The sequence below is a fragment of the Pseudomonas sp. GW823-FHT03E05 genome, from assembly GCF_058796855.1.
On sequence record NZ_JBXAJB010000011.1, the window covers coordinates 1 to 56,810 of the forward strand.

The 56,810-nt window shown below is 66.1% G+C and carries 47 protein-coding genes and 1 pseudogene (1 of these 48 running past the window's edge); 24 read left to right on the top strand and 24 right to left on the bottom strand.

Annotated elements, in window-relative coordinates; all coding sequences use genetic code 11:
• The coding region (locus tag AC1RCO_RS30885; RefSeq protein ID WP_492618375.1) for a hypothetical protein at nt 1-194 on the bottom strand (194 nt) is incomplete at its 3' end.
• A gap of 45 nt (nt 195-239) precedes the next feature.
• Between AC1RCO_RS30885 and mrdA the strand changes: the two genes are divergently transcribed.
• A complete protein-coding gene (gene mrdA, locus AC1RCO_RS30890; RefSeq protein WP_492618376.1) occupies nt 240-2,132 on the top strand; it encodes a penicillin-binding protein 2 in 1,893 nt (630 codons plus the stop codon).
• Nucleotide 2,133: 1 nt separating this feature from the next.
• Here the strand turns inward: mrdA and AC1RCO_RS30895 are convergent, their stop codons facing one another.
• The gene (locus AC1RCO_RS30895; RefSeq protein WP_492618377.1) at nt 2,134-3,099 is read right to left on the bottom strand and encodes a LysR family transcriptional regulator; all 966 of its coding nucleotides are present in this window, start codon (nt 3,097-3,099) and stop codon (nt 2,134-2,136) included.
• A 178-nt stretch (nt 3,100-3,277) separates the two neighbouring features.
• Here AC1RCO_RS30895 and AC1RCO_RS30900 point away from each other — a divergent pair, with 178 nt between their 5' ends.
• The 7 genes from AC1RCO_RS30900 (at nt 3,278) to qhpG (ending at nt 12,934) form a co-directional block, all read left to right on the top strand.
• Complete coding sequence (locus AC1RCO_RS30900; protein ID WP_019094648.1) at nt 3,278-4,591, top strand: MFS transporter; 1,314 nt, start codon at nt 3,278-3,280, stop codon at nt 4,589-4,591.
• A gap of 19 nt (nt 4,592-4,610) precedes the next feature.
• Nucleotides 4,611-5,840: a Zn-dependent hydrolase gene (locus AC1RCO_RS30905; RefSeq protein WP_492618393.1), complete on the top strand. Its 1,230-nt coding sequence runs from the start codon at nt 4,611-4,613 to the stop codon at nt 5,838-5,840.
• 10 nt (nt 5,841-5,850) lie between these two features.
• A complete protein-coding gene (locus AC1RCO_RS30910; protein ID WP_015636457.1) occupies nt 5,851-6,876 on the top strand; it encodes a histone deacetylase family protein in 1,026 nt (341 codons plus the stop codon).
• A gap of 458 nt (nt 6,877-7,334) precedes the next feature.
• On the top strand, nt 7,335-9,239 hold the full coding sequence (locus AC1RCO_RS30915) for a sigma-54-dependent Fis family transcriptional regulator (RefSeq protein ID WP_320335254.1): 1,905 nt from the start codon (nt 7,335-7,337) through the stop codon (nt 9,237-9,239).
• Nucleotides 9,239-10,957 carry an ABC transporter ATP-binding protein gene (locus AC1RCO_RS30920; RefSeq protein WP_019094086.1) on the top strand — a complete coding sequence of 573 codons (1,719 nt, stop codon included), beginning with the start codon at nt 9,239-9,241 and terminating at the stop codon, nt 10,955-10,957. Before AC1RCO_RS30915 ends, AC1RCO_RS30920 begins: the two co-directional genes overlap by 1 nt.
• Nucleotides 10,947-11,630, top strand: a complete 684-nt coding sequence (gene qhpE / locus AC1RCO_RS30925; protein WP_492618378.1) for a subtilisin-like serine protease QhpE — start codon at nt 10,947-10,949, stop codon at nt 11,628-11,630. The genes AC1RCO_RS30920 and qhpE overlap by 11 nt, the downstream gene beginning before the upstream one ends.
• The gene (qhpG, locus tag AC1RCO_RS30930) at nt 11,615-12,934 is read left to right on the top strand and encodes a flavin-dependent monooxygenase QhpG (RefSeq protein ID WP_492618379.1); all 1,320 of its coding nucleotides are present in this window, start codon (nt 11,615-11,617) and stop codon (nt 12,932-12,934) included. The genes qhpE and qhpG overlap by 16 nt, the downstream gene beginning before the upstream one ends.
• 137 nt (nt 12,935-13,071) lie before the next feature.
• Here qhpG and AC1RCO_RS30935 read toward each other — a convergent pair whose 3' ends face one another.
• The 3 genes from AC1RCO_RS30935 to AC1RCO_RS30945 all read right to left on the bottom strand — a co-directional run bounded on the left by AC1RCO_RS30935 (nt 13,072) and on the right by AC1RCO_RS30945 (nt 17,446).
• Nucleotides 13,072-14,991 carry an amidohydrolase gene (locus tag AC1RCO_RS30935; RefSeq protein WP_401403662.1) on the bottom strand — a complete coding sequence of 640 codons (1,920 nt, stop codon included), beginning with the start codon at nt 14,989-14,991 and terminating at the stop codon, nt 13,072-13,074.
• A 185-nt stretch (nt 14,992-15,176) separates the two neighbouring features.
• Nucleotides 15,177-16,667 (bottom strand): aldehyde dehydrogenase family protein, encoded by a 1,491-nt coding sequence (locus AC1RCO_RS30940; RefSeq protein WP_093410202.1) that lies wholly within the window; start codon nt 16,665-16,667, stop codon nt 15,177-15,179.
• 200 nt (nt 16,668-16,867) lie between these two features.
• Nucleotides 16,868-17,446, bottom strand: coding sequence for a DUF4337 domain-containing protein (locus AC1RCO_RS30945; RefSeq protein ID WP_041119280.1), 579 nt, complete (start codon nt 17,444-17,446; stop codon nt 16,868-16,870).
• A gap of 236 nt (nt 17,447-17,682) precedes the next feature.
• Here AC1RCO_RS30945 and AC1RCO_RS30950 point away from each other — a divergent pair, with 236 nt between their 5' ends.
• From AC1RCO_RS30950 to AC1RCO_RS30960, 3 genes are read left to right on the top strand one after another with little or no spacing between them, the layout of a single operon-like run.
• A complete protein-coding gene (locus tag AC1RCO_RS30950; RefSeq protein WP_492618380.1) occupies nt 17,683-19,161 on the top strand; it encodes an efflux transporter outer membrane subunit in 1,479 nt (492 codons plus the stop codon).
• A complete protein-coding gene (locus AC1RCO_RS30955) occupies nt 19,158-20,267 on the top strand; it encodes an HlyD family secretion protein (protein WP_492618381.1) in 1,110 nt (369 codons plus the stop codon). The genes AC1RCO_RS30950 and AC1RCO_RS30955 overlap by 4 nt, the downstream gene beginning before the upstream one ends.
• Nucleotides 20,260-21,849, top strand: a complete 1,590-nt coding sequence (locus AC1RCO_RS30960) for a DHA2 family efflux MFS transporter permease subunit (protein ID WP_492618382.1) — start codon at nt 20,260-20,262, stop codon at nt 21,847-21,849. Before AC1RCO_RS30955 ends, AC1RCO_RS30960 begins: the two co-directional genes overlap by 8 nt.
• Nucleotides 21,850-21,853: 4 nt before the next feature.
• On the opposite strand, the gene AC1RCO_RS30965 is transcribed toward AC1RCO_RS30960, so the two are convergent.
• Complete coding sequence (locus AC1RCO_RS30965; RefSeq protein WP_015636445.1) at nt 21,854-22,684, bottom strand: AraC family transcriptional regulator; 831 nt, start codon at nt 22,682-22,684, stop codon at nt 21,854-21,856.
• A gap of 275 nt (nt 22,685-22,959) precedes the next feature.
• Here AC1RCO_RS30965 and AC1RCO_RS30970 point away from each other — a divergent pair, with 275 nt between their 5' ends.
• The gene (locus tag AC1RCO_RS30970) at nt 22,960-24,675 is read left to right on the top strand and encodes a 2-isopropylmalate synthase (protein WP_492618383.1); all 1,716 of its coding nucleotides are present in this window, start codon (nt 22,960-22,962) and stop codon (nt 24,673-24,675) included.
• Between the two features lie 387 nt (nt 24,676-25,062).
• Here AC1RCO_RS30970 and AC1RCO_RS30975 read toward each other — a convergent pair whose 3' ends face one another.
• Together AC1RCO_RS30975 and AC1RCO_RS30980 are read right to left on the bottom strand one after the other, a co-directional pair.
• A complete protein-coding gene (locus AC1RCO_RS30975) occupies nt 25,063-25,728 on the bottom strand; it encodes an HAD family hydrolase (RefSeq protein ID WP_019094095.1) in 666 nt (221 codons plus the stop codon).
• A gap of 101 nt (nt 25,729-25,829) precedes the next feature.
• Complete coding sequence (locus AC1RCO_RS30980; protein ID WP_401403658.1) at nt 25,830-27,485, bottom strand: WG repeat-containing protein; 1,656 nt, start codon at nt 27,483-27,485, stop codon at nt 25,830-25,832.
• A 412-nt stretch (nt 27,486-27,897) separates the two neighbouring features.
• Between AC1RCO_RS30980 and peaA the strand changes: the two genes are divergently transcribed.
• From peaA to peaD, 4 genes are all read left to right on the top strand, one after another.
• Nucleotides 27,898-29,478, top strand: a complete 1,581-nt coding sequence (gene peaA, locus AC1RCO_RS30985) for a quinohemoprotein amine dehydrogenase subunit alpha (protein ID WP_492618384.1) — start codon at nt 27,898-27,900, stop codon at nt 29,476-29,478.
• Between the two features lie 79 nt (nt 29,479-29,557).
• Nucleotides 29,558-30,991 carry a quinohemoprotein amine dehydrogenase maturation protein gene (gene peaB, locus AC1RCO_RS30990; RefSeq protein ID WP_404673668.1) on the top strand — a complete coding sequence of 478 codons (1,434 nt, stop codon included), beginning with the start codon at nt 29,558-29,560 and terminating at the stop codon, nt 30,989-30,991.
• Between the two features lies 1 nt (nt 30,992).
• Nucleotides 30,993-31,316, top strand: coding sequence for a quinohemoprotein amine dehydrogenase subunit gamma (gene qhpC, locus AC1RCO_RS30995; protein ID WP_492618385.1), 324 nt, complete (start codon nt 30,993-30,995; stop codon nt 31,314-31,316).
• Between the two features lie 23 nt (nt 31,317-31,339).
• Complete coding sequence (gene peaD, locus AC1RCO_RS31000) at nt 31,340-32,458, top strand: quinohemoprotein amine dehydrogenase subunit beta (RefSeq protein WP_492618386.1); 1,119 nt, start codon at nt 31,340-31,342, stop codon at nt 32,456-32,458.
• A 102-nt stretch (nt 32,459-32,560) separates the two neighbouring features.
• Here peaD and AC1RCO_RS31005 read toward each other — a convergent pair whose 3' ends face one another.
• The 3 genes and pseudogenes from AC1RCO_RS31005 to AC1RCO_RS31015 all read right to left on the bottom strand — a co-directional run.
• Entirely contained in the window at nt 32,561-32,959 is a 399-nt protein-coding gene (locus AC1RCO_RS31005; RefSeq protein ID WP_072453073.1) for a lysozyme inhibitor LprI family protein, read from the bottom strand.
• Between the two features lie 37 nt (nt 32,960-32,996).
• Nucleotides 32,997-33,446: a GFA family protein gene (locus AC1RCO_RS31010; RefSeq protein ID WP_225368814.1), complete on the bottom strand. Its 450-nt coding sequence runs from the start codon at nt 33,444-33,446 to the stop codon at nt 32,997-32,999.
• Nucleotides 33,420-34,319 (bottom strand): annotated as a pseudogene (locus AC1RCO_RS31015) (ADP-ribosylglycohydrolase family protein); the annotation flags it as partial. The pseudogene AC1RCO_RS31015 and the gene AC1RCO_RS31010, both read right to left, overlap by 27 nt.
• A 133-nt stretch (nt 34,320-34,452) precedes the next feature.
• Here AC1RCO_RS31015 and AC1RCO_RS31020 point away from each other — a divergent pair.
• Nucleotides 34,453-34,911, top strand: a complete 459-nt coding sequence (locus AC1RCO_RS31020; protein ID WP_011062395.1) for an SRPBCC family protein — start codon at nt 34,453-34,455, stop codon at nt 34,909-34,911.
• 62 nt (nt 34,912-34,973) lie between these two features.
• On the opposite strand, the gene AC1RCO_RS31025 is transcribed toward AC1RCO_RS31020, so the two are convergent.
• On the bottom strand, nt 34,974-36,425 hold the full coding sequence (locus AC1RCO_RS31025; protein WP_401155762.1) for a tetratricopeptide repeat protein: 1,452 nt from the start codon (nt 36,423-36,425) through the stop codon (nt 34,974-34,976).
• A gap of 350 nt (nt 36,426-36,775) precedes the next feature.
• Here AC1RCO_RS31025 and AC1RCO_RS31030 point away from each other — a divergent pair, with 350 nt between their 5' ends.
• Nucleotides 36,776-37,579 carry an aminoglycoside phosphotransferase family protein gene (locus AC1RCO_RS31030; protein ID WP_083541096.1) on the top strand — a complete coding sequence of 268 codons (804 nt, stop codon included), beginning with the start codon at nt 36,776-36,778 and terminating at the stop codon, nt 37,577-37,579.
• A gap of 334 nt (nt 37,580-37,913) precedes the next feature.
• On the opposite strand, the gene AC1RCO_RS31035 is transcribed toward AC1RCO_RS31030, so the two are convergent.
• On the bottom strand, nt 37,914-39,239 hold the full coding sequence (locus AC1RCO_RS31035) for an aminotransferase-like domain-containing protein (RefSeq protein WP_015636436.1): 1,326 nt from the start codon (nt 39,237-39,239) through the stop codon (nt 37,914-37,916).
• Between the two features lie 87 nt (nt 39,240-39,326).
• Between AC1RCO_RS31035 and AC1RCO_RS31040 the strand changes: the two genes are divergently transcribed.
• Together AC1RCO_RS31040 and AC1RCO_RS31045 are read left to right on the top strand one after the other, a co-directional pair.
• Entirely contained in the window at nt 39,327-39,959 is a 633-nt protein-coding gene (locus tag AC1RCO_RS31040) for a LysE family translocator (RefSeq protein WP_011062392.1), read from the top strand.
• Nucleotides 39,960-39,983: 24 nt separating this feature from the next.
• On the top strand, nt 39,984-40,328 hold the full coding sequence (locus AC1RCO_RS31045; protein ID WP_011062391.1) for an antibiotic biosynthesis monooxygenase family protein: 345 nt from the start codon (nt 39,984-39,986) through the stop codon (nt 40,326-40,328).
• Nucleotides 40,329-40,332: 4 nt separating this feature from the next.
• On the opposite strand, the gene inhA is transcribed toward AC1RCO_RS31045, so the two are convergent.
• Nucleotides 40,333-41,019 carry an isonitrile hydratase gene (gene inhA, locus AC1RCO_RS31050; protein WP_011062390.1) on the bottom strand — a complete coding sequence of 229 codons (687 nt, stop codon included), beginning with the start codon at nt 41,017-41,019 and terminating at the stop codon, nt 40,333-40,335.
• Nucleotides 41,020-41,111: 92 nt separating this feature from the next.
• Here inhA and AC1RCO_RS31055 point away from each other — a divergent pair, with 92 nt between their 5' ends.
• A complete protein-coding gene (locus AC1RCO_RS31055; protein WP_492618387.1) occupies nt 41,112-42,095 on the top strand; it encodes a GlxA family transcriptional regulator in 984 nt (327 codons plus the stop codon).
• A gap of 9 nt (nt 42,096-42,104) precedes the next feature.
• On the opposite strand, the gene AC1RCO_RS31060 is transcribed toward AC1RCO_RS31055, so the two are convergent.
• The 9 genes from AC1RCO_RS31060 to AC1RCO_RS31100 all read right to left on the bottom strand — a co-directional run bounded on the left by AC1RCO_RS31060 (nt 42,105) and on the right by AC1RCO_RS31100 (nt 52,030).
• Entirely contained in the window at nt 42,105-44,543 is a 2,439-nt protein-coding gene (locus AC1RCO_RS31060; protein ID WP_401336223.1) for an alpha/beta hydrolase, read from the bottom strand.
• A gap of 14 nt (nt 44,544-44,557) precedes the next feature.
• Nucleotides 44,558-46,000 carry a TIGR01777 family oxidoreductase gene (locus tag AC1RCO_RS31065; RefSeq protein ID WP_019094101.1) on the bottom strand — a complete coding sequence of 481 codons (1,443 nt, stop codon included), beginning with the start codon at nt 45,998-46,000 and terminating at the stop codon, nt 44,558-44,560.
• A 15-nt stretch (nt 46,001-46,015) separates the two neighbouring features.
• Nucleotides 46,016-46,489, bottom strand: coding sequence for a hypothetical protein (locus AC1RCO_RS31070; protein ID WP_015636431.1), 474 nt, complete (start codon nt 46,487-46,489; stop codon nt 46,016-46,018).
• Nucleotides 46,490-46,565: 76 nt separating this feature from the next.
• Nucleotides 46,566-47,471 (bottom strand): alpha/beta fold hydrolase, encoded by a 906-nt coding sequence (locus tag AC1RCO_RS31075; protein WP_492618388.1) that lies wholly within the window; start codon nt 47,469-47,471, stop codon nt 46,566-46,568.
• Nucleotides 47,472-47,808: 337 nt separating this feature from the next.
• A complete protein-coding gene (locus tag AC1RCO_RS31080) occupies nt 47,809-48,270 on the bottom strand; it encodes a cysteine hydrolase family protein (protein WP_011062384.1) in 462 nt (153 codons plus the stop codon).
• Nucleotides 48,267-48,644, bottom strand: coding sequence for a VOC family protein (locus AC1RCO_RS31085; RefSeq protein WP_011062383.1), 378 nt, complete (start codon nt 48,642-48,644; stop codon nt 48,267-48,269). The genes AC1RCO_RS31080 and AC1RCO_RS31085 overlap by 4 nt, the downstream gene beginning before the upstream one ends.
• Nucleotides 48,645-48,710: 66 nt before the next feature.
• Entirely contained in the window at nt 48,711-50,537 is a 1,827-nt protein-coding gene (locus tag AC1RCO_RS31090; RefSeq protein ID WP_041119264.1) for a glycoside hydrolase family 15 protein, read from the bottom strand.
• Complete coding sequence (locus tag AC1RCO_RS31095) at nt 50,530-51,330, bottom strand: glucose 1-dehydrogenase (RefSeq protein ID WP_492618389.1); 801 nt, start codon at nt 51,328-51,330, stop codon at nt 50,530-50,532. The genes AC1RCO_RS31090 and AC1RCO_RS31095 overlap by 8 nt, the downstream gene beginning before the upstream one ends.
• A 112-nt stretch (nt 51,331-51,442) precedes the next feature.
• The gene (locus AC1RCO_RS31100; protein ID WP_492618390.1) at nt 51,443-52,030 is read right to left on the bottom strand and encodes a TetR/AcrR family transcriptional regulator; all 588 of its coding nucleotides are present in this window, start codon (nt 52,028-52,030) and stop codon (nt 51,443-51,445) included.
• Nucleotides 52,031-52,165: 135 nt separating this feature from the next.
• On the opposite strand from AC1RCO_RS31100, the gene AC1RCO_RS31105 reads away from it, so the two are divergent.
• The gene (locus tag AC1RCO_RS31105; RefSeq protein ID WP_404673672.1) at nt 52,166-53,338 is read left to right on the top strand and encodes an MFS transporter; all 1,173 of its coding nucleotides are present in this window, start codon (nt 52,166-52,168) and stop codon (nt 53,336-53,338) included.
• A 70-nt stretch (nt 53,339-53,408) separates the two neighbouring features.
• Complete coding sequence (locus AC1RCO_RS31110) at nt 53,409-54,149, top strand: thioesterase II family protein (RefSeq protein WP_404673673.1); 741 nt, start codon at nt 53,409-53,411, stop codon at nt 54,147-54,149.
• Nucleotides 54,150-54,330: 181 nt separating this feature from the next.
• Here AC1RCO_RS31110 and AC1RCO_RS31115 read toward each other — a convergent pair whose 3' ends face one another.
• Entirely contained in the window at nt 54,331-55,299 is a 969-nt protein-coding gene (locus AC1RCO_RS31115) for a siderophore-interacting protein (RefSeq protein WP_015636427.1), read from the bottom strand.
• 212 nt (nt 55,300-55,511) lie between these two features.
• On the opposite strand from AC1RCO_RS31115, the gene AC1RCO_RS31120 reads away from it, so the two are divergent.
• A protein-coding gene (locus AC1RCO_RS31120; protein WP_492618391.1) for an amino acid adenylation domain-containing protein crosses the window boundary here: on the top strand, nt 55,512-56,810 show its beginning. The gene runs 9,849 nt beyond the window's last position; 1,299 of the gene's 11,148 nt are visible here — the first part of the coding sequence; it begins with the start codon at nt 55,512-55,514; its stop codon lies beyond the right edge, outside the window.

Below are 56,810 nucleotides of genomic sequence, written 5' to 3' on the forward strand. Positions count from 1 at the left end.
AGTAGGTCATCGTCAAGATTAAATTCCGAAACCCCAACTGCGCATGCAGTTGGGGTTTTGTTTTTGCGCGTGGAAAAACTTGCGCTATCTAAGTAGCCGCCAAGGCGCCATTGATCAGCCGCGATGGAAATCCCCTCAAAGTCCGTGGGTGGTTTTTGGTATGGTGCAGCTCTTTTTAAAGGACTTGAGTTCATCCGCACGGAACAGCGTCGACCTCTATTCACCGAGAAGCTGTAGCAATGCCCGAAGCGATTCCGATCAAGGACCACGAGAAAGAAAGCCGCCTGGTCAACAAACGGCTGCTGGCCTGTGCCGTATTGGTGGTGGCCATCACCTGCGCCCTGGTGGCGCGGATGTATTTTCTGCAAGTGGTGGAGTTCGACTACCACTCCACCGTTTCCGAGAACAACCGCGTCCATGTGCTGCCGATCACTCCCACCCGGGGGCTGATCTACGATCGCAACGGCGTGGTCCTGGCGGACAACCGCCCCAGCTTCAACCTGACGATCACTCGCGAACGCACCACCGACCTCAAGGGCGAGCTGGACACCGTGGTCGATCTGCTGCACTTGCCCCCGGAAGACCGCACGCTGTTCGACAAGGAGATGAAGCAGGCCCGTCATCCCTTCGTCCCCGTGACCCTGTTCTACGAGCTCACCGAAGAGCAGATCGCCGTGCTCGCGGTCAACGAATACCGGTTGCCCGGCCTGGACGTGGAAGCCCAGTTCGTCCGTCACTATCCCCTAGGCGCACACTTTGCCCACTCCATCGGTTACGTCGGGCGGATCAACGAGAAAGAAGCCAAGACCCTGGACTCGGTGGAGTACCGTGGCACCCAATCCATCGGCAAGACCGGCATCGAGAAATTCTACGAAGCCGAACTGCACGGCCATGTCGGTTATGAGGAAGTAGAAACCAACGCCCAGGGCCGGGTGATGAGAGTGCTCAAGCACACCGATCCGATCCCTGGGAAGAGCATCGTCCTGAGCCTGGACATCAAGCTCCAGGAAGCCGCTGAGGAGGCCCTGGGCGATCGCCGTGGTTCCGTGGTGGCCCTGGACCCGGCCACCGGCGAAGTCCTGGCCATGGTCAGCAAGCCAAGTTTCGACCCCAACCTGTTCGTCACCGGCATCAGCTTCAAGGAATACGCTGCGCTGCACGACTCCATCGACCGGCCCCTGTTCAACCGGGTGCTGCGGGGGCTCTACGCGCCGGGCTCCACCATCAAGCCGGAAGTGGCGATTGCCGGCCTCGATAGCGGCGTGGTTACCGCTTCGACCCGGGTCTTCGATCCGGGCTATTACCAACTGCCGGACTTCGACCACAAGTACCGCAACTGGAACCACAGCGGCGATGGCTGGGTGGACATGGACGCAGCGATCATGCGTTCCAACGACACCTACTTCTATGACCTGGCGCACAAGCTCGGCATCGACCGCCTGCACGACTACATGGCGATGTTCGGTCTGGGCGAGAAGGTCTCTCTGGACATGTTCGAAGAGTCTCCCGGCCTGATGCCCTCCCAGGCCTGGAAACGCGCCACCCGTCGCCAGCCATGGTTCCCGGGGGAAACCGTGATCCTTGGCATCGGCCAGGGCTATATGCAAGTCACGCCGCTGCAACTGGCCCAGGCCACCGCGCTGATTGCCAACAAGGGCGTGTGGAACCGTCCGCACCTGGCCAAGGCCATCGATGGCGTGGCCCCGGTGGACGAGCATCCGATGCCCAACATCCTGCTGAAGAATCCCCGTGACTGGGATCAGGTCAACCACGGCATGCAGATGGTGATGCACGATCCCCGCGGTATCGCCCGCGCCGCGGCAGCCGGGGCGCAGTACCGCATCGCCGGCAAGAGTGGTACGGCCCAGGTGGTGGCGATCAAGCAGGGCGAGCGCTATGACCGTCTCAAGACCCGCGAGCGCAACCGTGACAACGCCCTGTTCGTGGGCTTCGCCCCGGCGGAGCATCCACAGATCGTGATTTCGGTGATGATCGAGAACGGCGAAGCCGGTGGTCGGGTGGCCGGCCCCGTGGTGCGGCAGATCATGGATGCCTGGCTACTGGACCAGAACGGCCACCTCAAGCCGCAGTACGCCGCCCCGGCCAAGGCCCCTGGCGATCCCCACGTCTGAATCATTTCAACATCAGGCTACCCGGCACCGGCTCATGCTGACTGAGCATGTGCTGGATGCTCTGCAGAAACAGTACCTCGGCCCGGCTCATGCGCTGCTCGCGGTTCCACAGCAGGTGAATGTCGACATCGGCAATGCCTTCGTGTGGCGGCAGGCGCCACAGCAGCCTGGCGTCGACATCGGCGGCCACCACATGCTCCGGCAGGCAGCCGATGCCAAACCCGGCGATCACCAGGCGTCGTACTTCTTCCAGGCTCGGGGATGAGGCGACGATGCGCCCGCTGAAGCCCTGCTGATCGCGAAAGATGGTCAGCGGCGAGAGCATGCCGCCGATCTGGTCGCTGGTGAAACTGACGAAGTTCTCCCGTTGCAGATCGCCCTCGGCCACATCCCCGCGGCCGAACAGCGGGTGGTGCTTGCCGCAGAAAAACGCATAGCGCTGACGCAGGAACAGCCGCTGTTCCAGGCGCGGCTGTGGCCGGCGGTTAAGGCTCAAGCCCAGGGTCGCGGTCTTTTCCTGCAGGGCACTGACGATGTCCGAGCTGCGCATCACTTCCACCTCCAGATCGACCCGCGGGTGCTGACGATGGAAGTCGGCCAGGAACTCGTCGAAGCGTTCGCTGAAGATCCGGCTGATGATCAACAGCCGCACTTTGCCGATCACTTCGTCGGCGGGCTGTTCCAGCATGCTGCTGACCTGGGACATCTGGCCGTAGATCTCTCCAGCCAGTGCGAAGATCTGCTCACCCACTTCGGTCAGGGCAAAGCGTGGGCCGCGCCGGGCGATCAACTGCCGGCCCAGTTGTTCTTCCAGGCGCTTGAGGGCCTGGCTGACCGCCGGCTGGGTCAAGTGCAGGCGCGCCGCTGCACGGCTGATGCTCAGCTCCTGGCCAATCACCCGAAAGGTGCGCAACAGGTTCCAGTCGAGGCGGTCGTTGAGCAGGCGGCGGGCATCGCGGTCGGACATGGCAGGGGCTCTGGTGCGGGCGGTAGCTGAATAATAAGCCAGGATAATAATCGAGATAACCAATAGAAAATTGACTAATTATCCCCCGGAACGGATAAATCCACCCCAGACAGGTGCCAGCAGAAGCCCCTGCGCCCGACCCTTCCTCCTGCCAAAAAAATAATCAAGGGAGCCAACCATGAAGCCTTCCGCTTCGCCTCAGCCTCGCCGGGCTGCGGCCGCCGCCTTTATCGGCACCATGATCGAATGGTACGACTTCTATATCTACGCCACCGCCGCGGCGCTGGTGTTCGGTGCCTTGTTCTTCCCCTCCGACGACAAGCTGTTCAGCACCATGGCCGCCTTCGGCACCTTTGCCGTGGGCTTCTTCGCCCGACCTTTGGGGGGCATCATCTTTGGCCATATCGGCGACCGCATCGGCCGCAAGAAATCCCTGGTCATCACCCTGCTGATGATGGGCGTGGTCACGGTCTGCATCGGCCTGCTGCCAACTTATGCACAGATCGGTGCCCTGGCGCCGGTGCTGCTGATCCTGCTGCGCATCGTCCAGGGCATTGCCGTGGGCGGTGAGTGGGGCGGGGCGGTGTTGATGGCCGGCGAGCACGCGCCCAAGGGCCGGCGCAACTTCTTCGCGTCTTTCGCCCAACTGGGCAGCCCGGCGGGGCTGATCCTTTCGCTGCTGGCCTTCAGCGCCGTGACCCGCCTGCCCGAGGACGCCCTGATGAGCTGGGGCTGGCGCCTGCCGTTCCTGGCCAGTGCGCTGTTGCTGCTGGTGGGCCTGGCGATTCGCCTGGGGGTCAACGAGTCACCGGAGTTTCTCGCCAGCCGCGAGCAGGCGGCCAAATCGGTGCGCAAGGAACAGGCACCGGTGATGGAAGTGCTGCGCACGGCCTGGCGCCCGCTGCTGCTGTGCATCGGCGCCAATACCCTGGGAATCGCCGGGGTGTATTTCACCAACACCTTCATGATTGCCTACACCACCCAGCAACTGGAGATTCCCCGTTCGCTGATTCTCGAATGCCTGTTCGTGGTGGCGATCATCCAGTTCTGCATCCAGCCCCTGGCGGCCTGGACCGCCGAGAAAATCGGCGCCACTCGCTTTCTATGCCTGGTGTCAGTACTGGCCATGGTCTCGCCCTATCCGATGTTCGTGCTGGTGAGTTCCGGGCAGGCGCCGCTGATGATCCTCGGCATCGCCCTGGCGGTGGTGTGCATGGCTTCCTTCTATGCGGTGATCGCCGGTTACGTCAGCGGCATGTTCGAGACCCGGGTGCGCTACACCGCGATCTCCCTGGCCTATCAGGTCTGCGGTGCCCTGGCCGGCGGCCTGACCCCGCTGATCGGCACCTGGCTGGCCCATCGGTTCATTGGCCAATGGTGGCCGATGGCGGTGTTCTACAGCCTGATCGCTGCCGTTTCGCTGATCTGCGTGCTGGCCCTGGCACGCCGGCACGCTCACGCCCATCGCCTGGAAATGGCATCCCACGCCTGATTGTCTGGAGAATCTGATGATGTTGAAAATCAATGGCCAGCGCCTCTGGGCGAGCCTGATGGCCATGGCCGAAATCGGTGCCACGGCCCGTGGCGGCAACTGCCGCCTGGCCTTGAGCGATGAAGACCGGGCCGGTCGCGAACTGTTTGCCCACTGGTGCACCGAGGCCGGCATGAGCCTGAGCGTCGACCCCATTGGCAACCTGTTTGCCCGGCGCCCAGGTAGCGACCCGGACGCTGCCCCGGTGATGATGGGCAGCCACCTGGACACCCAGCCCGAAGGCGGGCGCTTTGATGGGGTCTACGGTGTGCTGGCCGGATTGGAAGTGGTACGCACGCTCAATGACCTCGGGATCCAGACCCGCAAGCCCCTGGAAGTGGCGGTCTGGACCAACGAGGAGGGCGCGCGTTTCACCCCGGCGATGTTCGGCTCGGCGGTGTTCACCGGGGTCATGGCCCTGGACGCCGCCCTGGCGGTGCGTGACGTCGATGGCATCAGCGTCGCCCAGGCCCTGCAGCGCACCGGTTATGCCGGCAGCCGGCCCCTGGGCGCAGCGGTGGATGCCTACTTCGAAGCCCATATCGAACAGGGCCCGATCCTCGAAGACAACGCCAAGAGCATCGGCGTGGTCAGCGGCGGCCAGGCCATCTGCTGGCTCGATGTGCAGGTCGAAGGCCTGGCGGCCCACGCTGGCACCACGCCGATGCCGCTACGCAAGGATGCGCTGTACGGCGCGGCGCAGATGATTCTTGCAGTGGAGCAGTTGGCAGCGGATTTTGCCCCCCTGGGCCTGACCACCGTGGGTGAGCTGAGCATCGCCAAGTCGTCGCGCAATACCATTCCCGGCCTGTTGAGCTTCACTGTCGACCTGCGCCACCACCAGGATCGGCAGATCGCCGCCATGGAGCAGCAGGTCGAGGAACGCCTGCAGGCCATCGCCGGCCAGCGCGGGCTCAAGGTCAGTATCAGCCGGCACTGGGTCAGCCCGGCCACGCCATTTGATGCCGAGTGCGTGGCGGCGGTGCAGCAGGCGGTGGATGGCCTGGGCTACCCTCAGCAGTCCATCGTCAGCGGCGCTGGCCACGACGCCATCTTGCTGGCCCGCTATTGCCCGACGGCCATGGTGTTCATTCCCTGTGTCGGTGGCCTGAGCCACAACGAAGCCGAAGACGTGTTGCCCGAGGACGTGCGCCAGGGCGCCGATGTATTGCTTAACGCCGTGCTGGCCCGTGCTGGCCAGGTTGAATAAGGAGAAGGTCATGCGCAGTTTTTTCCACCCCGAACAGTTGCTCCACCATCCACGCAGCTACTACTCGCGCGGTCAGATGCGCATACCCCAGGAGGTTCCGGAGCGCGCCCAGCGCCTGGTGCAGGCCGCACACTCCCTGGGTTTTGCCGTCGAGCAGCCACGGGATGCCGGGATGGCACCATTGCTGGCGGTACACGGCGCGCCGTACTTGGCGTTCCTGCAGGATGCGCACCAGGGCTGGAAGGACATCCCCGAAGACTGGGGCGATGAGGTGATGTCCAACATCTTCGTGCGTGAGCCCAATGCCCTGCGCGGGGTCCTGGCCCAGGCCGCGTGCTACCTGGCCGACGGCAGTTGCCCGGTGGGTGAGTCGACTTGGCGTGCAGCCTACTGGTCGGCGCAAAGTGCCGTCGCCGGGGCCCAGGCGTTGCTCGACGGTGAGCCGGCGGCCTACGCCTTGTGCCGCCCGCCGGGCCACCACGCCCGGTCCGAGGCGGCCGGGGGCTTCTGCTACCTGAACAATGCGGCGATCGCCGCCCAGGTCCTGCGGGACAAATACGCCCGGGTGGCGGTGCTGGACACCGACATGCACCACGGCCAGGGCATCCAGGAAATCTTCTACGAGCGCGCCGATGTGCTGTATGTCTCGGTGCACGGCGACCCGACCAACTTCTACCCGGGGGTGGCCGGGTTCGCCGAGGAGCGTGGCGCCGGGGCGGGGGAGGGCTACAACCTCAACCTGCCGATGGCCCATGGCGCCAGCGAAGGGGATTTCCTCGCCCGTCTGGAACAGGCCCTGGTGGCGGTGAAGGCGTTCGATGCCGAGGTGCTGGTGCTGTCTTTGGGGTTCGATATCTATGAACTCGACCCGCAGAGCAAGGTGGCAGTGACCCGGGACGGCTTCGCCATCCTTGGCCAGCGAATCCGCAGCCTGGGCCTGCCGTGCCTGATCGTCCAGGAAGGCGGCTATCACCTGGAAAGCCTGGAAGACAACGCCCGCGCCTTCTTCGCAGACTCTGGCGCCTGGGCCCTGTAGGCACCACCAGCCCCGCCCGCTCGCAGGAGCCGGCTTGCCCGCGAAAGGGGCCTTACGCCTTGCTCCCGACTAAAGGTCCTCGTTCGCTGGCAAGCCAGTTCCTGCACAAACTGGCATGCATTCGTCTTAGGAGCCGGCCTGCCGGCTAAGGGGTCTCAAGCCCTGCGCTCATCTCGGGGCCCTCTTCGCTGGCAGGCCAGTGCCAACGGGAGGGGGGGCGTGCGGTACTTGCCATTTGCTTTACGTTAACGTCAAGATGCTCGGGCGCCCGTACCACTGGCGCAGGTTTTGCTTGATCTCCAATGACAGGGTAAGCAATTCAGGGCTGCCCGATGATCCGGGCAAAGCCCCTTTACTGCCCCCTGAACCCGGTGTAGACATTGACCACGGCTTGCGTGCTTCGCGCAATCCAAGGGAGTGGAGCGGGATGCAGCGGGCGGACCGATTCGGAGCGCTTGATGACTCTTATAAAAACAATAAAGGGTGAGCAGCAACACGAAGCCCGGCTGGCCCGGGAACGGCTGCACCTGGAAGGCCAGATCCCCGACGGGGTTCTGCGTGCGGAAATCGATGCCTCATGGCGGCGCAGCCTCAGCCATGGCGTGCACTTTGGCAGCCAGCACCAACTGACCCTGGAATCCAGCGCCAGCCTCGAAGTGCTGCTGGCCAGCAACCGCCTGTTGCTGGACGCGGCGATCCCGGCCATCGACTACCTGAGCCAGCATCAGGGCAAGGACGGGATGATCATCCTGGCCAATGCCGACGCCACCATCCTGGCCATCGAAGGTCGCGCCGACCGTCTCAAGGACAGCGGCGTGCAGGACATCACCCTTGGCGCCTGCTGGAGCGAAGCCACCCGCGGCACCAACGCCCTGGGCACGGCCCTGGTGGAGGCCCGGCCGACCCTGATCGACTGCGGCGAGCACTACCTGGACCGTCTTAGCCATTTCTCCTGCACCTCGGTGCCCATCCAGTGCCCCCAGGGCGAGATTCTGGGCGTGCTCGACCTGACCCGCGAAGGCCCCCTGGGCCGGGCCCAGGACAGCACCGCGCTGCTGGCCATGGCGGTCAGCCAGATCGAAGCCCGGGTGTTCCATGCCACCTACCCGGAGCAGATCGTCCTGGCCTTCCACAGCCGCCGGCAATACCTCGAATCACCGTGGCAGGGGCTGCTGGCCCTGAGCCTGGGCGGGCAGATCCTCGCGGTCAGCGGCCAGGCCTGCCAGTTGCTCAACACCTCGCGCGCAGCCCTGGTGGGCCGGCGCTGCGAAGAGTTTCTCGGGGTCGATGGCTTGCAACTGCTCGCACGCCTGCAACAGGGCGCCGTGGGCAGCCTGCAAACCGCCAAGGGCGAGCTGTTCTACAAGGCCCTGCGGGCGCCGCAGCCAGCGCTCAACCTGCACCGCGCGCAACGCAGCGCTCCGAAAGCCGCAGCCATGCCCCAGGACCTGGAAGCCCTGGCCGGGGGCAACAGCCGCTACGCCCGCACCTTGCGCATGGCCCGTCAGGGCCTGGCCAATGACCTGCCGGTGTTGCTACTGGGCGAAACCGGCACCGGCAAGGAAGTCCTGGCCCGGGCCCTGCACCGCGCCGGCAGTCGCGCCGAGAAACCCTTTGTCGCGGTCAACTGCGCGGCGATCCCCGAAGGCCTGATCGAGTCGGAACTGTTCGGCTATCGCGAAGGCGCCTTCACCGGCTCGCGTCGTGGCGGCATGATCGGGCGCCTGCAACAGGCCCACGGCGGCACCCTGTTCCTCGATGAGATCGGCGACATGCCCCTGGCCCTGCAAGCCCGCCTGCTGCGCGTGCTGCAGGACCGCAAGGTGGCGCCCCTGGGGGCCGGCGAAGAACAGGACATCGACATCGCCCTGATCTGCGCCACCCACCGCGACCTCAAGCAGCAGGTGCAGGACAAGGCTTTTCGCGAAGACCTGTTCTACCGGGTCAACGGCATCAGCGTGCTGTTGCCGGCCCTGCGCGAACGCGAAGACCTGCAGCCCCTGGTGGACAGCTTGCTGGCCAAGCTCGGTGGCGCCCAGGTGAGCCTCAGCGATGAGCTGCGTCGGCTGCTGGCGGACTACCACTGGCCGGGCAATATCCGCCAGCTGGAGATGGTCCTGCGCACTGCCCTGGCCCTGCGCGAAGACGGTGAGTGCCACATCGGCCTGGAGCACCTGCCCGACAGCATGCTCGACGACCTCAATGCCAGTGCCCGACCGCAGACCGGGAGCATCCGCGAGAACGAGCTGGAGCTGATCCGCAGTGCCCTGGACAACCACCAGGGCAATGTCTCGGCGGCAGCGGACGCCCTGGGCATCAGCCGCGCGACCCTGTACCGCAAGCTCAAACAGTTGCGCGCCTGATGCGGCGCCTGATCACCCGGCTGGTGGACAGCCGCGACCCCCAGGCCCTGAGTGCCGCCCTGGGCTGGCTCTACAGTTTCGTGCGGCCCCACCGGCTGGCCATCGGCGGCCTGCTGGGGCTGTCGGTGTGCGCTTCCCTGCTGGTGCTGGTGCAGCCCTGGCTGACCAAGCTGCTGATCGACGACGGCCTGCTGGCCCGGGACTTCCCGCGGCTGGTGCTGATCGCCGCGCTGATGATCGGTGCCGGGCTGCTGGGCACCGTGCTCTCCGGGGTCAACCGCTACCTGCACACGCGCTTGTCCGGGCGCATCCTGTTCGCCCTGCGCGACGACCTCTATCGGCATCTGCAGCGCCTGTCGCCGAGCTTCTACGGCCAGCGGCGGATCGGCGACCTGATGTCGCGCCTGGATGGCGATGTGGCGGAGATCCAGCGCTTTGCCGTGGATTCATTGTTCTCCGCCGTGTCCAGCGTGATCGGTCTTGTCGTCGCCCTGGCCATGCTCCTGACCCTGTCCTGGCAACTGTCGCTGCTGGCCCTGGTGCTGATCCCCCTGGACGTGCTCTGGCTGCGCTGGATGCGGCGCAAGGTGGAGCGCGATGTGCGCCAGTTACGCGAGCGTTCGGCGGACATGTCCTCGTTCATGGTGGAAACCCTGCCGGTGATGAAGTTCATCCAGAGCGCCGGCCAGCAGCAGCGCGAGGCCCGGCGCCTGGATGGCCTTGGCCAGGGCTACCTGCAACAGCTGCTGAAACTGCAAGTCACCGAGTTCTTCACCCAGGCGGTGCCCGGTACCCTGACCTCGTTGTCCCGGGCCTGCGCCTTCCTGATCGGCGGCTACTGGGTGGTACAGGGCACCTGGCAACTGGGGGCGCTGATTGCCTTTTCCACCTACCTGGGCATGGCGGTGGGCCCGGTGCAGAGCCTGTTGGGCCTGTATGTGGCGATCCAGCGCATGACCGTGAGCCTGGGCCGGGTCATGGAGCTGCGTGGCGAGGAACCGGGCATCAGCAACCCCGAGGCGCCGCTGCCGGTGCCGGAGCAGGGCGAGCTGCATTTTCACGCAGTGCACTTTTGCCACCCGGGCCGCGGCTCGACCCTGCAGGGCATCGAGGCGCGTATTCCCTACGGCCGCAAAGTGGCCCTCAGCGGCACCTCGGGCGCAGGCAAAAGCACGCTCATCGACCTGTTGCAGCGCCATCACGACCCGCAGTCCGGGCAGGTGCTGCTGGGCGGCGTCGACCTGCGCCAGCTGGACCTGGCGCAGTTGCGCCGGCGGGTGGCGGTGGTCAGCCAGGACATCGTGCTGTTTCGCGGCAGCCTGGCGGACAACCTGGCCTACAGCGTGCCCGATGCCAGCCGCGAAGCCGTGGCCGAGGTGGCGCGGCTGGCGCAGTTGCAAGGGCTGATCGAGTCCCTGCCCGAAGGCCTGGACAGCCCCCTGGGGGAGCGCGGCCAGCAATTGTCCGGCGGGCAGAAACAACGCATCGCCATTGCCCGGGCCCTGCTCCAGGACCCGATGATCCTGGTGCTGGACGAAGCCACTTCGGCGGTGGACGAGGCCACCGAGCGCGAGGTGATCGAGGCCATCGACCACCTGTTCGCCGGGCGCACGCGGATCCTCATCAGCCACCGACCCTCGACCCTGGCCGATGCCGAACTGCGCTTCGAATTGCGCGATGGCGTACTGCATGCGCTGGAGGTGGCCCATGAAGCCTGAGCTGCGCATCGGCGTGATCGACAGCGGCCATGCCGCCCATCAGCGGGTGGCGGGCGGACGACGCTTCTTCCTGCAGCCCGAAGGGATAGGCCAGGGCCCCTTGCAGGAAGACGCCCTGGGCCATGGCAGCGCGATCATCGAGGCCATCGGCCAGCGCGCGCCGACGGCGCAGGTCTATGTGGCCCAGGTGTTCGACCGGCGCGCAGTCACCAGCGCCGCGCAAGTCAGCGCCGCGCTGCACTGGTTGCTTGCGCAGGACGTGCGCCTGATCAACCTGAGCCTGGGCCTGCGCCAGGATCGCGACCTGCTGCGCCAGGCCTGTGCCGCGGCCGAGGCCCGCGGGGTGCTGTTGTGCGCATCCAGCCCGGCCCAGGGCGAGGCGGTGTTTCCGGCCAGTTACCCCGGGGTGCTGCGCGTCACCGGCGATGCGCGATGCAGCGCGCAGCAGTGGTCATGGCTGAACACCGCCCAGGCTGATTTCGCCGCCTGCGTGCGCGGCAGCAGCCCGGGGCAATCCGGCGCCAGCCTGGGGTGCGCGGCCCTGAGCGGGCATATCGCGGCCTACCTGGGTGCCCACCCGCAAGCCGACACGGCCCAGGTCCGGCAGTGGCTGCAGGACAACGCCCACTACCAGGGGCCGGAACGCCGGCAACAGCCATGCACGCCATCCTGATCCTCGGCGCGGGGCCGGCCGGGGCCGCAGTGGCCCTGGGGCTGCGCCGCCTCGGCTACCCGGTGACCCTGGTCAGCGACTGGCGACGCTTTCCGGCCCTGGAAGGGGTCTCGCTGCGGGTGCTTGAAGCCTTGCGCGGTGCCGGCCTGGAACAGGCGCTGGCCCAGGCCCTGCAACCGTCCCAGCGGCGGGTGGCATGGAACGGTGCAGAACATGCGCAGAATATCGAATACCTGCTGGATCGCCCGGCCTTCGACCGCGGCCTGCGGGAGGCCTTGCGCGAAGCGCAGGTCAAGCTGATCGAGGGCCGGGTGCTGGGGGTACAGTCCAGCAAGGCCGGGCATCGGGTCCAGGTGCAAGGGCAGGGCGAGATGCGCGGCGAGTTCCTGGTGGAGGCCCGTGGCCGGCAGGCGCCGGTGCTGGACAAAGCCTTGCGCCAGGGGGGCGGCAAGGGCCTGCGCGGCCCGGAAACCGTCAGCCTGCTCAACCGCTGGCAGGGCCCTGGCGGCAGCGCCGCCAGCGCGGTGCACAGCCTGGAGGACGGCTGGGCCTGGATGGCCCGGCGTGAGGACGGCCAGTGCTACTGGCAGCTGACCCTGGATGTGGAGAGCGCCGGGCTGCCGGGCAAGGCGCAGTTGCTGGAGTACTGTCGCCAGCGCCGCCTGGGCTCGGCCATGGCCCGGGAATTCTTTGCCGGTGGCCAGGAGCAGCAATTGCACCTGCATGCCCGCAGCAGCACGGCGATCCTCAACCCCCAGGCCTGTGGCGCGAACTGGCTGCGGGTCGGCGATGCAGCCATGGCCGTGGACCCTTTATCCGGCAACGGCATTTTCCAATCCCTGTCCTCGGCGTTGCAGGCCCCGGCGGTGATCAACACCCTGTTGCAGCAGCCGCAACGTGCAGCGCTGGCGCAGCGTTTTCACGGGCAGCGGGTGGAACAGTTGTTCCTGCGTTTTGCGCGCATCGGCCGGGACTTCTACGCCGACGAGCAACGCTGGCCCGAGCAGCCGTTCTGGCAGGCCCGCCGGCAGTGGCCGGATTGCCAGCCGGCGCACCGTGCCGTGGACTTTTCGGCCTTGCGCATCGAGCGCGCCCCGGTGCTGCGCGACGGCCTGGTGGATGAAGCCGAAGTGGTGATCACCCCGGACCAGCCCCTGGGCATCTGGCATGTACAGGGCGTGGAACTGGCGCCGCTGTTGCGCCGTTTGCGCAGCCAGGGGGCGGCCCAGGCCCTGGCGCAACTGAGCCCGGACCAGAATCGGCTGATACGCAGCTGGTTGCTGGCCCAAGGCTACCGCCCCTGAACGGGGATCGTAGGAGCGAGCTTGCTCGCGAACCGCGCAGCGGCCATCCACCGGAGTGAACCCGCGGTCTTTTTCGCCGGCAAGCCGGCTCCTACAGGGGGCACCGGGAGCTGGCGCAGCCCCCGGGCTTGCACTGGTCAGCTACGGGGGTTGAGGTACACCCGCTGGCCGCCTTTCCAGGTTTCGCAGACCTTGATGTCGCGAATCCGGGTGGCCGGGAACTTCTCGTCCAGTGGGTCCTGCTCGAGGATCACGAAGTCGGCGAAGTTCTGGTCCTGCAGGGAGCCGGTCCAGGCCTCGGCATGGCACTGCCAGGCAGCGTCGTAGGTGATGGCTTTCAGCGCCTGCTTGCGGGTCAGGCACTGGCCCTCATTGAGGATGGGTTGCAGGCGCGGGTCATGGACGAACTGGTTGTCATGATTGCGGATGCCTTCCATCTTGCGGGTCACCGCCTGCTCCATCGAACGCAGGGGCCCCAGTGGGGTCACGGAATAGTCGCTGTGCAGGGAAATCCGCAGCTCGTGGTCCAGGGCCGACTTGCAGAGGTCGAGCATGTTGTGTGCCTTCTTTTCGAAAATGGCTTTATCGAAGGCGTAGCCCCAGTAGCCGACATGGCCAATCAAAAAGCTCGGCGACAGGCCCAGGCGCTGCATGGTTTCCAGGGTGCTTTTGCTCAGCAGCGAGCAATGTTCGATGCGATGGCGCTTGTCCAGGCCGCTCTGGCCCTGCAGGGCCAGGTCATAGGCCTGCAGAGTGAATTCGATGGCCTGGTCGCCGTTGGCATGGATCATCAGCGGCCAGCCTTTTTTCACCGCCGCGTGGATAAATTCCTGGTATTTGACCGGGAGTGTTTTCGGGGTGTCCTCGCCCTTGTCGCACAGATTGAAGTTGCCCACCGGGCGCTCTGTCTCGCAGCAGTAGGGCGCGACCTGATAGCCGGTCAACCCCTGGTTGGATCCGTCCGAGATCACCTTGATCGAGCCCTGATACATGTGCCTGGCCTCTTCCCGCGTGGCCGGCCGATAGGGCGGCAGCAGCTTGAGGGCTTCGAGCGAGTTGTTGCAGGCGGCGGCGTAGCCGATCCGCAGCGTTCTGGGGTGGGACAGGAAGTAGGCGTTCAATACCAGCTTCGACAAGGGGTCCATCATCGCGTCGTACAGCAGGGTGATCCCGCGGCTGGCCGCGGTGGTGAAGAAGGTGTCCAGGCGCTCGAAGATCTTCAGCATTGCAAGCTTCTGCCTGGCGGGAATCGACAGGATCCCGGCCACTATCTGGGTTTCCTGCAGCACGCCGTTCTCGACCATGACCCCGGTTCTTTCATGCACCAGATCCCGGGCCGCCGTGTTCATGTAGGCGGTGTGCATGGAGGCGCTGATCAGCAGCATCGGCCGCTTGGCCTCGATGGTGTCCAGGTAGCCCTCTTCGGGCGTGTCGCCACATTGCAGGGTAATGAGTTGGTTCAGGCCGCCCGGCACCACCTTGAACGGCATCAGCGCCGGATCGACCAGGTGCCCGAGGACCCAGCTCGTGCTGTCATCGGGGAGGTTGTTCTGGATGGTTTCCTTCAGCCAGCCCCAGGTATAGAGCGGCCGCAGGCGCTGGCTGTTTTTCTCTGGCGCCTGCTGGCTATCGCCGTCGTCGGGCTCGATGGCGCCCAGGTTCAGCCAGCCATCCATGGCGCAGCTCTGCACGATGTGGGCGTGGGGCTCGACCAGGCCGGGCAGCAGGGTCTTGCCGTGCAGCGACTGCTTCTTGTAGTCGATGCCCAGGGCCTGCATGCGGGCTTCGACGGCGGCCAGAGTGCCCGCGGCGACCACGTCGCCGGCATGGATGCCCAGGGCTTCGACCCGCTCATCCATGTTGCCGTCGCGCAAGGGGTAGATGATGCCGTCATGAAACACCAGGGACTCGCCGTTCGCGTCCCTGGCCGGGCCCTGTGCCGCGTTGGGGTGGCTGGCGATATAGCTGGCGGGGTCGAGGGTGTCTTTCAAGGCTTCCCAGACGGGGTTGTGGCAGCCGCACTGGATGTAATCGTGATCATTTCCATTTGATCCCATGATGCTTTCCTCGGGTTTTCGGTGGTGATGAGGCGTTGTGGGGGGATGAGCCCAGGCTCTTCAAACGAGGTGGCCAGCCGGCTCGGGCTGAGCGTAGCAGTGCTTTGCACGGCGAACAGGGCGGTCGTCGGGGGGGCGCCGGACCACCTCCGGCGCCCCGGGTGGGGCGGTTGGCGCGGGGCGGATCAGAGCTTGATCAGCACTGATTTCAACTCGGTGTAGTGCTCGATGGCCGCGTGGCCCATTTCCCGGCCAAGCCCGGACATCTTGTAGCCGCCAAACGGCAGTGCCGGGTCCAGGGCACTGTGGCAGTTGACCCACACCGAACCGGACTTGATCCGCGGAATCATCCGGTGCACCGCCGCCAGGTCGTTGGACCAGATGCTCGCGCCCAGGCCGTAGGGGCTGTCGTTGGCCATGCGCAGGGCGTCGGCCTCATCGTCGAAAGGAATGGCCACCAGCACCGGGCCGAAGATCTCTTCCTGCACCAGCGAATGCTTCTGGTCCACATCCACTATCACCGTCGGCTTGACGAAATACCCCGGGCCGAACTGTTCGCCGCCGCAGGCGATGGTGGCGCCGCTTTCGCGGCCCATCTCGATGTAGCGATAGACCCGCTCCTGCTGGCGCGCGGAAATCAGCGGGCCCATCTCGACGCTGGCGTCCAGGCCATTGCCCAGCTTCATGGCATTGGCGATGCCGGCGATGTCGGCTACCACCTGGTCGAAATGCTTGCGCTGCACATACAGCCGGGAACCGGCGCAGCACACCTGGCCCTGGTTGAAGAAGATCGCGCTGGCAGCCCCGGCCGCGGCGCTGGCCAGATCGGCGTCGGCCATGACGATGGTTGGCGACTTGCCCCCCAGTTCCAGGGTTACCCGGGTCATGGAGTCCATGGCGATCTTGCCGATTTCCTTGCCCACGGCGGTGGAGCCGGTGAAGGTCAGCTTGTCCACCAGGGGGTTGCGGGTCAGGGCGCTGCCGGCGGTGATGCCGGTGCCGGTGACTACGTTGAACACGCCGTCGGGGTAGCCGGCTTCCTGCACCAGCTCGGCCAGTTTCAGGGCGCTGAGCGGTGTTTCATCGGCGGGCTTGAGCACCAGGGTGCAACCGGTGGCCAGGGCCGGGCCGAGTTTCCAGCAGGCCAGCAGCAGCGGGAAGTTCCAGGCGACGATGGCGCCGACCACGCCCACGGCTTCGCGGCGGATAAAACTGTGGAACTGATCGTCAGGCATCAGGGGCAGCGAGACCTCGACGCTTGAACCCTCGATCTTGGTCGCCCAGCCGGCCATGTAGCGCAAGAAATCGATGGACAGTTGCACGTCCATGGCCTGGGCCACGGCGGCGCTCTTGCCGTTGTTCAGGCATTCCAGCTGGGCCAGCAGTTCGGCGTCGCGCTGCATCAGGTCGGCGAGTTTCCACAGCAGGTTCTGCCGCTCCCGGGGGCGGGTGCGGGTCCAGGGCGAATCGTCGAAGGCCTGGCGTGCGGCGAGCACTGCGCGATCGACATCGTCCACCGTGGCCCGGGGCACCAGGCACAGCTGTTCGCCGGTGGCGGGGTTGCGCAGGGGCATGGTCTGGCCGTCGCCGGCCTCGGTCCAGTGGGCACCGATCAGCATGCGCGGGGCGCGCTGGATAAAGGCCGTGGTAGCGGCGAGCAGTGGGGCAATAGCCATGGCGAAGCCTCTTGTTGTAGGTGAGGCAGGGGCTTTCGCAATGGCTGTGCCAGTTCCACCCAGGCGCCGCGGCCCCGCTATGGCGGGGCCTGGGGCGCAGCACCGGGGCTTGCGCGGCGGCAGTTTTTCGCAAACTGCGACAGCCCGGTGAGATTCAAGAGACGCATCGGCTGGCAGGTTCCGGGGGCCGGCAGGGGGCTCTAGATGTGCAGCCAGGCCAGGGTGCCCAGCAGCACGCTGCCGCCGGCCGCGCCGTAGGCGAGCTTCTTCAGCCATTCCTTGCGGGTCAGCAGGGTGATGGCCGCCATCGAAATGGCGATCTGGATCGCCATCATCGCCTGGGCCCAGCGATGGTGCTGGTGCAGCGCGGCTTCCGATTGCTCGTCCCAGTCCCGGGCCTCGGCTTCCAGGGCCTCGGCCTTGAGGCGCACCGCTTCCTTTTCCTTCTGGTAGCGCTGGGCTTCGATGCCGTAGTGCGCGGCATCGACTCCGGGAATGTGGGTCGCCAGCTCCGCCAGGTTCTGCCGGCTGGATTTGGCCTGGTAGTAGCTCCACTGGTTGGCGGCTTCGGTCTTTTTCATCGCGGCATTGTTCTTGTCCATCGCCGCCAGGCTTTCCGAGGAGCCGGCCTGATAGCTCAGGAGCGCTCCCAGGGTGGCCATGATCGCCGTCATCACCGCGATCTTGCTGGCGAAGCGGTCACTGCGCGCGTGGGCTTGTTCGCTCACGTGTTCCAGGTGCTTTTCGTGGGGGCTGGGCACATCGAATTCTTCGGTCATGGCGATCCGATCGGCTGGGTAGGGGGTGTTTCAAATTGTATCCATGGCCACTGGCGCCAGCAGGGCCAGTGTGAGTTCGTTCAGCTGGCCGACAGCCTGGAGCTGTGGGCCCAGGCCGGAAGGGCCGCGCTTGGGATCAAGGTTGACCATTTCGCGATAATCGAAAAGAAGTTCTCGTTAGACGGTCGCCAGCTGGCCTTTCTAAAGTAGGCGCTTCGAATCCGTGAGTACTTCCCATGCCCATTTACCCGAGGCCTGCATGGGCCCTGTGCGCCCTGTTGGCCGGTTGCACCCTGGGGCCGGAACGGCCGCCCGGCAGCACTGTGCCCCTGCCCGTGAGCCACCTGGACGCAACGGCCGAGCAGGGGCTCGACCAGTGGTGGCAACTCTACCGTGACCCTGGGCTCAATGCCGCGGTACAGGAAGCCCTGAGCCAGAACCGCGACTTGCGAATGGCTGCGGCCAACCTGCTTCAGGCCCGGGCGCTGCTGCGCGAAACCGATACCCTGCGCCAGCCTTCCACCCAGGTGACGGCCCGCGCCGGCTACGGCAGTACCGCCGACGACCAGTTGGAAGCCGCCTTGCAGGACAGCCAGCACATCCGCACCGGCAGCCGCTATGGGGTCGGCCTGGATGTGCAGTGGGAGGCCGACCTGTTCGGCCGCCTGCACGGCCTGGCCGATGCCGCCCGGGCCGATGCCGAGGCGGCCCGGGCCGCCGAAGATGGCCTGCGGGTGGTGGTGGCCGCGGAAACCACCCGTGCCTGGTTGCAGGCCTGCAGCTATGGCCAGCGCCTGCAGGTGGCGGGCGAGTCCCTGGCGCTGGTGGAGCAGGGCCGGGCCCTGAGCGGCCGGCTGTATCGGGCCGGCGCCGCGGTGACCCTGGATGTGGTGCGCGCCGAAGGCCTGGTGGGCCAGGTGCAGGCCAGCCTGCCGCCGCTGCAGGCCGGACGGCAACGGGCCCTGGCCGAACTGGCCGTCTTGCTGGGGCGCCCCCCGGGTGATGCACCGGCGGCGGCCCAGGCTTGTCGCCAGGCCCCGACCCTGGGGTCGCCCATGCCCCAGAGCGATGCCCTGGCCATGTTGCGTCGGCGCCCCGACGTGAGTCAGGCCGAGCGCCGGCTGGCGGCGGCCACGGCGCGCATCGGTGTGGCCCGGGCCGACCTCTATCCAAGGGTCAGCCTGGGGGCCGGGGTCTTCACGTCGGCGCACCACCCCGCGGGTTTCGATGACCGTGACGCGTCGGTCTGGCAACTGGGGCCGCTGTTGTCCTGGAGCTTGCCCAACCTCAATGCCGCCCGCGCCCGCATCGCCCAGGCCAGCGCCGGAGAAAGCGCGGCGCTGGCGGATTTCGACCGCAGCATCCTGGCGGCCCTGAAGGAGCAGCAACAGGCCCTGAGCGACTACCAGGCCGCGTTGCAGCGCCAGCAAGCCCTGCACCTGGCAGCCGAACGTGACCACCAGGCCTTGCGCCTGGCCGGGCTAGCCAGGGCCGCCGGTGCCTCCACGGCCCTGGATTACCTCGATGCCCAGCGCACCGATGTACGTACCCGGGCCGCGGCAGCGCAGGCCGATGCCGCCGTCATCGATACCCAGGTGCTGGTGTTCAAGGCCCTGGGCGGCGGCTGGCGCAGCGCGCCGCCGATTGTCCTGCCGCAGCCGAGCCGGGCTGCGGCCAACCCTTTCCCGCGAACCCCCAACGAGCCTTTGCAATGACCCAGACCCCTGTTCCCGCTTTCCCGGCGCAAGCCGTCACCCGCCGTCGCTTACTCGGTTATGCCGGGCTGGCGCTGGTGTTGCTGCTGATTCTGGCCTGGGGCCTGCGCTGGTGGTTCAACGGGCGTTTCCTGGTGGAGACCGACGATGCCTACCTGCGCTCGGACATCGTCACCATCGCGCCCCGGGTCGCCGGCTACCTGGTGGCGGTCGAGGTCCGGGACAACCAGCCGCTCAAGGCTGGCGACCTGCTGGCGCGGATCGACGACAGCGACTACCGGGCCCGGGTCGAACAGGCGGAAGCGGCGCTGCGCGAGGCCCAGGCCGAACAGCGTGCCGGGCAGGCGCGGCTGGCCAATCTGGCCGCCCGCCAGCAACAGCAGCAGAGCCTGATCGCCGAAGCCCAGGCCCGGGTCGGCGCCGCCGAGGCCGAGGCACAACGGGCCGGCCAGGAAGGGCGGCGGCAGCAGCACCTGGCCAGCCAGCAAGTCAGCAGCGTGCAGCAACTGGAAAACGCCGCCGCCCTGGCCCGTCAGGCCGATGCCGCCCTGGGCGCGGCCCGCGCCAGCCTGGCCGCGCGGCGCCAGCAGGTACAGGTGCTCGATACCGAACAGCAAAGCGCCCGGGCGCAACTGGACAAGCTCGAAGCGGGCGTGGCCCGGGTCACGGCCCAGCGGCAACTGGCCCGCATCGATCTGGCTCGCACCTTGATCCGCAGCCCGGTGGACGGTATCGCCGGCCAGCGGCGCCTGCGCCTGGGGCAGTACGTCGAAGTCGGTGCGCCGCTGTTGGCTGTGGTGCCTGAGGACGCCTATGTGGTGGCCAACTACAAGGAAACCCAGGTCGACGGCATGCGGCCCGGGCAAGCGGCGCGGGTCGAGGTCGACGCCCTGGGCGGCCATGTACTGGAGGGACGGGTGGAGAGTTTCGCCCCGGCTTCCGGCGCCGAATTCGCCCTGCTGCCGGAGGACAACGCCACCGGCAACTTCACCAAGATCGTGCAGCGCATGCCGGTGCGCATCCGCCTCGATCCGGGGCAGCCGCGACAGGCGCAGCTGCGCCCCGGGATGTCGGTGGTGGTGACCGTGGACACCCGTCATGACTAGTGTCCAGGCCGTATCGGAAGGCACCGGCGAGGCCGCCGCACAGGCAATCTCCCTGCGCACCTGGGTGGCGGTGCTGGGCAGCGTGGTGGGCTGCTTCATGGCCGGGATGAACGTGCACGTGACCAACGCTTCATTGCCGGACGTGCGCGGTTCTCTGGGCGCCACCTTCGAGGAGGGCTCGTGGATCACCACCGCCTACCTGGTGGCGGAGATCATCATCATTCCCATGACCGGCTGGCTGGTCTCGGTGTTTTCCATGCGCAGGGTACTGATGGTCGGCACCGCCGGTTTCGTGCTGTTTTCGATCGCCTGTTCCCTGGCGCCGAACATCCACAGCCTGATCTTCGCCCGGGTGCTGCAAGGGGCCTTTGGCGGGGTGCTGATTCCCCTGTCGTTCCAGCTGATTGTCACCGAGCTGCCGGCGGCCCGGCATCCCATGGGCATGGCCCTGTTCGCCGTGGCCAACAATGTCGCCCAGGCCGCGGGACCGTCCCTGGGCGGCTGGCTCACCGATGCCTATTCGTGGCGCTGGATCTTCTACCTGCAAGTGCCGCCGGGGCTGTTGCTGCTGGCGGCCATCGGCTGGTCGGTGCGGCCCCAGCCCATGGTCCTGGCAAAACTGCGCCAGGGTGACTGGGGCGGCATCGCCAGCATGGCCGTGGGCCTCTCGGCGTTGCAGATCATGCTGGAGGAGGGTGGCCGTTACGACTGGTTCGCCTCAAGCTTCATCAGCCATTGCGCGATCCTGGCCACGGTCGGCCTGCTGGCCTTCGTGGCCATCGAACTGCGTCGCGAGCAGCCGTTGATCAACCTGCGCCTCTTGGGGCGCTACAACTTCGGCATTGCCAGCCTGATGCAATTCACCTTCGGTGCGGTGGTGTTCGGCGTGGTGTTCCTGGTGCCCAACTACTTTGCCCAGATCCACGGCTACAACGCCCGGCAGATCGGCCTGATGATGATTCCCTACGGCCTGATCCAGTTCGTCATGTCGTTCGCCACCCCGCGGCTGATGCGCTGGACCAGCGCCCGCACCATCATCATTGCCGGGTTCGCCATCACTGGCATCGGCTGCCTGATGAACATCCACCTCAACCCCGATGCCTCGGTGAACGTCATCGTGCCCTCGCTGGTGGTGCGTGGTATCGGCCAGTCGCTGGTGGTGGTGGCGCTGGGGGTGATGGCGATCCAGGGGCTGGAAAAGGACCAGGTGGGCTCGGCCTCCGGACTGTTCTCCATGGTGCGTAACGTCGGCGGGGCCATCGGTATCGCGCTGTCCAGCCAGATCGTGGTGGAGCGCGAGAAACTCCACGCCCAGCGCATTGGCGAATCCGTCAGCCTGTTCGCCCAGGCCACCCAGGAGCGCCTGGTGGAACTGGTGCGCCTGCTGGCCCAGGCACCGGTGGAGTACGCAACGGCCCTGCATTCGGCGGCGCTGGCGCCCCTGCGCCAGCAAGCCCTGGGCATGGTGGACAAGGTGCTGCACCGCGACGCCCTGCTGCTGGCCTACAGCGATGCCTTCTTGCTGGCGGGGCTGGCCATGCTGTTGTGCGTGGTGGCCGGTGTGCTGCTGCGCCGGGCCTGAGCCCTCAGCGGTAGAACTCCGAAGGCGGCGTGCCGAACTGGCGCTTGAAGGCGGCGGCGAAGGCGCTCTGGCTGTCGTAGCCGTGCTGCAGCGCCACTTGCACCACCGGCATGCCTTCGGCCAGGCACTCCAGGGACATCAGCAACCGCGCCTGCTGGCGCCAACGGCCAAAGGTGATGCCGGTGTGGCGCTGGAACTGGCGATGGAAGGTCTTGGCGCTCATGGCCAGGCAGTCGCCCCATTGTTCGGCGGTGCGGTTGTCCGAAGGGTCGTCCGCCAGCGCCTGGCACACCCGCAGCATGCGCGGCTCATGGGGCCAGGGCAGGCTGAACGGCAGCACCGGCAGCGAGCGCATCTCATCGAGGATCAGGCGCATCAGGCGGCCGTCGCGGCTGTCCGGCGAATACTGCGTGCCGACCTGGGCGGCGGCCAGGATCAGCTCGCGCAGCAACGGCGAGACCTCGATCACGCAGTCATGCTCGGGCAGGCCGGCAATGGCATCGACATTGATGAACAGGCTGCGCATGCGCACCGCGCCGCGCATGCGTACCCGGTGCTCGACGCCGGCCTGCAACCACACCCCGCGGCTGGGCGGCACCACCCAGCGGCCGGACTCGGTGTCGATCACCAGCACGCCCTCGATGGCATAGGCCAGCTGCGAGCGTGGATGGCTGTGGGCAGGTATTTCATGGCCGTTGGGGTAATCCACGGCGATGCTGGTAACCGGCATGGACAGGCAGTCGATGGACGAGACAACAAGCAGATCGGACATGCAGCGCAGCGCCTCCGCCCCGGAAGGGATCATGGGGCGCTTATCATAGGTGAAAATGTCCATTTTGCGATAATCAAAGGGTGTTTAGCGCATTACATTCAGAAGATCGCTACCTAGACTACAGATCACTCCTTGCCCGCCGACGGTTGCAACCGCCCATGAACCCCCTGTTCCTGACCCTGCTACTAGCGCTACCCCTGCCTTACGGCCGGGGTCTGCCGGTGCTGCCAGGAACCTGGCACCCAGGCTGATCTCCCCCAGACTCCGGCCTCGAAGCGCTTTCCATGATGAAAGCAGGGGAGATCCATCGCGTTCTCCATTGTGCTTTCGAGGTCAGTATGCTCGCCCATCCCCATACCAAATATCGTGCCTTTGCTCCCGTGGACCTGGCCTCGCGCCAGTGGCCGTCATGTAGCATCACCCAGGCTCCGATCTGGCTGTCCACCGACCTGCGCGATGGCAACCAGGCGCTGTTCGAGCCGATGAACCGCGAGCGCAAGCTGCGCCTGTTCGAGGAACTGGTGCGCCTGGGCTTCAAGGAAATCGAAGTGGGATTCCCCGCCGCCTCGCGTACCGATTTCGAGGTGGTCCGCGAGCTTGTGGAACAGCAGCGGATTCCTGCCGACGTCACCCCCATGGTGATGACCCAACTGCGCGAGGACCTGATCCGCGAAACCGTACGCAGTGTGCAGGGGGCGCGCCGGGTCATCGTCCACCTGTACAACGCCATCGCCCCAGTCTGGCGGCGCGTGGTCTTCGGGCTTTCGGTGGACGAGGTCGAGGCCCTGGTAGAGCGCCATGTCAGGCTGTTGCGCGAGTTGACCGACCAGCACCCGGAAACCGAATGGGTGTTGCAGTACTCCCCCGAAACCTTCTGCATGGCGGAGCTCGAGGTGTCCCTGCGCATGTGCAACACCGCGATCCGTACCTGGGACGCCGGCCCGGGGCGCCCGATCATCATCAACCTGCCGACCACCGTCGAGGTGGCCACCGCCAACGTCTTTGCCGACCAGATCGAATGGATGCACAAGCGCCTGGAGCGCCGCGACCAGGTCACGCTGTCAGTGCACCCCCACAACGACCGGGGCACCGGCGTGGCCTGTGCCGAACAGGCGTTACTGGCGGGCGCCCAGCGGGTGGAGGGCTGCCTGTTCGGCAATGGCGAGCGCAGTGGCAACCTGGATCTGGTGACCCTGGCCCTGAATCTCTATACCCAGGGCATCAGCCCCGGGCTGGATTTCTCCGATATCGCAGCGGTGGCCCGGGTTGCCGAGGAGTGCACGGCGCTGCCGATCCATCCGCGCCATCCCTATGTCGGCGACCTGGTGTTCACCGCCTTTTCCGGCTCGCACCAGGACGCCATCGCCAAGGGCTTTGCCGCCCAGGCGGCCGACGGTTTCTGGGAGGTACCCTACCTGCCCATCGATCCGCAGGACCTGGGGCGGACCTACGACAGCATCGTGCGGGTCAACAGCCAGTCCGGCAAAGGCGGGATCGCTTTCCTGCTGCAGCGTGACCACGGCATCGTCATGCCCCGGCGCATGCAGATCGAGTTCAGCGCCATTGTGCAGAAGCTGGCTGATGCCAGTGACGCCGAGTTGAGCAGCGACGCTTTATGGGAGGTGTTCCAGCGCACCTATCTGGCGTGTGCAGAGGGCACGGCCGGCCTGCGGTATCTCGCTCATCGGTTGTTCGATGCCCCCGAGGGGCAGGGGATCGAGCTGCGGGTCGCCACCCCCGGGAACCAGGAGGCGTGCTTGCATGGCGTGGGCAACGGACCTGTCGCGGCGGCCCTGGCCGCCCTGGGCTTGCCGCTGCGCATCGACAGTTTTGAAGAGCGCAACCTGGGGGCGGGGGCCGATGCGCAGGCGCTGGCAATTGTCGAAGCGGTGTGGCCGGGCGTTGCCGGGTCACGTTTTGGCGCCGGCTGTCACGCCAATATCGTCACCGCGTCGGTGCAGGCCGTGATCAATGCCGCGGCGCGGTTTTATCCCGAGCAGGCGCCGGCATTCGTCCCCACCCAGGCATCGCTTGCGGAGCGGGCGGCTCCCTGAGTGACCCGCACCAGCAGTCGGCGCCCCAGGGGCCGGCCGCTGGAGCCCGGGCAAAAAAAAGCCCGCTGTAGCGCGGGCCAAATGGGATTCGTTAAGGAGTGATTGGCAATATAGGGGCGGCGAGGTGAAAGCACCGTGAAAAAAAAGTCGTGCAGGGATAAACCTCCAGCATCTTTGCCCAAGTCGTAGGGTGTTTTCGGATATGTCCGATATTACTGCCCCTGGAGCCCGCGTATATTCCCTCCTGCTCGCCCAGCCAAAGGGGGTACTTCGGTCTGGATGCCACTGCCGAAGTGATGGGCGAGCACCTTTTTCCCTCCTGCCGTTTCTTTCTCCCTGGCTGTTTCCTTCCCGCTTGGCCTGGCCAATATCCTCATCCCATTCCCTTCAGGGCAGATCGAGCCGGCGCCGGATCTCGGCCCACAGTTGCGGGTCGTCGAAGTCGTTGATCACGCGGTGGGCGCCGGCATCCAGCAGGGTTTGCGGGCGCTGGCTGGTGGCCAGGCCGAACGTGCAGATCCCGGCTTTTACCGCGGCTGTCAGCCCGGGTACCGAGTCTTCGAAGGCCAGGGCCTGGTCGGCGGTGGCCTGCAGGCATTCCAGGCCGCTCAAGTAGGGCAGGGGATCGGGCTTGGCCCGAGGCAACTCCTCGGCCACCAGCACCGTCTGGAAGCGCTGTCGCAGGCCCAGCACCTCGAGCATGTGCTCGGCATTGGCCCGGGGCGCGTTGGTGACCACGCACACGCCGATGCCGTGCTCCTGGGCAAAATCCAGCAGGCGCAGCAGGCCGGGCATGGGCATCAGTTGCGGGGAGAGTTGGCGAAAGCGCACTTCCTTGCGCTCGGCAAAGGCTTCATGTTCCGCCACGCTGCGCTCGGGGAACAGGTAGCGGCACATGTTGGCATTGGCCTGGCCGCTGACATGGGCTTCGAATTCTTCCTGGGTGAAGGTCCGGCCCTCCTCTTCCAGCAGCAGTTGCTGCAGGGCCAGCAGGTGCAGGGCGTCGGTGTCGGTCAGGGTGCCATCAAGGTCGAAGAGCAGAGCATTGAGCATGGGACAGTTCCTGTCGGGCCCCATCCGGGCCGGTTGGCTGAATCGATCAAGCCCGCATCCTAGCAGGCTTGATCCCAACCGTGACCGGTTCGCTCGGGGCCTCAGCCCTGTGCGTTGTCGCCTTCGCCCTGGTCTTCCACTTCGTCAGGCTGCGGGCAGTAGTCCTGGGGGTTGGCCGGCCACAGCACCTGGTCATGGCCGTCGTGCACCTGTTCGGCGCCGCAATCGACCTGGCTGACCTGGAAGCTCGGAGTGCCGTCCAGGCGATACAGGGCCTTGAGGCTGCGGGACTGGTCGTCGCCCATGCCTTCCACGGCATAGCCGAAGATGGCGCCGCGGGTTTCGTCCACCACCAGTTCCTGCCACTTGCCGGGGATCAGCCGCTTGCCCTTGAGGTCGTACAGCGCCGAGGTGGCCAGGGCCGAGGTGTCGTCGGTGGCCAGCAGGTAGTGGCCGCTGTTGTCCAGGCGGATGTCGACGTACTGGCCCGGCTCCAGCAGCACCTTGCCGCTGGCGTCCATCAGGCCCACGGTACGCACCTGGGTGGCCTGGCCGAACAGGGTGGCCTGCTTGGTCGGGCTGTTGGCGGTGCTGAAGACGAACAGGTCGGCATTGATCGCGCCGATCTGGGCGTAGGTGGGCTTGAACAGCTCGACGCCCTTGTCCACATCGAAGATACCGAAGGTGGCGCTGAACACGTTCTGCAGCACCGCGACCTGGTTCAGCCCCGGTACCTGCCGGAACATTCCCAGGGGGCTGAAGCCGGCCGGGTCCGCCGAGTCGTAGGCCGGCTGTACCTTCCATTGGCCCTGGCGGTCGATCAGCCCGGCCTTGCCGGAGCTGCCGTCGGCGTTCTTGGCGGTGACCAGCGCGCCCTGCTTGCCGAATACCTGGCAGGTGCCGAACTGGGCCTGGATCACGGTCTTGCCCTGGAAATCCATGTAGCCGCAGGGGCTGTCGTATTTTTCCCGGAAGGCCACCAGGCCGTCACCCGGTTCGCCCATCCAGTTGTAGGTGGCGGCGCTGATCAACTGGGCCTGGGCATCGGCCAGGGCCTTGCCCTGTTCGGTGCTGACCACCAGATGCTGGTTGGCAAAGTAGTCGATGCTGTCGAAGTCGATCTTCTTCTGCTCGCCGGTCTTGAGGTTCAGCGCCCACTTGTCGTTGCCGCGTTCGGCGATCATCCACCAGCCGCGCTTGGCGAAGTCATCGCGGACCATGCTGCTGTCATACAGGGCTTCGGTCACCACCTCGCCCTTGGCACTGAGAATGCCGCGCTTGCCGCCGATCTCGTAGACGATGAAGTCGTCGTTGCCGCCCACGTACAGATCGTCGAAGCGCGGTGGCTGAATCTGTTTGCCGCTCTGGTCGATGATGCCCAGCTTGCCGTCCTGGCCGAAGCCGAAGTAGCCCGGGGTCAGCAGCCGCAGGTCATCGGTGAAGGCGGCCTTGAGGGTCTGCTTGCCATCGGCGCTGCTGAGGTTCCAGGTACCGTCCTTGGCGAACAGGAAGGTCTTGTCCAGGGGCAGGGCGACCACGGCGTCGTAGTCGTTGTCGGCGCTGACCAGCACCTTGCCGTCCTGGTCCAGCACCGCGCATTCGCCATTGGCGCAGATCGGCATGACCATGGCCGCCGGCGCGGGGGCCGCAGCGACGGCTGCAGTCTTGGGACTGGTTTCTTCCTTGCATCCGACCAGGGTCAGGGCAGACAACGAGAGGATCAGCGAGCCGAGACGGGCACAGGCGCTTCTATCCATGAACTTCAGGTTCCTTGTAAGAGGGGAGGTGCGGCACACCCCATGGGACGGGGCAGGCAAAGCGGGGGTGATTCTGCGGCGCCGCCGGATAAATGCAAGATCCAATTGCAAAGAAAACCAGCGGTACAGCCTCGTCGCCGGCCTTGAGAGCTGTTCTGGCGCTGGCTAATCGCTGTCTCAGACTGAGACGTTTGTCTCGAAATTGAACGTCGGGTAACACCCGCAAGCTCGCCAGGGACCGGCGTCTTCGCCCAAGTCGTTGATTCCGGGTTCTTTTATAAGCTGGCACGCTCCGTGTATTGCATATCAGCAGACGTTTCTCTTGCCTCCATGACCGGGCGTGCCGGGCATGGCAGAAACCATAAAAACGACTCGCTAAAAATAAGAAAGCACCGTGGGAGGTTTGACGTTGATGAAGAGAAGACTGCGCCTGAGGCTCAGTGCCAGCCTGCTGGCCATTGCCACCTGTACCGCCTTGCATGCCCCTTCGAGTTTCGCCGCGCGGGATGCGCAGAGCATCCTCAAGGAAACCTGCCAGGGTTGCCACACCCCCGAGGCCGGGGAAGCCCTGAGCCGCATCAGCCACCAGCGCAAGACCCCGGAAGGCTGGCTGATGAGCATTGCCCGCATGCAGACCATGCACGGGCTGCAAATCAGCGATGACGACCGCCGCACCCTGGTCAAGTACCTGGCCGATACCCAGGGCCTGGCGCCCAGCGAGACCGACGGCGTGCGCTACGCCCTGGAGCGACGGCTGAACACCGTCGAGCATTTCGACGAACAGACCACCCAGATGTGCGCCCGCTGCCACTCCGGCGCGCGGATCGCCCTGCAACGCCGGCCGGCCCAGGAATGGGAGCGGCTGGTGAATTTCCACCTTGGGCAATGGCCATCCCTGGAGTACCAGGCGCTGTCCCGGGACCGGGAATGGCTGCCCACTGCCCTCAAGGAAATGGTGCCGCTGCTGGCCAAGCGTTATCCCCTCGACAATCCCGCCTGGACAGCCTGGCAACAGGCCCGCCCGCAAGCGGCGGCGCTGGCGGGGGACTGGAGCTTCAGCGGCCACCTGCCGGGCAAGGGCGAACTGGCCGGGGTGATGAGCGTCAGCGCCGGGGAAGGCGATCAGTTCAAGCTCAGCGTCAAGGGCCAGTACGCCGATGGCAGCCCGTTCAATGGCGAGGGCAGCGCGATCCTCTACAACGGCTATGAATGGCGCGGCAATGTCACCGTGGATGGCGTGGTCATGCGCCAGGTGCTGGCGGCCCAGGGCAATGCACTGCAAGGGCGGATGTTCGAGGCCGAGCACGACGAGCGCGGCCTGGACTTCATCGCCGCCCGGCAAGGCAGCCAGCGGTTGCTGGCGGTGCAGCCGGGTTACCTGAAGGCCGGTGAGGAGGCCGAGGTGACCCTGGTGGGCGCGGGCCTTGCGGGCACTCCGAGCTTCGGCAAAGGGGTGGAGGTCGTGCAGGTGCTGGAGCAGAGCCCCGAACGCATCCGCGTCAGGCTCAAGGCGGCGGCCAGCGCCCAGCCGGGGCTGCGGGAAGTCAGCGTCGGCAGCCTCAAGGGCGCGACGCTGGCGGTGTACCAGCGCATCGCCGAGGTCAAGGTGGTGCCGGCATTTGCCGTGGCGCGGATCGGTGACGGCGGCGGTTCGACGCCCAAGGTACAGGGCCGCTTCGATGCCGAAGCCTGGGGCAAGGGGGCCGACGGCAAGGTCTACCGCATCGGCGTGATGCCGGCGCAGTGGAAGGTCGAGGCCTTCGACGCCCAGGCGGCCAAGGATGAAGACGTCAAGTACGCCGGCAGCATGCAGGCCGACAGCGGCGTGTTCACCCCGGGGGATGCCGGGCCCAACCCGCTGCGCAAGATGTCCACCAACAACGCCGGCAACCTCAAGGTGATCGCTGCGGTGGAGGAGGGGGGCAAGGCCCTGACCGGTGAAGGCCAGCTGATCGTCACCGTGCAACGCTGGAACAATCCACCCATTCCCTGAGGGGCGTCGAGCGATACCGACAGACACTTTCAGGCAATGACCGCAGGCCCCGAACGCGGGGCAGGCACAGGAGGTTGTAATGGGCGCAATTCTGAATCTGGTGGAGCGCAACCTGCATGAAGTGCAGGTGGACGCCAACCGCATGCTGTTCCATATCCCCAGCAGTTCGCTGTTTGCCAGCGATGCCTTGACCGGCAGCATCATCGATGCGCTGCGTGGCCCGGGCTGTACCCCGGAAGACTTGATCCAGCGTCTGGCCGGCGCCTATGACGGTGCCGACGTCAGCGACACCCTGCGCGAGCTGATGGCCCTGGAACTGGTCAGCGACGGCTCGCCCCTGACCCCGGAAATCGGCGTCAAACGGGTCGAACGCACGGCGATCAATACCGTGGTGCTCAACGTCAATACCGGCTGCAACCTGAGCTGCACCTACTGCTACAAGGAAGACCTGGACAAGCCCTCGGCGGGCAAGAAGATGGGCCTGGACACGGCCATTGCCTCGGTGGAAATGCTGCTCCAGGAGTCCCCGGACGAGGAGCGCTACACCGTGGTGTTCTTCGGCGGCGAACCCTTGAGCAACCGGCCGCTGATCGAGGCCATGGTGGACTACTGCGAACAGCGCTTTGCCGCGGCCGGCAAGTTCGTCGAGTTCGTCATGACCACCAACGCCACCCTGCTCACCGAAGAGGTGGTGGACTACCTCAACGCCCACCGCTTCGGGCTTTCGGTGAGCATCGACGGGCCCAAGACCGTGCACGACCGCAACCGCATCACCGTGGGCGGGCAAGGCACCTATGACGTGGTGCGGCGCAAGGCGCAGATGCTTCTGGAACGCTACGACAGCCGGCCGGTGGGGGCGCGGGTGACCCTGACCACCGGGGTCACCGACCTTGAGACCATCTGGGATCACCTGTTCAACGAGCTGGGGTTCGCCGAAGTGGGGTTCGCCCCGGTGACCTCGGGGGACATCAGCAGCTTCAACCTCAGCAGCGAGGAGCTGATCGAAGTCTTCGCCAGCATGAAGCGCCTGGGCCGGCGTTACCTGGCGGCGGCACTGGAGCACCGCAATATCGGCTTCTCCAACCTGCACCAGCTGATCACCGATATCCACGAGGGCCACAAGAAGGCGCTGCCCTGCGGCGCCGGGCTGAAGATGCTGGCGGTGGACCACAAGGGCGAGCTGAACCTGTGCCACCGCTTCACCGGCTCATCCCTGCCGACCTTCGGCAATGTGCATGACGGTGGGGTCAAGCAGATGGAGCTCAATGACTTCCTGTCCCAGCGCCTGGACCGCACCAACACCGGCTGCGACAACTGCCGCATCCGCAACCTGTGTTCCGGCGGCTGCTACCACGAGAGCTATGCCCGCTACGGCGACCCGGCGCACCCGACTTATCACTATTGCGAACTGATGCGTGACTGGGTGGATTTCGGCATCGAAGTCTACAGCCGGATCATGGCGCACAACCCTGCGTTCATCAGCAGCTACATCACTCCGCGCAAGGCTCACTGACATGAAACATCTCAAGCCGATCAACAACAAAGCTCAGAAACTGACCGAGGCCGCGGCCCAGGACCGTATCGAAGAAGTGCTGGCGATGAACTCCGTGGCCGGCTGCGCCTCGACCACCGACCCGGGCTGGGAAATCGATGCCTTTGGCGGCGTCTCGTCGCTGTGCCAACCGATGGAGGCCGACCTCTACGGCTGCTCCGACCCTTGCTGGTGGCCGGCCCAGGTGCCGGACATGATGAGCACCTACCCCGACTGGAACAAGGACGCCCAGGCCCCCAACGACAACTGGCGCAACCTCGGCACCGTCTTCCCCAAAGACAAGTAACCGGACAGCACAAGGATTCCAGCATGCGAGCTATCACAGTGTGCGGCCTGGCCGCCGGCGCGGTTCTCAGCGCCTGTTCTTTCACCGCCCTGGCCGACAAGGGCCTGGCCCTCAACAGCGGTCACGAGTACATGGTGACCACCAATTACCCGAACAACCTGCACGTTCTCGATCTGGCCACCGACAGCCTGTACAAGACCTGCAAGATGCCCGACGCCTTCGGCCCCGGCACCGTGCAACTGTCGCCGGACCGCAAGATCGCCTACGTGCTGAACAACCACTATGCGGATGTCTACGGCGTCGAGCTCGACAGCTGCAAGCAGGTGTTCCACGCCAGCATCACCCAGCATCCGGGGGAGAAGGCGCGCTCGATGTTCGCCTTCACCGTCAGCCACGACGGCAAGGAGCTGTACACCGTGGCCAACCCGACCCTGTTGCTCAATGACCGCTATGAGGTCAAGGAGCCGCGTCTGGATGTCTACGCCACCGATGCCGGGCTCGACGCCAAGCCGCTGCGCAGTTTCCCCGCGCCGCGCCAGCTGACCATCATGCAGAGTGGCGACGACGGCACCCTGTATGTGGCCGGGCCGGACCTGTACAAGGTCGACGTCAAGACTGGCAAGTTCGAGGTACTGATCCCCAGCCGCCACTGGAAACGCCCCAACTACAGCGCGCCGGACGTGCTCTACGTGTGGAACCAGCAGACCTTCCGCCATGACTTTTCGCTGCTCTACACCGCGGCGAAGTTCAAGGACAAGAAGCAGGACCCGGCTACCGCCGAGCCGCTGTACGGGCTGTTCAGCGTCGATCTCGCAACCGGCAAGACCGAGACCACCGACTTCGGCCCGCTGACCGAGATCTACTTCAGCGGCATGCGCTCGCCCACGGACCCCAACCTGATGTTCGGCGTGCTCAACCGCCTGGCCAAGTACGACATCAAGCAGAAGAAACTGCTCCAGGCCGCGACCCTGGAACACTCCTACTACTGCATCTCGTTCAACCGGGCCGGGACCAAGATCTACCTGGCGGGGACCTTCAACGACGTGGCGATCTTCGATGTGCAGAGCATGAAGCAGATCGGCAAGATCACCCTGCCGGGCGGCGACATGGCCATCACCACGGCGCAGATCTTCGTCCGCTGACCCCGCCGCCAGCCACCGGCTCCTGTAGGAGCCGGCTTGCCGGTGAACAGGCCGGCAAGCCGTGCAGGGCCCTCGCCGACGCCTTCGTGGGCAAGCCCGCTCCTACCGTGCGGGGACCGGGCAGCTCAAGTCGCCTTCCTTGCACTGCAGGTACTGTTTGAAACTCTCCACGCGGGTCTTGGTCAGGGCCGTGATGCAGTTGCTGTAGGCCACCGGATACAGGCTGCCACCTTCCACGCCCGAGGTGGAAAAACTGCACTCGGCATCGCGGAACGCCACCCAGGCGCGCTGGGCGCTGACCAGCAGCTTTTTGCTGTGTGGCTGGTCTTTCAGGCGCTGGTTGATCTGTTGGTAAAGGGCGTTCAGCTCCTTGTCCGCGGCCTTGTGCTGGACGTTGGCGCACAGGCTCATATCGGTCTGGGTGGTGTTGTTGCACTCATAGGCCTGGGCCAGTGGAGCAAGCAGCAGCGGCGCAAGGGCCAGCAACAGGATCGGACGCATGGAAAGTCTCGCAATCGGTCAATGAGGAAGAAACAGTCTAGCCGCGGCTGGGTTGCCACTCGGGCCAGCGTTGCAGCGCTTCGTCGGCCAGCCAGGGCACATCGTGGGAGGTCCAGATATGCACCTGTGGCGTCTGCCCCGGATCATCGTCCAGGGTCGCCACCCGCAGGATCACGTGGGGCTGCCCCGGGCGCTCCGCCAGCAGGTGAGAACCGCAGACCGAGCAGAAGTGCCGCAGCTTGCCCGGGGACGATTCGTAGGTGCTCAGGCGTTCCTGGCCCTGGGTCCACTGGAAGTGTTCGCGCATGACTCCGGCGGTCGAGGCAAAGGCCGCGGCGTGGGCCTTGCGGCAGGTCTGGCAATGGCAGTGGCCGATGGGCATGTCCAGGCGGTCGACCCGGTATTGCACCGCCTTGCACAGGCAACTGCCATGCAGCGGCCGGGCAGGCGCGCGACGCCGGGCGGCGGCCAGCAGGTCGTCGGCCATGGCCTGGATCTCCTCGCCCATGTGCAGCTTGGCCAGCCAGTGCGGCGGTATGCCCTGGGCCCCGTAGAAAGCTCCGGCCAACTGGCCGACGATGGCGGCGGTGGTGTCGGCGTCGTCCCCCAGGTTGGCGGCGGCCAGCACTGCTTCGGCATAGCTGTCGCTGTGCTGGAAGCACCAGAGCGCGGCCTCCAGGGAGTCGACGCAATAGCCGTTGCCGCGAATCTGGTCGCGGGTTTTATCCAGGTAATTGCCCTGGGCCAGGGCCGCGACCTTGCTCTCGCGAAAGCCCTGGGCGTCGAGCCGTTGCAGTTGCTGCTTGCTGGCACCGTCCAGGGCCTTGGCGATCAGCCCGGCCAACAGCTGGCAGCATTCGATGGCTTCGGCGGCGCCGTGGGTGGTACGCGAACTGGCCCCGGCAAACTCGCGGACCTGGGCCAGGTCGGGGTAATGGAACAGCACCACCGGCGCCAGGCGCATCAGCGAGCCATTGCCGGCGGTCTGCGGGTCGCTGGAGCCCGCCAAGGGCTGGCCGTGTTCCTGATAGTCGGCCAGGGCCTGGCGCACCGTCATGCCGATATCGAAGCATTCGCCGGTGGCGCTCAGGTAGCCCCATTGCCACCAGTTGAGGTAGCGGCCCATCTGGTCGGCGGGGTCGAAACCGTCCTTGCGCAACAGGCTTTCCCCCAGGCACAGGGCCATGGAGGTGTCGTCGGTCCACTGTCCGGCCTTGAGGTTGAACGGGCCGCCGCCCAAGAGATCGGTGACCGGGGGGAAACTGCCCCGTGGCTTGAATTCCACACTGGTGCCCAGGGCATCGCCACAGGCCAGGCCCAGCAGGCTGCCACGGTAACGGTCGGTGAGGGTGAGGGGCATGGCAGGTCCTTTGCAGAGGTATTGGCGCCGGCGACAGTAGCATTTTTCGTTCTGGGCAATCAGTGGGGCCTTCGGCCAGATAAAGGTTGCGCTCGATTCAGAGAGGTCTAGTGTTCATCACTGGAGGTGGCCCATGAATTCTTCAGATCGCATCGAACGCAAGATCCTGCTCAAGGCCGACCCGGCCCAGGTCTGGCAGGCGCTGAGCGAGGCCGAACGCTTCGGCCGCTGGTTTGGCGTGGCCCTGGCCGGCCAGCAGTTCATACCCGGCCAGCGGGCCCGGGGCGCGGTGACCTACCCAGGCTATGAGCACCTGACCTGGGATGTCCTGGTGGAGCAGATGCTGCCCCAGGAGCTGTTCTCCTTCCGCTGGCACCCCTACGCCATCGATCCCGCTCAGGACTATTCGGCAGAGCCCAGCACCCTGGTCCGGTTCGAACTGGAAGAGCACGCCGGTGGTACCTTGCTGCGGGTCACCGAGTCGGGCTTCGACGGCATTCCCGCCGAGCGCCGGCTCAAGGCCTTTCGCATGAACAGCCGGGGTTGGGACGAGCAGATGAGCAATATCGAGAACTACCTGCAGCAGGGTTGAAGCGCTCATCCCGGCATTGCTGTAGAACGAAGGCCTTGGCCTTGAGGACCTGGGCAAGGTCCTCACGGCCGGGACATAGGGAAATCCTTGCGTATGCGCTCTACTTCGCTGCTGAAGCCAAGCGCCGCGAACAGGGCACTTGCTTGTGCCGCACAGTGGTTGGCTTGCGGTTCTTCATCCAGAGCCCTGTGGACATCGGCCAGTCCTGACAGCGCTGTTGCCGTCAACTGGCGAAACTCTAAGATTTTTTCGTTGGCAAAGCAGTTTTCGTAAGTTTGCAAAGCTTGCTGATGCTTGTGTTCTTTGTGGTAGGCCTCGGCCAGGTTGACCTGTACCGTCAATTTATCTTTCAAGGTGCCATGGCTGATGGAAAGCACGCGGGCTTTTTCCAAGTGTCTGTGCATTTTTTCATACTGTTCTTGCAGCTTGTAGATGTTGGCCAGGTTGCCATGGTGGCGGATAAGAAACGACTTGTTGCCGCTGGACTGATCAATGTCTATGGCGCGTTTGAGGAGCTGTTCGGCTTCGTCCAGGTATGCACTCCTAGCGCTTTGCAAGAAGAGCTTTTTCTTGTTTATGGACAGGTTGCTCAAGGCGTTGGCTTGTATGGACTTCAGCTTGGCAAGGGCGGGGTCGGTTTGCGGTTGGTCCAACAGGTTTTCGATCTTCTCCAGCGCCAGTCGAAGGCAGGAGTCGGCCTCCCCCAGCTCACCCATGTGGTTGAAGCAGGCGCCCAGATTGTTCAAGTTCGACGTTTCAATGATTTTATTGTTGTTACGGATGGACAGCACTTGGGCCTGACGCAAATAGCTAATGGCCTCTTGCCATTTCCCCTGGTTTTTATAAAGCACGCCACGATTGCCGAGGGCGAGCTCCCTGACCTTGTCGTCGCAGTGACTCATTGCGAGCAACAAGTCGAATACCGTGTGGGCTTCGTCAAGCTTGCCTGTATTCATCAAGTAGATTGCATACTTGTTCAACAGTTCGGGATTGTCCTGTCCTGCCTGCGCAGCCTGTTCATAACAAAGCTTGGACTTTTCTTTGTTCAACGGCAGATATAGCTCCGCAATTTCCAGTAGCTCCTGAGCATATGAAGACTTTCTCTCCGTCAGCAAAGCGTCCAGTGCTGCTTCGGCCTTACTGAATTCCTGGCGCTCAAGAAGCAGGAGAATGTTCTTTTTCTCACTGTCTGCGGAATTTCTTATGTTGTTGAGTGCGTGATTGAACTGTTGAAGAAGTTCGGGCGGCAAATCGATGTGGTTGATGGTCAGGTCTCTGCCAGCCTGATTGTTATAGCTGCCAGCTCCGGACTGCTGGGTCTGAGTTATTTTTTGCTGTTCTTCTTGCCGGTGGTTATGTCTCGGCCTGCTTGCAGGTTGTTGCTGTTGTTGCCGCTGCGTTGATTCTGGACCTGCTTTGCCTGATTTTTTTTTTGGAAGAACAGGGTGATGAACGCCAAGGGTATCGCAATCCCAATACCACTCAAAAACCACTCCTTGTTGCTTAGAATCCATTCCATAAAGTGTTTGACTCCTTACTTTTCAAGTGTGCCGATCGCAAGAGTAAGCAGGGTGCTGCGAGCAGTTTGATGGTCCGATAGTATTTTTTGCCGGAGCACCCTAACACAGGGGCTGGAGCTTTGTGTACAGGGAGGAGAGTAGAGCGCTAGATCAACTTCAGACTCGGGTTTGTTCATGCATTTTGGGGGGAGGCGCTGGATGTAAGGCAGAACTTCATCCAACCGGGAGGAAAGGCGCGCAATAGCAGGGGCTGGGTTGCTGTCGTCAGTGGCCGCCTCAAGCGATAAGTTGCGAATCATATCCGGTAGCTTGAAACTTGCTGCTTACTACTGGGAGCTACTTCTGTGTTTGCAACCTATATGAAACGCTGGCGCCTGACGCCCGATGGCGATCCCATCGTCACCCCGGGCAGCCGCCTGTTGCCGGTGCGTCTGCAAGACGGTGCGCCGGCCATGTTGAAGATTGCCCTGGATGAACACGAGCAGGCCGGCAACCGGCTGATGGCCTGGTGGGCCGGGGAGGGGGCGGCGCGGGTTCATGCCCAGCAAGGCGATGCCCTGCTGATGGAGCGTGCCATGGGCAAGGGTTCGCTGATGCGCATGGCCCTGGCGGGCCAGCACGATGAGGTCAGCCATATCGTCTGCGCCACCCTGCAACAGTTGCACCGGCCACGGGCACAACCGCGGCCGCCGCTGGTGTCGCTGGATCGCTGGTTTGCCGACCTGCGCGAGGCGGCGCCGCAGCAGGGCGGGTTGTTCCTGCGCTGCCTGGCCGAAGCCGAGCACCTGTTGGCCACGCCCCGGGAACCGGTGGTGCTGCATGGCGATATACACCACGACAATGTGCTGGACTTCGCCGAGCGCGGCTGGCGGGTGATCGACCCCAAGCGGGTCCATGGCGAGCGCACCTTCGATTTCGCCAACCTGATCTGCAACCCGGACCTGCCCAGCGCCACCGACCCTGTGCGCTTTGCCCGCCAGGTGCAGGTGATTGCCCGGGCGGCGCAACTGGAGCCGCGCCGGCTGGTGCAGTGGGTGCTGGCCTTCAGTGGTTTGTCCGCTGCCTGGTTTCTCCAGGACGATCATCAGCCCGGGGCGCAGCACCAGCTCAAGCTCGCGGCTTTGGCCGCCCAGGCACTGGAGGGGTGAACTAGGGGTTTGCGTAAGTGCGGTATAGCGAATTTCCTACACGCGCTGTAATTCAATGCGCCTTCTGCGCACCGGGCTTTGTGTTTAATCTTCTTTCCCACAACTGCAGCGCAGGAAGCGCTCAGGATCAGGGAAGGTCGACCATGAGCACGGATGCTGCAGACAGGAAGTCATGATGGTCTTGGAAAAAACCCGCTTCGGCGGGTTTTTTTTCGTCCGGCATTTCGTGCCTGCAGCCTGGGTGCTGTGGCCACTTTGATACTTCATGCAGCGGAACATGAACGTGGCAGGTTCTTTTCAGCCCGACGCTAAGCGCGGGCTTCTGCAGGTGTGCTTAGCGGGTGATTTCGTTGCGGACCTTTTCCAGAGCCTGCTCCAGCAGCGGCAGGCCGATGGAGCCCAGGGCCAGGCGCAAGGCCTGGGGCACATGGGCGGTGGTGGCGAAGGGCTCGGCCGAGGTCACCGTTACCCCCTGATGTTCCAGGGCCGCCACCACGGCATCGGCCCGCCGTCCTTCCGGCAGTTTCAGCCAGAGAAAATACGATGAGCCATAGGCCTGGTAATCGCAGCCCTTGAGCACCCTCCGGGCCAGTTGCTGGCGGCTGCGGGCATCGTTGCGCTTCTGTTCTTCCAGGCTGTCCACCAGCCCCGACTCGATCCAGCGGCAGCCCAGGGTCACGGTCAGCGACGGGGTGCTCCACGTGGACACGCGGATCGCCCGTTCCAGGGCCGGGATCATCTCCAGGGGCGCGACGATAAACCCCAGGCGCAAGCCCGAGGCGACGCTTTTCGACAGCCCGGAAATATACAGCGTGCGCTCCGGGGCCAGGGTCTGCAGCGGCGGCGGGGCCGGTTCGGCGAGGAAGGCGTAGGCGCCGTCCTCGATCAGCAGCAGGTCATGCTCGCGGGCCAGTTGCGCCAGGCGCCGGCGTTCGGCCAGGGGCATCACCGTGCCCAGGGGGTTGTGCAGGGTCGGCATGCAGTACAGCGCCCGCACCGGGCGCCGGCGGCACAGGGCCTGCAGGGCGTCGAGGTCCATCTGGCCGTTGTGCTGGGGCAGCGCTTCGAGGTCCAGGCGATGGACCTGGGCCAGGGTCTTGAGGCCGGGGTAGGTCAGGGCGTCCACTGCCAGGATGTCTCCGGGCTGGAGTAGCGCCAGCAGGCTCACCGCCAGCCCCTGCTGGGCGCCATTGACGATCAGCACCTGCTCGGCGGCGACGCGGATCTCGCGGTTGCGCAGGTGCCGCGCCGCGGTCTGGCGTTCATGGGGGCGGCCGCCCTGGGGCGCGGAATGCAGCAGGGCATCCAGGTCGCCGGAGGCGGCTATCGCCCGCAGCCCCTCGCGCAGGCTTTCCGCCTGGCCGGGCAGGGACGGGTAGTTGAACGCCAGGTCCACCGAGGCGGCGCTGGCCGGGTGCTGTTCCAGGCCCATGCCCCGGGGCAGGCTGGTGTCGCGGACAAAGGTGCCGCGCCCGGGCTCGCCCACCACCAGGCCGATGGCTTCCAGCTCGTGATACACCCGCAGCGCCGTGGCCAGCGCCACCTGCTCGCTGGCCATCAGCGCCCGCACCGTCGGTAGCTGAGTGCCTGGGCACAGCTGGCCGGCGCGGATGCGCTGGGCGAAGTGATCGACGATGGTTTTGTAGCGGGTACGGCGCATGCTCGGCCACCTTGTGTATCTAGAACACTTTTTTGTTTGTATCAGATAGGGCGCCTAATCTAGCGGCTTTTGCGCAGGAGCGCTCACATGCCGGACCTTTCCACCCTGTCGATCTTCCTCGGCGCCGTGCTGCTGTTGCTGCTGTCGCCGGGACCCAACATGGCCTTCGTCATCAGCCACGGCGCAGCCTATGGCTGGCGCGGTGGGGTGGCATCGGGGCTGGGGATCGGCGCAGCGGATATCGGCCTGACCCTGCTCACGGCCACGGGCGTCACCGCCGTGGTGGCCAGCTGGCCGCCGGCGTTCGACCTGATCCGCTATGCCGGGGTTGCCTACCTGTTGTGGCTGGCCTGGAAGGCCCTGGGCCAGCGGGGGGGCCTGGACCTTGCCGATACACCCCGGGTGCCGCTGGCCACGGTGTTTGTCCGGGCCCTGTGCAACAGCCTGCTGAACCCCAAGGCGCTGCTGTTCTTCATGGTGTTCCTGCCGCAGTTCGTGCGCCCCGAGCACGGCAGCATCGCTGTGCAACTGGTGGTCCTGGGCTTGCTGCTGACCCTGGTCAGCGGGGTCTTCCATACCAGCCTGGGGATCTTCGGCGCGGCCTTGCGCCGTGGCTTGCCCGGCAGCGATTCGCGGCTGGCCCGCTGGCAATCCTGGCTGCTGGCGGCGGTGCTGCTGGCCCTGGCCCTGCGCCTGGCGCTGCTGGCGCGTCCGCTCTGATTCATCAGCCAATGGAGTTTGACCATGTACATCGCCGCCTTTATCTACCAGCCGGGCCAGCGCGACGAGGAGTTCCACCGCCTCAGTGCGCTGATCGACGAAATTGCCATCAGCCTGCCGGGCTTCGTCGGCGCCCAATCCTGGACCAGCGCCGACCAGGGGCTGATCAACGCCAGCTATTACTGGGAGGACGAAGCCTCGATCCAGGCCTTTGCCAGCCACCCCAGGCACATCGAAGCCAAGCGCCAGTACCGGCGCTGGTACGCCGGTTATCAGGTGGTGATTTCCAGGGTCGAGCGCACCTATGGCGATGGCGCCATCACCCAGTTGCTGGGCAATGCCCGCCAGGGCCCGGTGCGCCGTGCCTGAAGGCTCAGCCGGCTGCCAGCCGCGCGGCCGCGCGCAGGGTGATTTCCCGGCGCTTGTGCAGCGAATCCGCGGCGCGCTGGCGGGCCTGCTGCACCACGCTGGCGGGGGCCGTGTCCGGGCTGCCGGCATTGAACGGCGGCGCCGGTGCGTACTCCAGTTGCAGTTGCACCCGCTGCGCGGTGGCGGCGTCGAACAGTTCGGCGGCCAGGGTCAGGGCGAAGTCGATGCCGGCGGTGATACCGCCGCCGGTCAGCAGGTTGCCGTCACGCACCACCCGCTCATGCACCGGTATCGCCCCCAGCGGCGCCAGCAGTTCGTGGTAGGCCCAGTGGGTGGTGGCGCGCTTGCCCTGGAGCAGGCCCGCGGCGCCGAGCACCAGGGAGCCGGTGCACACCGAGGTCACGTAGCGCGCCCGGGCGGCCTGCTGGCGGATGAACGCCAGGGCCTGCGGGTCTTCCATCAGCGCCCCGACCCCGGTACCGCCGGGGATGCAGATCACATCCAGCGGCGGGCAGTCGGCGAAGCTTGTGGTGGCCTGCAGCACCAGCCCGGAGCTGGCCACCACCGGCCCCGGCTCCTTCCAGATCAGGTGCACCTGCACATCCGGCAGCGAGGCCAGTACGTCGTGGGGACCGGTCAGATCCAGTTGCTGGACCTCGGGGAACAACAGAAAACCTATCTGCACTGCCATTGCCTGTTCCTTGTGTCGATGAAGTGGACGGCTTGACTCTAGCGCTCTAGGATTTGGCGCATACGCCAACCAGCCCTCGATTTACGCCAACCATGCCCACTGCGCCGAAAAACGTGTTTGTCCTGGCCTTCGCCAATGCCCAGTTGCTGGACGTCAGCGGGCCGCTGCAGGTGTTCGCCTCGGCCAATGACCGGGCCCGCGGCCTGGGCCTGCCCTTGCCCTACCACCCGCGGGTGATTGCCAGCCCGGGCGGGGCGACCCTGAGCTCCTCGGGGCTGGCGCTGCTGGCCGAGCCGCTGCCGCTGCCGCAAGAGCCCTGCGACACCCTGATCGTTGCCGGTGGCTGGGGCGTCTACGAGGCGGCCCGTGATCCTGAACTGGTGGCCTGGGTGGCGGCCCGGGCTGCGGCGTCACGGCGGGTGGCGTCGGTCTGCACCGGGGCCTTTCTGCTGGCCGCCAGCGGCTGGCTGGACGGGCGCCGGGTGGTCACCCACTGGACCCGCTGCGAGCAGTTGGCCGAGCAATATCCGCAATTGCAGGTGGAGGCCAATCCGATCTTCATCAACGATGGGCCGGTGTGGACCTCGGCCGGGGTCACCGCCGGCATCGACCTGGCCCTGGCCCTGGTGGAGGCCGACCTGGGGCGCGCAGTGGCGCTGGAAGTGGCGCGGCAACTGGTGGTGTTTCTCAAGCGCCCGGGGGGCCAGTCGCAGTTCAGCGTAACCCTGTCGCTGCAGAACCAGGGCGGGCGTTTCGACCGGCTGCACGCCTGGATCGCCGAGCACCTGGACCGCGAACTGACGGTGCCGGTGCTGGCCGAGCAGGCGGGAATGAGCGAGCGCAGTTTCGTCCGTCACTACCGCGCCGACACCGGCCAGACCCCGGCCAGGGCCATTGAACTGATCCGTGTGGAAAGCGCCCGGCGCCTGCTGGCCGACAGCACCCTGCCGATCAAGCGTATCGCCGCCCAGTGCGGTTTCGGCAGCGAGGAAACCCTGCGTCGCAGCGTGCTGCGGGCCCTGGACGTGACGCCCCAGGCCTACCGCGAACGCTTCGCCAGCATTGCGCAGCCCTGAGCGCGGGTTTCAGCCTTCTACCAGGCTCAGTTGGCCGTCGGCATACAGCACTTCGCGGCCGATCCAGGCCGGGTCTACCTGGGGCAGTACCGCCGAGGGCTTGCGCAGTTCGCGCAACAGGGTCGAACCGTGGGACAGGCGCCCGCCCATGCGTGCGATCACTGCCCGGGCCTGCTGATAGTGGGCATGGCGCCCGGGGTCGAGGGTGTCCTCCAGCAGAATGTCGACCCCCAGCACGCCCTGGACCTGGCCCGGGTAGATCATGAACCCCGCCGCCTGCTCGCTGCCTTCGCGGCCGTCCTGCCAGAAGCTGCCGCCACGGTTGCGCACCTGCTCATGGGGGGCGAACCAGTAGCCGCGATCAGCCTCGGGCACGGCGTGGTGCAGGCGGAAGAAGATCCGCATCAGGTTGTCCCGGTACCACTCGCGCACTTGCAGGTAATAGCCGCGCATGCCCGGCAAGCCCAGGCGGTGGGCCAGGGTGATGGCCGGGCTCCAGTGCGGGAAGGCTTGCAACGGCAACTCGGCGCACTGCGGGCGCGGGGTGCCTGGGTCGGTTTCCCAGGGCAGGCGATGGGGGCTGTTGTCCAGGTTGTCGTAGGCGGTGGGCGGACGCCCCAGCAGCGCGCCGCCACTGCTGGCCAGGGCGGTGGCGATGCACAGGTTGCCCTGCACCACGAACACATAGAAGCGGCTGAACCAGTCTGCCAGTTGCTGGCCGTCGGCCCCGGCGGCGCGCAACTGCGCCAGCTCCCGGTCGAAGCGCCGCAGGCCCGGCTCCAGGCTCAGCAGGTGGCCGCGGGCGATGTGCTGCATGCGCAGGAACCGTGGCAGCGAGCGCAACAGGCGCAGGGGCCGCAAGGGCAGCTGCGGGGTGGCGCCGCCCACCTCGCCGGCATAGCTGGAGGAGGGCAGGCCCCAGTCGGCCAGCCGCGCCAGGAACAGGTCATTGTTGATATAGGAAGCACCGCCGAACACTGCGGTGAAGGGCTCGTTGTCCTGCAGTACACGGGCGTCCCAGCGCGCCATGATCGCCGGAATGCTCGCCGCCGCCCGGCGCTGGCCGTACTCGACGAAACGGCTGGGTTGCGGTGGCAGGATCTCGGCGATATTGGCCGCGGTCAGGTGCCGGCGCCAGCCGTAGTCGCTGATGGGGCGGTACTGCAGCAGCCACAGTTGCTGGCCGTCCCAGGCCCATTCCACATCACCGGGCACGTAGTGGAAGGTCTTGAGCACCCCTTGCAGGAAATCCCACAGGGCGTTGGCGCTCAGGCCCCGGGTGGTGGCGAAATGGCCGCTTTCCCAGGCCGCGCCCAGGCGTGAAAGGATCGCCCGCTGCGGGCTGACCTGACCGTCGGCAAGGCTTTCCAGATGGCCCTCGACCCACTCCAGTTCCACCGCCAGGTGACGGACGAAGGCAATCCCCGACAGGGTCGGCTGGATAAAGCGCTGCACCACCACTTCCTCGACCCCGGCATCGCGCAGTTCGCTGATGCGCCCGGGCACTTGCTCGCTGGGCACCCGCAGGTAAGTGGTGCTCAAGCCGGCATTGGCCGAGTCGGCCTGGTCCTCGCCGTAGCTGGAGGAACGCACCGCCCACAGCGCCGCAGGCTGGCTGGCGAGCAGGGCCGGCAGCTGCGGGTCGCTGGCGCTGTCCAGGGACAGGGCGCTGGGCACCGGCTGGCCGGCCAGCTCCGCCAGGCGCAGGCGGCCGCCCTTGGTGTGGGCGACGAAGCCGTTGTCGGCGGATTCCAGCCAGGCGACGAACTCGGCGGGGTGGTCGATCCAGGGGTAATGGCCCCAGCCCGGCCGCAGGCTGACCCGCAGGTCGGCCCGGGCCAGGATGGCCGACCAGGCTGCGGCCTGGGCAATCCCCAGCAGCCGGTCCTGGTCGCCCCAGACCAGTTGCACCGGGTCCTTGATCCACTCCAGCAGCGGCAGCGCGGTATCGGCCCGCAGTTGCTCCCACAGCGGTACGAAGGCCCGGCACCGACCATAGCCGGCGCCCATGCGCCGGTACTGCTCCTGGCTCCACGGCTGGCGCGAGAACTTGCCGGCAAACCACGTCGGTTTATGGCTGAGCAAACCGTGAATCAGCAAGCGCGCGGGCAGCGGCGACATCAACGCCGGCAAGCGCCGTTGCCAGAGAAAGGCCCCCACCGGCGACAACAGCACACTGCGGCAGAAGTGCCCCGGGCGGCGCTGCAAGGCGTGCAGCACGATCAGCGCGCTGACCCCCACCGCGACAATCCCCTGGCCCGGCTCGGTCATGCCCAGCAGGGCCTCGGCGTATTCACCCAGGTCCTGGCAGGGCGGCAGCGGGTTGTCGCCAAACCCCGGCAGCTCCAGGGGCTGCACCTGATAGCGCTGGAAGTGCGGCAGGGCATCGTCCCACCAGTCGGCGGCGCTGCCATTGCCCGCCAGCAGGTACAACAGGGGCTTGCTCATGGGCATTCCTCAGCTCAGGTCAGGTCGCGCAGGGCGGCGTCCAGGGTCGGGTAACGGAAGCGGTAGCCGGCCTGCAGCAGGCGCGCCGGCACTACCTTCTGGCCATCGAAGAACAGCTCGGCCATCTCCCCGGCCAGGGCCCGTACCGGCGCAGCCGGCACGTGCAGCCACACCGGGCGCTTGAGCACCTTGCCGACAGTAGTGGCGAAGGTGCCCTGGCTCACCGCTTCCGGCGCCACCATGTTGTAGGTGCCGGACAGCGTCGGGTCGTTCATGGCCCGGGCCATCACCTGCAACACGTCGTCGCGGTGCACCCAGCTCATGATCTGCCGGCCATCGCCCATGCGTCCGCCAAAGCCGAAATGGAAGGGCATCAGCAATGGCTTCAGGGCGCCGCCGGGACCGAAGACGATCCCCAGGCGCAGCACCACCTGGCGCACGCCGAAGCGGGTGGCCGGTTCGGCGGAGGATTCCCAGCGCGCGCACAGGTCGGCCATGAAGCCTTCGCCGCGCTCGGCGTTTTCATCCAGGCTCTGGCTGGCGTCGCGCACGCCATAGAAGCCGATGGCCGAAGCCTGGATCCACAGCTCCGGCTTGTGCTGGGCGTGTTGCAGCCAGTTGAGCAGGGCTTCGGTGGTGCCGACCCGGCTGGCCAGCAGTTGCGCCTGGCGCTTGGCCGACCAGCGCGGCCCGGCCACCGGGGCACCGGCCAGGTTGATGATCACGTCGAAGGCTTCGCCGTGGCCCAGCTTGCTCAGCGAGCGCAGGCAACGGGCGCGACCGTCGAACAGGTAGGCGGCGCGCAGCGGGTCCCGGGCCAGCACGCTGACCGTGTGCCCGGCATCCAGCAGTTGGTTGACCAGGGTCTCGCCGATAAAACCGGTGCCACCGGTGACCAGCACCCGCTTGCCGCTGCCACCGGCAAAGGGGTTGGCGCCCTGGCCCTGGCGTTGCAGGCGCAGCGCCGCCAGGCCGTCGCGGATGCCCGAGGCGGTGACGCCCACGGCGAACAGGCTCAGGGCCCAGCCCTGCCAGCCCAGGTCGATGGGATTCAAGGCACTGGGCAGGCGTGACCATTCCAGCAGTTGCAGGCCGTACAGGGCGAAGAAGGCCCCGGCGTTGATCGCCAGCACGGTGTGCATGATGCGTTCGATGGCCGGCAGCTTGCGGCTGCGATCCTCGACCACGAAGTCCCACAGGGTCAGGCCGATTTCCAGGGCGAACAGCAGGGCGATCACCAGGGCCCAGATGCCCTGGAACGCCAGGTGGGCGATGCCCATGAACAGCACGCCGTAGAAGCACGAGCGCAGGGCATGGATGCTCAGTTCCTTGCGGGCGCTGTGACGCTGCGGCAGGGCCACGGTGAGTTCGTGATGGTAGAGAGTATCCAGGGCGCCGAGCACGCCCTGGGCGAGCAACAGGGCGATAGCCCACTGCAGGATTGGCAAATCAGCCACGATGGTGAAGTCCTTTTACGAGGGAAGACGAGAGGTACGGCGGTCGTGGCGCTGCAGCCACAGTAACGGCGGCAGCAGCACCAGCAGGGCGAAGCTGTCGATCCACAGGTGGGCGGTCATGTTCATCTGCCAGGACAACCACATGTCCTGGGGCGCCCACAGCACAATCCCGGCCATCAGCCAGGCCCAGGCGGCAGGGGCCCGCAGGCGGTTGCCCAGGTGCACCAGCCCCAGCAGGAACAGCGAATAGCTTTGCAGGGTGGCGCCGAACAGCCCCAGCCACCAGATCTGCTGGGCCCGGGCCGGTGCCGGCGCGGCGGCGCCCCAGAAGGCCTGTTCGATGCCCGCGAGGTAATCGTTGAACAGGCCACTGTGGCCGGCCCAGGTCAGCAGCAGCCCGGCCAGCAGGTGGCCGGCGCCGACGGCATACAGCCAGAGCACCAGGGCCCGGCGCAGGCCGGGTCGGGGAGAAGCGGCGACGGATAACATTCCATGTCCTGTGGGGGGATCGAGGCCGCGAAGTGTACCGATTTTTTCCGGTCCATGGCGTGCGCCGGCGCCCATCTCAGGGCTTGCCGAGCAACTCCAGCAGCGCGTCGAGAGTGGCTTGCGGCGCTTCCTGGGGCAGGTTATGGCCGATCCCCGGGAGGATCCGCCGCTGATAGGGCCCACTGAACAGGCCGACATCGGGGTCCGGCTCGGTGGCCGGGCCGACGCCGTCGTCAGCGCCGCACAGGGCGATGGTCGGCACCCGGATCGGCGGTTGCGCCTCCAGCGCCCGCTCGATGCTTTCCAGGCCCGGGTCGCCCGGCACATAGCCGAAGCGATGACGGTAGGAATGGATCACCACCGCGACGAAGTCCGGGTTGTCGAAGGAGGGCGCGCTCAGGCCATAGAGCCCGGGCCCTTGTTTCCAGGTTGGCGACCACAGGCGCCACAACAGCTCGCAGAATTCCCGGCGGTTGGCCGTCAGGCCGTCCACCCCGCGCTGGGTATTGAAGTAGTACTGGTACCACAGCCGCAGCTCGGTCTCCGGCGCCCGGGGCTCGATGGCCCGGGGAATGTCCTGGATGTTGTAGCCGTCGGCGCTCATCAGGCCCTTGACCCGCTGCGGCCATAGCGCCGCGACGATGCACGCGGCGCGCCCACCCCAGTCGTAGCCGGCGAGGGTGGCCTGGGGCAGGTACAGGGCGTCCATCAGCTCCAGCAGGTCCCGGGCCAGGGCCGCCTGCTGCCCGGAGCGCATCACCTGTTCGTTGGCAAAGCGCGTCGGGCCGTAGCCCCGCAGGTAGGGAACGATGACCCGATAGCCGCGCTCGGCCAGGGGCGGGGCGATCTCGTCGTAGGCCCGCACGTCGTAGGGAAACCCGTGGAGCAGGATCACCGGCTCGGCGTTGCGCGGGCCATGTTCCTCATAGGCGATATGCAGGCTGGGGGTGCTGACCTGGTGCAGGGAGGCTGGGCTGGGCATGACGACTCCGGATCCGGTGGGCCGGGAAAAGCTAGCGCAAAACTTGCGTGCTGTCCTCAAGCTGCAGCGGCATGCAGCCCGTGGGCGTCGCGCCAGCAGCCGGCGGATGTCTTCCAGGGAACTGTGGCCCTACGGTTCGGAGCCCTTGATGTGCACGTAGCAGCGCAGGCCGGCGGTGAAGCTCATGAGGGGCCTGGTAAGGGAGCGCGAATGCGGACCCTAGCGCTGTGTGGCCCGCAAGATCGCCTTCGCCGGCAAGCCGGCTCCTACGCAACGGCGCTGCCACCTGAGGGCTGTAGGAGCTGGCTTGCCAGCGAAGGGGCCCGCAAGCCGGCCCCTAGAGTTCGTCGCTGCGGGCCAGGTGCTTGAAGTGATGCCGCCACAGGTCGATGCCCAGGCCGCCGCTGCGGTCCAGGGACGAACCCACGGTCAGGTCGGTGAGCAGGGTCGGCTGCAAGCCGGCATCGAACAGGGCAAAACCTGCGGCCAGCACGCAGGTGTCGGTCTGGATACCGCACACCAGCACACGCTCGGGGGCGAGGCTTTTGAGGTGCTCGAGAATCTCCGTCGTCGGCCCGTAGCCGTGCTTGATGAAGACCTTGTCGGCGGCCACCAGGCTCTGGTCATCCACCGCCGGCTGCCAGCCCAGTTGCCGGGCGAAGGGCGTGCGGCTTTCATCATGGCGCTCCACCGTGGCCACCGAGGGCATGCGCCCGAGCAGGCGGTTGATGCCGTCCACCAGCCACTGCGGAGGGTTGAAGCAGGGTTGCACGTCGATGATCAGCAGCACCTGGTTCATGACGCCTGCCCCAAACGGGCCGGCTGGCGCAGGCCGATGCAGTTGCCCCAGGGGTCCTGCACCTGGCAGATCGAGTCGCCGCCTTCAATGACCATGGGCCCGCGATACAGGCGCCCACCCAGCCCGGTCAGGCGCTGCACCTGGCCGGGCAGATCGGCGACCTGCCAGTACACCACCGTGCCCGCCGGCCCCTGGCCGACCTTGGCGTCGCAGGGGACGATTTCCAGGGACAGGCCCGCGAGCTGCAAATGGCCGAAATCATCCGGCTCGTGCAGCACCCGGCGGGCCTGGGGAAAGGCCTGGGCGTACCAATGGGTGGCGGCACGCCAGTCGGCGGCATGGATCATCACGGCGATGATCGGCGAGTCGGGCATGGGGCGAGTTCCATTTCTGTCGAGCACCAAGGGAAGAGCGCCCCGGTCTCAGCACCGGGGCCGGGATCAAGGTTGCCAGACGCTCTTGTCGCCACTCAAGCGCCGGTCGAGAAAACTTGCCGCGCTGATCAGCGCCAGGTGGGTCAGGGCCTGGGGCGTGTTGCCCAGGTGGCGGCCGTGGCTGTCGAACTCCTCGGCGTACAGGCCCAGGGGGTTGGCATAGCGCAGCAGTTGCTCGAACTCCAGGTGCGCCTGCTCCAGGCGCCCGGCCCGGGCCAGGCATTCGACGTACCAGAACGAGCAGGCGGCGAAGGCGCCTTCGGTGCCGGCCAGGCCGTCGATCTGGCTGTCGTCATTGCGGTAGCGGTAGACCATGCCGTCACGCACCAGGCTCTTTTCGATGGCATCCAGGGTCGCCAGCCAGCGCGGGTCCTTGGCGCTGACAAAGCGCACCAGGGGCATCAGCAGCATCGAACCGTCCAGGGCGGTACTGCCGATGTGCTGGACGAAATGCCCGTGCTCCTGGTTCCAGAACCGGCTCCAGATATCGTCGTAGATGGCTTGCCGGGTCTGGTCCCAGCGGGCGAAGGGGGCCGGCAGCGAACGCTTGGAGGCCAGGCGGATGGCGCGGTCCACCGCCACCCAGCACATCAGCCGCGAGTGCAGGAAGTGGTGCTGCTCGCCGCGCATCTCCCAGATGCCCACATCCTTGCTCTGCCAGCTGTCACAGACCTGGTCCACCACCTGTACCGTGTGTTTCCAGCCTTCGTGCGAGATGGCCTCGCCGTACTTGTTCACCAGGTACACCGCATCCAGCAGCTCGCCGAAGATATCCAGCTGCACCTGGTCGTAGGCCTGGTTGCCGATGCGCACCGGTTGCGCGCCGCCGTGCCCGGAGAGGTGCCCAAGCTCGGTCTCCGGCAACTCCTGGCGGCCGTCGATGCCGTACAGGATATTGAGCTTCATCGGTTGCCCATGGCAGTCGCTGACCCGGCCCCGCAGCCAGCCCATGTAGGCGTTGGCCTCCTCGACGAAACCCAGGCGCATGAAGGCGTAGACGGTGAACGAGGCGTCGCGTACCCAGGTGTAGCGGTAGTCCCAGTTGCGTTCGCCGCCGGGGCTTTCCGGCAGGCCGAAGGTGGCCGCCGCGAGGATCGCGCCATGGCGCCTGGAGGTCAGCAGTTTCAGCGCCAGGGCCGAACGGTTGACCATCTCGCGCCAGCGGCCGCGGTAGTTGGACTGGCCAATCCAGTCGCGCCAGAACTTCAGGGTGCGCGTAAGGTGCAGCTCGCTATCGCCGTGCCGCACCCGCAGATCGTCGACGCCACCGAGGATGAATTCGGCGCCCTGGCCCTGTTGCAGCACGAACTCGGCCCGGGCCGAGTCCCGTTCAAGGTAAAGCGGCTGGTCGCCCAGCAGGCGCAGCCCGGGCTGCCCGGGGGCTTCGAAGCACACCGAGTCGCCTTCCTGTCGTGCCCCGGTGGCGGCCCGGCCATAGTCCAGGCGCGGCGCGCAGTGCAGGCGCAGGGTGGCCTGGCCGCTGACCACCCGTACCCGGCGGATCAGCAGCGGCAGCTGCTCGGGGTCGTCGTCGATGGTCAGCAGGTCGGTGACTTCCACCACCGCCTCGGTTCCCAGCCAGCGGGTCTGCAGGACGTTGCTGTCGGGCAGGTAGATCTGCTGGCGCCGGGCGTCGGCCAGCACCGGTGCCAGTTCGAAGATCCCGGCGGCGGGGGAGTCCAGCAGCGAGCAGAAGATGCTCGGGCTGTCGAACTCCGGCCAGCAGAAGAAGTCGATGCTGCCCTGGTCGTCGACCAGGGCGGCGCTGCGCATGTCGCCGATGATGCCGTGGGCGTCGATGGGGCGTTGTGCCGTGGGATGCTGGTCAGCCATTGCCGCGAAACTCCGGATAGAGGCTCATGCCGCCGTCGATGAACAGGGTGCTGCCGACCACATAGTCGGAGGCGTCCGAGGCCAGCCATAGCGCGGCATTGGCCACATCCTCGGGGTCGCCGACCCGGCCGTAGGGAATCAGCTTGAGCAGTTCCTGCTCTGCCGCGCCCTCGGTGGCGGTGCGGTTGATGGCGGTGCGGATCGCCCCCGGGGCGATGCCGTTGATGCGGATCCGCTGCTGGCTGACTTCCTGGGCCAGGGTGCGCATCAGCATGTCCACGCCGCCCTTGGAAGCCGCGTAATTCACGTGCCCGGCCCAGGGAATCAACTGGTGCACCGAACTCATGTGGATGATCTTGCCCGCCGCCTTGGACACCCCGGCGCGCACCCCCTGGCGCTGGAAGATGTTCAGCGCCGCGCGAGCACAGAGGAACTGCCCGGTGAGATTGACGCCGATCACCCGGTTCCAGTCGTCCAGGCTCAGGCTGGCGGCCGGCCCATCCTTTTGCAGGCCGGAATTGGCCACCAGGATGTCGAGAAAACCAAAGGCCTCGATGGCCTGGGCGAACAGCGCCTCGACCTGGGCCTCATCGGCCACATTGGCGCCAATGGCAATGGCCCGGCCGCCTTCGGCATTGATCCGCGCGGCCAACTGCTCGGCCGGCGCGGCCTGGGAGTTGTAGTTGAGCACCACGCTGGCACCGGCCGCCGCCAGGGCGATTGCGGTGGCGGCGCCAATGCCGGAGCTGGCGCCAGTGACCAGGGCTACCTGCTGGTCGAGGGATATCTGCATGCACTGCACTCCTGTCGCCGCTGTCGAAGGCCGGGGCTGATGCGCCCATGCGACACGCAACGCATCAGTGGCCCCTGTTGTGCTGACCCCGGACGCGGTTCAGGAGTTCAGTTCAGCGCGGTGGTTGCAGCCCGCGCAGCAGCAGCTCAAGCGCTTGCAGGGCTTGTTGCAGGCGTTGCCCGGGCTGCTCGGCGGCGGCGATCCACAGCGCCGCGTCCACCAGGCTGCCGTTGATCAGGCGCGCCAGGGCCTGGCTCGGCGCGGGCGTGATCAGCCCGGCTTCGACCAGCGCTTGCAGGCGGCGGCTGAGGGAGTCGATGCAGTGTTCCTCGGCTGGCCGCCGTTGCCCCAGCACGGCCCGTGCATCCTGCAGGACGATGCGGCGGATTTCGGCTTCCTGGGCCATTTCCAGGTAGGCCCGGCAGCGCTGGGCAAAGCCTTGCCAGGGATCACTGGCCGCTGCGGAAATGGCCTCCAGGCGCTCATCCATTTCACTGTCGATCTGCTCCACCACCGCCGCCAGCAACCCCTGCTTGTCACCGAAGTGGTGATACAGCGCGCCCCGGGTCAGCCCGGCTTCGGCGGTCAGGTCGTCCATCGAGGTCTTGGCGTAGCCCAGGCGGGCAAAGGCCTGGCGCGCGCTGGCAATCAGCCTGGCGCGGGTTTGCTCGATCATCGCGGCGCGTGGGCGGCTGCTCATGGACACAGTTCTCCAACAAATGGCGGGTTGACATACGAGGCGTATGTTTACATGATTTTTAACATACGAGGCGTATGTGTTTCTACTGTGCCTGCCCTTTGTGGCAAGTTGCAGCCCCCCAAGGAGTCGTTGTAAATGGCAAACCCCTACCGCGAACTGTTCAAGGCCGCCGGCAGCCGGGCCTTTGTGCTGGCCGGGATGATCGCGCGCATGCCGATCTCCATGACCGGCATCGGCCTGATCACCATGCTGGCTCAACTGCACGGCGGGTACGCCCTGGCCGGCTCGGTGGCGGCGACGTTCGCCCTGGCCACGGCGTTCTGCGCGCCCCAGGTATCGCGCCTGGTGGACCGTTACGGCCAGAGCCGGATATTGCCCCTGGCCGCCGGCCTGGGGGGCGGGGCGCTGCTGGCCCTGCTGCTGTGCACCCGCTTGCAGGCCCCGCACTGGACCCTGTTCCTCTGCGCCGCCCTGGCCGGCTGCATGCCCAGCATGTCGGCCATGGTCCGTGCCCGCTGGACCGAGCTGTACCGCGGCCAGCCGCAACTGCAGACCGCCTATGCCCTGGAGTCGGTGCTCGATGAGGTCTGCTTCATTGTCGGCCCGCCCTTGTCGGTGGGCCTCAGCGTCGGCCTGTTTCCCGAAGCCGGGCCCCTGGCGGCGCTGCTGATGCTGGTGCTGGGGGTCAGTGTGTTCGTCATGCAGAAGAGCACCGAGCCGCCGGTCCATCCTCATGAGGAAGGGCACGCTGGCTCGATCATTCGCTCGGTGGAAATCCGCCTGCTGCTGTTGCTGATGACCGCCATGGGCACCATCGTCGGGGTGGTGGATGTGGTCAGCGTGGCTTTCGCCCAGCAACAGGGGCAGCCGGCGGCGGCGAGCATTGTGCTCTCGGTGTACGCCATCGGCTCATGCCTGGCGGGCATCGCCTTTGGCGCCCTGAAACTGGCCACGCCCTTGCCCCGGCTGTTCATGTACGGCGGCATCGCCACGGCGCTGACCACCTTGCCGCTGCTGCTGGCGAGCAACATCCTCGGCCTGTCCCTGGCGGTGTTCGTTGCCGGGCTGTTTTTCTCGCCGACCCTGATCGTCGCGATGGCCCTGGTGGAACGCAGCGTGCCGCCGGCCAAGCTCACCGAGGGCCTGACCTGGCTGGTCACCGGCCTGAGCATCGGCGTGGCCCTGGGGGCCGCGGGGTCCGGAGCGCTGGTGGACCAGTTCGGCGCCCGCAGCGGCTTCTGGCTGGCCCTGGCGGGCGGCGCGGTGGTACTGGGGGCGGCGTTGCAGAGCTATCGGCGCATGCGCTGAGGTGATCGGTGGACTAATTTGTTCCCCTCGTGCTGCGTTTCTTTAGCGTCCATCCGTCGAGGGAATAACCGTGACTCAGTTGAACCTGCTGTGCCTGCCGTATTCCGGCGCCAGCGCCATGGTCTACAGCCGCTGGCGCCGCAAGCTGCCGCAGTGGCTGCACCTGCAACCGCTGGAGCTGCCCGGGCGTGGCGCCCGTTATGCCGAGCCGCTGCACACCGACATGCGCGAGCTGGCGCGGCAGCTTGCCCTGGAAATCCGGGGCACGCTGCGCACCCCTTACGCCCTGTTCGGCCACAGCCTGGGCGCCTTGCTGGCCTGCGAACTGGCCCATGCCCTGCGCGCCCTGGGGTGCTCGGAGCCGGTGGCGCTGTTCGCCTCGGGCACTGCTGCGCCGACCCTGCGCACCGAATACGACCGGGGGTTTGCCGAGCCCAAGACCGATGAGCAACTGATCGAACAGTTGCGCACCCTCAACGGCACCAGTGAAGAAGTGCTGGCCAACCAGGAACTGATGAGCCTGACCTTGCCGATCCTGCGGGCCGACTTTCTCTTGTGCGGGCGCTTTCGCCCGGTGCAACGGCCACTGCTCAATTGCCCGGTGCATGTGCTGGGCGGCAAGACGGATCGCGCCACCACCGAGCAACTGATCGGCTGGAGCAAGGAAACCCACGGCAGTTTTTCGGTGGACATGCTGGCGGGCGGGCACTTCTTCATCCACGAGCACGAGGCCAAGGTGCTGAGCCTGCTCAAGGGCCATCTGGAGGTGCATCGCCGCCGCCACCTGCAACCGGTAGCCGCGGTTTCCTAGCGGCTACACACTCGCTCGCTGTAGCCGCTGGCGCAGGCTGCGCACGGCCCGCAGGGGCGCAAAAATCCCGGGTTCGCCAGGGGTTCGGCTGGCGATCGCCAAGCAAGGCCCGGCGGGCCTTTGTGCAGCTTCGCGGGCTCGGCAGCGGCTACAGGGAAGAGGGTGGGGCGGTTGGTGGGGCTCAACCCAGGGAGCTGCCCAGGCGCCAGTAGCCCATCAGGGTCAGGTTGCGACGCTCCTGGCCGCGCTCGTTGATCAGGTGGCGGCGAATGTTCATCACCGTGGCCGACTCGCCGGCCACCCAGGCGTAGAAATCGTTGTCCGCCGGTTGGGCGGTTTCCCAGAGGCGCTGTTCGTCGTTGCGTTCGGAAACCTTGATCGGCCGGCGCTGGCTGTTGGCCGGCGGCAGTTCGGCCAGCTCCCGGGCGGCATGGATCAGGGTTTCGCCATGGCGTGCGCCCAGCAGGTCCCGGGGCAACCAGTTGATCCGCGCCAGCGGGTGGCAGCGCAGGTCGATGCAATCGCTTTCATAGGGCACTTCGATAAACGCCTGCACATCCGGATGGTCCGGATAACCCTGCAGTTCTTCCAGAATGCCGGCAATCGCCGGCAGCGCGGTTTCATCGCCCATCAACAGCACCTTGCGGATCCCCGCCGGCGGCAGCCATTCATAACCACCGGGGTCGCCGCTGTAGGCCTTGTTCGGCACCACCATCTGCAGGCGGTCGCCGGGCCGGGCATGGGTGGCCCAGGCGGAGGCCGGGCCGTTGACCCCGTGCAGGACGAAATCCACATCCATTTGCGCAGGCTGCAGGCGCAGGGCGCGAATGGTGTAGGTGCGCATCGGCGGTTGCTGCTCGGCCGGCAGCTTGCGCCGGGCCGCCTGCCAGTCGCCTTCCACCGGCAGTTGCGAGGGCGTGCCATCGGCCCCGGGAAACAGCAGCTTGATGCGCTGGTCCGGTGCCAGGGTACGCGCCTGGGCGATGTCCTCGCCGGTGAACACCAGGCGGGCCATGGACGGGCTGAGGTGGATGCGCTGCTTGAGCTCGACGTTGATTACCCGGTAGCCCTTTGGCCTGGACCGGTCGATGCCGGTCAGTTTGCGCAAGCCTTGGGTGAGGAGGCCGGTCAGCGATTGAGCGGAAGACATGGGCGGGTACCTGCTGCAAGGGGAGGATAAGGAAGGAACGAAGGATGAGCGGGGTGATTTACTGCCGGCGGCGCCTGCCCAATCACCCTGAGGGGCCCGCAAGCGGGTTGTTCTGGCGCTGTGCGGGGTTAATTTTCCCCGGCCTTCATCCGTTCCGTAGGGATGACCGAGCCAATGCTCGATACCCAACAAGTAAGTACGGATGACTCCCGATGAATGCAGAAGACTCCTTGAAGCTCGCCCGCAGATTCATTGAACTGCCGCTGGAAAAGCGCCGGCTGTTCTTGAAGGCTCTGGACAAGGAAGGCGTCGACTTCTCTCTGCTGCCGATTCCGGCGGGGGTTGCGGTGCCTGATCGCCAGGCCCTGTCCTATGCGCAGCAGCGCATGTGGTTTCTCTGGCAACTGGATCCGCAGAGCGCGGCCTACAACCTGCCCAACGCGGTCCGCCTGAGCGGGCCGCTGGACCGGGCAGTGCTGGCGCAGGCCTTCGACTGGCTGCTGGAGCGGCATGAGAGCCTGCGCACGGTCTTTGCCCTGGAGGACGATGAGTCTCGGCAGCTGATCCAGGAGGCGCGGGTCGACATCGATTATCGGGAGCTCTGTGACCTCGACCCGGCGCAGCGCGAAACCAGGGTGCAGCAGTTGGCCGACGCCGAAGCGCGCCGGCCCTTCGATCTGCAACAGGGGCCTTTGCTGCGGGTCTGCGTACTGGGCCTGGGCGAACAGGAGCACGTGATGCTGCTGACCCTGCACCATATCGTCGCGGATGGCTGGTCGATGGGGGTCTTGATCGAAGAATTCCTGCACGCCTACGACAGCCTGCTCCAGGGTGAGGTGCCGAACGTCCCGGCGCTGCCGATCCAGTACCGCGACTACGCCCTGTGGCAGCGCAGCTGGCTGGAGGCAGGGGAGCAGGAGCGGCAACTGGACTACTGGCGGGCCAAGCTGGGGGACGAGCATCCGCCGCTGAAACTGCCCACCGACCATCCGCGGCCGGCCCATTCCAGCCGCCAGGGGCGCCGCCTGGATTTTGCCCTGGAACAACCCCTGGCCCAGCAACTGGGCGCCCTGGCGCGCCAGCAGGGGGTGACCCTGTTTGCCGTGCTGTTGGCCGGCTTCAAGCTGCTGCTATCGCGCTACAGCGGCCAGCAGGACATCCGGGTCGGCGTGCCCATCGCCAACCGCACGCGCCAGGAAGCCGAGGGGCTGATCGGCTTTTTCGTCAACACCCAGGTACTGCGTACCGCACTGAGCCCGCAATTGACAGTGCAGCAACTGCTGGCCGATATCCGCGAGACTACCCTGGGCGCCCAGGCCCATCAGGACCTGCCCTTCGAGCGCCTGGTGGAAGCCCTGCACCTGGAGCGCAGCCTGAGCCACAGCCCGCTGTTCCAGGTGCTGTACAACCACCAGCCCCAGGTCACCGAACTGACCACCTTGCACAGCCGCTCCGGGCTGCAAGTGCAGGCCTTGCCGCGCAACGAGCGCACGGTGCAGTTCGACTTGACC

Coding starts and splice junctions, on each gene's coding strand:
- mrdA (WP_492618376.1), top strand. CDS start 240: ATGCCCGAAGCGATTCCGATCAAGGACCACGAGAAAGAAAGCCGCCTG.
- AC1RCO_RS30895 (WP_492618377.1), bottom strand. CDS start 3,099: ATGTCCGACCGCGATGCCCGCCGCCTGCTCAACGACCGCCTCGACTGG.
- AC1RCO_RS30900 (WP_019094648.1), top strand. CDS start 3,278: ATGAAGCCTTCCGCTTCGCCTCAGCCTCGCCGGGCTGCGGCCGCCGCC.
- AC1RCO_RS30905 (WP_492618393.1), top strand. CDS start 4,611: ATGTTGAAAATCAATGGCCAGCGCCTCTGGGCGAGCCTGATGGCCATG.
- AC1RCO_RS30910 (WP_015636457.1), top strand. CDS start 5,851: ATGCGCAGTTTTTTCCACCCCGAACAGTTGCTCCACCATCCACGCAGC.
- AC1RCO_RS30915 (WP_320335254.1), top strand. CDS start 7,335: ATGACTCTTATAAAAACAATAAAGGGTGAGCAGCAACACGAAGCCCGG.
- AC1RCO_RS30920 (WP_019094086.1), top strand. CDS start 9,239: ATGCGGCGCCTGATCACCCGGCTGGTGGACAGCCGCGACCCCCAGGCC.
- qhpE (WP_492618378.1), top strand. CDS start 10,947: ATGAAGCCTGAGCTGCGCATCGGCGTGATCGACAGCGGCCATGCCGCC.
- qhpG (WP_492618379.1), top strand. CDS start 11,615: ATGCACGCCATCCTGATCCTCGGCGCGGGGCCGGCCGGGGCCGCAGTG.
- AC1RCO_RS30935 (WP_401403662.1), bottom strand. CDS start 14,991: ATGGGATCAAATGGAAATGATCACGATTACATCCAGTGCGGCTGCCAC.
- AC1RCO_RS30940 (WP_093410202.1), bottom strand. CDS start 16,667: ATGGCTATTGCCCCACTGCTCGCCGCTACCACGGCCTTTATCCAGCGC.
- AC1RCO_RS30945 (WP_041119280.1), bottom strand. CDS start 17,446: ATGACCGAAGAATTCGATGTGCCCAGCCCCCACGAAAAGCACCTGGAA.
- AC1RCO_RS30950 (WP_492618380.1), top strand. CDS start 17,683: ATGCCCATTTACCCGAGGCCTGCATGGGCCCTGTGCGCCCTGTTGGCC.
- AC1RCO_RS30955 (WP_492618381.1), top strand. CDS start 19,158: ATGACCCAGACCCCTGTTCCCGCTTTCCCGGCGCAAGCCGTCACCCGC.
- AC1RCO_RS30960 (WP_492618382.1), top strand. CDS start 20,260: ATGACTAGTGTCCAGGCCGTATCGGAAGGCACCGGCGAGGCCGCCGCA.
- AC1RCO_RS30965 (WP_015636445.1), bottom strand. CDS start 22,684: ATGGACATTTTCACCTATGATAAGCGCCCCATGATCCCTTCCGGGGCG.
- AC1RCO_RS30970 (WP_492618383.1), top strand. CDS start 22,960: ATGCTCGCCCATCCCCATACCAAATATCGTGCCTTTGCTCCCGTGGAC.
- AC1RCO_RS30975 (WP_019094095.1), bottom strand. CDS start 25,728: ATGCTCAATGCTCTGCTCTTCGACCTTGATGGCACCCTGACCGACACC.
- AC1RCO_RS30980 (WP_401403658.1), bottom strand. CDS start 27,485: ATGGATAGAAGCGCCTGTGCCCGTCTCGGCTCGCTGATCCTCTCGTTG.
- peaA (WP_492618384.1), top strand. CDS start 27,898: ATGAAGAGAAGACTGCGCCTGAGGCTCAGTGCCAGCCTGCTGGCCATT.
- peaB (WP_404673668.1), top strand. CDS start 29,558: ATGGGCGCAATTCTGAATCTGGTGGAGCGCAACCTGCATGAAGTGCAG.
- qhpC (WP_492618385.1), top strand. CDS start 30,993: ATGAAACATCTCAAGCCGATCAACAACAAAGCTCAGAAACTGACCGAG.
- peaD (WP_492618386.1), top strand. CDS start 31,340: ATGCGAGCTATCACAGTGTGCGGCCTGGCCGCCGGCGCGGTTCTCAGC.
- AC1RCO_RS31005 (WP_072453073.1), bottom strand. CDS start 32,959: ATGCGTCCGATCCTGTTGCTGGCCCTTGCGCCGCTGCTGCTTGCTCCA.
- AC1RCO_RS31010 (WP_225368814.1), bottom strand. CDS start 33,446: ATGGCCGACGACCTGCTGGCCGCCGCCCGGCGTCGCGCGCCTGCCCGG.
- AC1RCO_RS31020 (WP_011062395.1), top strand. CDS start 34,453: ATGAATTCTTCAGATCGCATCGAACGCAAGATCCTGCTCAAGGCCGAC.
- AC1RCO_RS31025 (WP_401155762.1), bottom strand. CDS start 36,425: ATGGATTCTAAGCAACAAGGAGTGGTTTTTGAGTGGTATTGGGATTGC.
- AC1RCO_RS31035 (WP_015636436.1), bottom strand. CDS start 39,239: ATGCGCCGTACCCGCTACAAAACCATCGTCGATCACTTCGCCCAGCGC.
- AC1RCO_RS31040 (WP_011062392.1), top strand. CDS start 39,327: ATGCCGGACCTTTCCACCCTGTCGATCTTCCTCGGCGCCGTGCTGCTG.
- AC1RCO_RS31045 (WP_011062391.1), top strand. CDS start 39,984: ATGTACATCGCCGCCTTTATCTACCAGCCGGGCCAGCGCGACGAGGAG.
- inhA (WP_011062390.1), bottom strand. CDS start 41,019: ATGGCAGTGCAGATAGGTTTTCTGTTGTTCCCCGAGGTCCAGCAACTG.
- AC1RCO_RS31055 (WP_492618387.1), top strand. CDS start 41,112: ATGCCCACTGCGCCGAAAAACGTGTTTGTCCTGGCCTTCGCCAATGCC.
- AC1RCO_RS31060 (WP_401336223.1), bottom strand. CDS start 44,543: ATGAGCAAGCCCCTGTTGTACCTGCTGGCGGGCAATGGCAGCGCCGCC.
- AC1RCO_RS31070 (WP_015636431.1), bottom strand. CDS start 46,489: ATGTTATCCGTCGCCGCTTCTCCCCGACCCGGCCTGCGCCGGGCCCTG.
- AC1RCO_RS31075 (WP_492618388.1), bottom strand. CDS start 47,471: ATGCCCAGCCCAGCCTCCCTGCACCAGGTCAGCACCCCCAGCCTGCAT.
- AC1RCO_RS31080 (WP_011062384.1), bottom strand. CDS start 48,270: ATGAACCAGGTGCTGCTGATCATCGACGTGCAACCCTGCTTCAACCCT.
- AC1RCO_RS31085 (WP_011062383.1), bottom strand. CDS start 48,644: ATGCCCGACTCGCCGATCATCGCCGTGATGATCCATGCCGCCGACTGG.
- AC1RCO_RS31090 (WP_041119264.1), bottom strand. CDS start 50,537: ATGGCTGACCAGCATCCCACGGCACAACGCCCCATCGACGCCCACGGC.
- AC1RCO_RS31095 (WP_492618389.1), bottom strand. CDS start 51,330: ATGCAGATATCCCTCGACCAGCAGGTAGCCCTGGTCACTGGCGCCAGC.
- AC1RCO_RS31100 (WP_492618390.1), bottom strand. CDS start 52,030: ATGAGCAGCCGCCCACGCGCCGCGATGATCGAGCAAACCCGCGCCAGG.
- AC1RCO_RS31105 (WP_404673672.1), top strand. CDS start 52,166: ATGGCAAACCCCTACCGCGAACTGTTCAAGGCCGCCGGCAGCCGGGCC.
- AC1RCO_RS31115 (WP_015636427.1), bottom strand. CDS start 55,299: ATGTCTTCCGCTCAATCGCTGACCGGCCTCCTCACCCAAGGCTTGCGC.